Here is a 57,671-nt window from a genome sequence, read left to right as displayed (position 1 = left end):
TAGCGGCCAACCGCAGCAGGCACGTTCCAGGCCGGGATGTAGCCGGCGCCGGCAAAGCCCAGGTTGACCGGCTTGTACTGCAGGTCGGCGGCGATGCTGGTGATGCCCTGTGCACCGAGGTTGATGTTGCCCTCGGCCTGGGTCTTGTTCTTGCTGCGGTCGGCGTAGTTCATGCCGACATCGAAGTCCGAGAACCAGGTGAAGCCTTCCGGCACCGGGAAGGTGGCCGCCAGCTTGAAGCCCTTCAGCTCATCGTCCACATGCGGCGTCTTGCCGTAGCCGGAACCATAGATGGTATTGGTGAGGTAGAGCTTGCTGTAGTCCGAGTAATCAAAGCCCGGGGTGAACTGCGGGAAGTTGCCACCTGCGAAATTCAGCTTCACCGAATCCAGCATCGGTGCTGGCAGCAGCTGCAGGTTGTTCTCCAGGTTCAGCTCGTCACGCTCGGCCTTGGACCAGCTGACATCCGCCACCACGCGTACATCGCCGAAGTTGAATTCGTTGTTCCAGCCAATGGCCTTGATGGTGTCTTCGCGGTTGTTGTACATGCCGCGGATCAACGGATAGACGTTGTGCGCCGTGCCGCTGACGAAGCTGCCGTTGCCGTTCACGACCACGTCGGTGACGTTCAAGCGGTCGTAGCCGCCGTTGTAGTCGCCCAGATGGATTTCCATCTGGTTGGCGGTGTCGTGTTCCTTGGCCTTGGTGTAGAAGGTGTCCAGCGTGCTGGTCCAGCTGTTGTTGGGTCGGAACTGCAGGGTCGCCATCACGCCGTCGCGCTTGGCATTGCCGGTGCGGCGCAGGGCCTTGATGCCGTCGGAGTAGAAGGTGCCGGCAGCAACGCCTGGGCGCCAGTTGTCGCCGATGGCCTGCCACGGCTCGTACAGGCCGACCTGGTTTTCCTGTTTGGACATTTCCGAGTGGGAGATGCCGATGGCAAGGCCGATGGTGTTGTCGGCGAACTTGTCGACGTAGCTGAAGTTGAGACGGTTGCCGTACGGATCCTCGCCGGCGGCTTCGCCCAGCGAGTTCTTCTGGTAGCGGCCGCTGACGGCGATGACGCGCTCGTTGTAGCTGAGCGGGCGCACGGTCTGCATGTCCAGGGTGCCGGACAGGCCCTGGCCGACCAGGCCGGCGTCCGGGGTCTTGTACACGGTTACGCCGCTGATCAGCTCGGACGGGTACTGGTCGAACTCCACCGAGCGGTTGTCACCGGTGCTGACCATTTCGCGGCCATTGAGCAGGGTGGTGGCGAAGTCGGGCGACAGGCCGCGCACGCTGATGGCCTGGGCGCGGCCGGCGACGCGCTGGGCGGCCAGGCCGGGCAGGCGGGCGATGGATTCGGCGATGCTCACGTCCGGCAGCTTGCCGATGTCTTCGGCCGAAATGGCTTCCACGATCGAGGACGAGTCACGCTTTACCGAGATCGCGCTCTCGATGCCGCGGCGGATGCCGGTGACGGTGACGGTGTCGAGGTCGACAGCTTCAGCCTTGGCTTTCGCTTTGGCCTCGTCGTCCACGGTCTGTGCGTGTACGCCGGTGGCGGTCAATGTGATGGCTGAGGCCAGTGCAACGCTCAGCAGATTGCGCTTGGTGTTCAACATACTCCCCTCTCCCAGGTGATGTCGTTTGGTTGTTTTTTGTGCTCCCCCGTATTTTTTGGGTGGGGGATGCATCGCTGTTTTTTGCTGCTTGCGACTGACTCGCATGGTAATCAGCGGGCAAGCCCGTGGTGCTGGGCTGCATACGTATTCAATGGGGGTTTGCGTTGGCAGATAGGTCTGAAAACGCTTTCTGTGGTGGTTCTGCCTTCACGCCGTCATTCCCGCGGAGGCGGGAATCGCTCTGGCCTAGGCTTTGGTTTTTGTTTTATGCCGTCATTCCCGCGCAGGCGGGAATCGCTCTGCGCTCTTGACGTTCCGCGCGAAAGTCAAAGACAAGAGCGATTCCCGCCTGCGCGGGAATGACGGCTGTAGGGCAAAAGCCCAAAGCCCAAAGCCCAAAGCCCAAAGCCTTGGGCTCCAGACCCAGTCCTTACTCCACCGGCACAAACCGCACAGCGGCACCGCCACCAGCCGCCAGCTGCAGCTTGATCCGGTCGCGGTTGTCGACCACCCGCGTCTCACGGACAAACGCAAACGGCGCAGTCTCCCAATTGGCACCGTCCCCATCGCGGTAGATCTCCGCGCGGTAACGCTTGCCCGGGGTCAGGAACGACAAGGCCACATCCAGCGCCTGCGGCTTCTCGCTGCCAACGCTGCCGACAAACCATTCCTCGCTGCCACGCGCCTTGCGCGCAAACGTCACGTACTGGCCAACCTCGCCATTGAGCACATGGCTTTCTTCCCAATCCACCGCCACGTCCTTGATGAACTGGAAGGCGTCCGGGTGCTGGGCGTAGTGCTCGGGCAGGTCGGCGACCATCTGCACCGGGCTGTACAACACCACGTATAGGGCCAGCTGTTTGGCCAGGGTGCTGCGCAGGGGCAGGCCGTTGCGGCCCTTCAGGCTGACGATGCCGGGGGTGTAATCCATCGGTCCGCCCAACATGCGGGTGAATACCAGCGTGGCTTCGTGGCCGGGCGGGTTGGGCGGGTTGCCCCAGGCGTTGAACTCCATGCCGCGGGCGCCTTCGCGCGATACCCAGTTCGGGTAGGTGCGGCGCAGGCCGGTGTCCTTGATCGGCTCGTGGGAGTTGATCGCGATGTGCCTGGCCGCGGCCTGCTGCAGCACGCGCAGGTTGTGGTTGCTCATCCACTGGCCTTCGTGCCATTCGCGGGTGATCGGGCCATCGGCCTGGTCCTGGCGGTGGATGTCACCGGCGTCGCAGACATAGCCTGTCTTGACCACATCCACGCCGTTGCGCGCATACAGGTCCAGCGCGGCGGGCAGCTGGCGTTCGTAATGGCTGACCGCGCAGGCGGTCTCGTGGTGGCCGATCAGGTGCACGCCCTTGCCGGCGGCGTAGCTGGCAAGGCGGGGCAGGTCGAAATCCGGGGTGGCGCGGGTGAAGTCGAAGGCCTCGCCGTTGGCGAACCAGTCGCCATCCCAGCCGATGTTCCAGCCTTCCACCAGTACGCCGCGGAAACCGTTGGCGGCGGCGAAGTCGATGTAACGGCGGGTGTTCTCGGTGGTGGCGCCGTGCTTGGGACCGGTCGCCCAGGTTTCGGTCTCCAGGTGCAGCGACCACCACACGCCGGCATATTTGGCTGGCTTGAACCAGCTCACATCGCCGATGGCGTTGGGTTCGTTGAGGTTGAGGATGAGGCTGGATTCGGCCAGATCACCAGCTTTCTCGCCGATGGTGATGGTGCGCCATGGGGTGTTGAAGGGCAGGGTACGCACCACCGGCGCACCGCTGCTGGACGGGGTGAGCGTTGCGCGCAGGATGTCGCCATCGCCACGCGCCAGGTTCATGCCGGCGTAGTCCACCAGCGCGGCTTCGTGGATGGAGATATGCAGGCCGTTGTCGCTGCGCAGGGTCAGCGGGGTCTGCGCGGTGCCGACTTCCTTCAGCGGGGTCTGGTGGTACAGGTATTCTTCGCGGTTCCACTCGAAGGCGGGAATCCACCAGGCGGTGGCTGGGCGCGCCAGTGCGAACTCGGTCAGCTCGGCGTGGATCTGCGCCTGCTTCATGCCGGCCTGCTGCGGGAATTCGTAGCGGAAGCCGATGCCGTCGTCATAGACGCGGAACACCACGTCAAAGCGGCGCTCGTAGTTGCGGCCTGCGCCGGGCTTCTCGGTGAAGCTGGCGCGCAGTTCGTTGTAGTGGTTGCGGGTCAGGCGGCGCTCGCCCCAGGGCTGCTCCCAGGTTTCATCAAAGCTGCGCTGCGACTGCCCCGTAAGCGCGACATTGCGCTCCAGGCGGCCATCACCAAGCAGCATGCCCAGCCGCGACGGGGCGATCACCGCTTGGCCATTGCGCTCCACCCGGTACGAGGGGCGGCCTTCATGTTGGGATTCGACGACCACTACAAGCTGCTTGTCGGGTGAGGTTACGCGCGCCAGATCGGCGGCGTGGGCCGGCAGGACGCTGATCAGCAGCAGCGCGAAGGCGGCTCTCAGCGACAGGCGGGCAGGGGTGGAACGTGAATCGGCCATGCGGGTCTCAACTCCGGGTTCTGGTCGGCGCGCCGGCCCAGCGGGGCGGCACGTGGCGCCACTATTCCCCGGCCGAGGCCGCTGTGGGGGCAATGCCGCATTGAATACGTATGCAACAGCGGTGCAGATCACAGGTGCGCCCTCTACCATGGCTGCAGCGCATCCGCGCCCAACATCGCATCCGTGATTCCCGGAGGGGGGAAGCGCTTGATGAATAGCAAACCGCAGCTGTCGTTCTGGCAGATCTGGAACATGTGTTTTGGCTTCCTGGGTATCCAGTTCGGCTTCGCGCTGCAGAACGCCAATGCCAGCCGCATCTTTGAAACGCTGGGCGCGCCGATGGACGCGGTGCCGGGGCTGTGGATCGCCGCACCGCTGACCGGGCTGCTGGTGCAGCCGGTGATCGGCTATCTGTCCGACCGCACCTGGACGCGCTGGGGCCGGCGCCGTCCGTACTTCATGATCGGCGCGGTGTTGACCACGCTCGCGCTGCTGGTGATGCCGAACTCGCCGACCCTGTGGATCGCCGCCGGCACGCTGTGGGTGCTGGATGCCTCGATCAATATCTCGATGGAGCCGTTCCGCGCCTTCGTTGGCGATCAGTTGTCGCCGAAGCAGCGCCCGACAGGCTTCTCGATGCAGAGCTTCTTCATCGGCGTGGGCGCGGTGGTGGCCAGCTTCCTGCCCTTCATCCTTGCCCACTTCGGCGTGGCCAATACCGCCGGGCCGGGTGAAGTGCCGGATACCGTGCGCTATGCCTTCTACTTCGGCGCGGCAGTATTGCTGCTGGCGATGAGCTGGACGGTGTTCAGCACGCGCGAGTATTCGCCGGCCGAGCTGGCCAGTTTTGATGATGCGGAGCCGTCCGCTGTGCATTCGACGCAACGCGTCGGCGGCTTGCCGCAGTGGAGCCAGATTGGCCTGTGGCTGGGTCTGGGTGTGCTGCTGGCAGCGTTGATCGCCTGGCGCCAAGGCGACCGCATGCTCTACGTGCTGGCCGGCTTGTGCGTCAGTTACGGCCTGCTGCTGGGCGTGGCGCGGGTGCTGCCCGGCACGCATATGCTGGCCACCATCGTCGATGACCTGCGCAGCATGCCGGGCACGATGCGGCGCTTGGCATGGGTGCAGTTCTTCTCCTGGTTCGCCCTGTTTGCGATGTGGATCTACACCACCGCAGCGGTGGCTGGCACGCACTTCGGTTCAACCGATACGCAGTCAGCTGCGTACAACGAAGGCGCGAACTGGGTCGGCGTGTTGTTCGGCGCTTACAACGGTTTCGCTGCCGTGGCGGCGCTGATCATTCCGCTGATGGTGCGGGCGATTGGCCTGCGCTGGAGCCATCTGGTCAATCTGTGGCTGGGCGGCTTGGGCCTGATCTCGCTGATGCTGATCAAGGACCCGCACTGGCTGCTGCTGTCGATGGTCGGCGTCGGCTTTGCCTGGGCCTCGATCCTGTCGCTGCCGTACGCACTGCTGTCGGACAGCGTGCCAGCGGCAAAGATGGGCGTGTACATGGGCATCTTCAATTTCTTCATCGTGATTCCGCAGCTGGTGGCCGCCAGTGCCTTGGGCTTCGCCCTGCGCAACTGGTTGGGTGGTGATCCCATCCACGTGCTCGTATTGGGCGGCTGCAGTCTGTTCGTGGCCGGTTTGTGCGTGCTGCGGGTTCCGTCGCAACAGGAGGTGGTGTGATGCGTGGTCGTTTGGCAGCAGCGGTAGGACTGGCAGTGGTGGCAGGCTCGGCCTTGGCCGGCAACAGGCCGGATTACATCGGCACCACCGAGCCATTCGCCAGTGATGCGGTGTACTTCGTGGTCACCGATCGCTTCGTCAATGGCGATACCAGCAATGATCATCGCGACCAGGGCGGCGAACACCGCACCTTCGATATCCCGGTGCCGTGCCCGGACAAGATCGACGGCAACATCGGCTACCTCGGCGGCGACTTCAAGGGCGTACTCGACAACGCCGATTACATCCGCGAGCTCGGCTTTGGCGCCGTGTGGATCACGCCGATCATCGACAACCCCGATCAGGCATTCACCGGCAGCAAGCCGATCAGCTGCACCAGCACGCTGACTGACCGCGGCAAGACCGGTTACCACGGTTATTGGGGCATCAACTTCTACAAGCTGGACGAGCATCTGCCCAGCGCTGGTCTGGATTTCGCTGGGCTGACCAAGGGCCTGCACGATGCCAAGCTGAAAGTGGTGCTGGATATCGTCGGCAACCACGGCTCGCCGGCCTGGACCATGCCCAAGCGGCAGCCGCAGTTCGGCCAGATCTTCGACAAGGACGGCAAGCTGATTGCCGACCATCAGAACCTGGCCCCGGACAAGCTCGATCCGAAACACAATCCGCTGCATGCGTTCTACAACAACATCGGCCCGGTCGATGGCAGCAAGGGTTCGATCTTTGACGGCAACCTGGCCGAGCTGTCGGATTTCAATGAGCACAATCCGGCGGTGATGGACTACCTGGTTGGCGCCTACCTGCAATGGACCGCGCAGGGCGTGGATGCTCTGCGCATCGACACCATCGGCTGGCTGCCGCATCCGTGGTGGCATGAATTCGTAAACCGCATCCGCGCCCAGCACCCGGGCATGTTCATGTTCGGCGAAGCCTTCGACTACGACGCAGCGAAGATTGCCGAGCATACCTGGCCGGCGAACGCCAATGTCAGCGTGCTGGATTTCCCGCTGCGCGGTGCCATGTCCTCGGTGTTCGGCAAGGAGCAGAAGGGCTTTGAAACGCTGGCCGAACCGCTGCACCTGAGCGGCGGCCCGTATGCCAATCCGTATGCGCTGATGAGCTTCTACGACAACCACGACATGGCGCGGCTGGATGCCAGCGATGCCGGTTTCATCGACGCGCACAACTGGCTGTTCACTGCACGCGGTATTCCGGTGCTCTATTACGGCTCGGAAACCGGCTTCATGCGTGGTCGTGCCGAGCATGCGGGCAACCGTGCCTACTTCGGCCAGCAGCGGGTGGATGAGGCAGGGCAGAGTCCGATCTTCGCACCGCTGCAGCGCATCGCCAAACTGCGTGAAGCAACGCCTGCGTTGCAGCGCGGCTTGCAGGTAAATGAGCGGCTGCACGGCGATGAGGCGGTGTTCTACCGCGTACTGCAGCATGGTGATACTGCGCAGACGGCGTTGGTGCTGTTGAACAAGAGTGATGCAGCACGTTCGTTCGAGGTGAACCGTTACCTGCAGACCGGGCAGTGGCGTGATGTGCTGGGTGGCGGTTCGTTGAAGGTGAGAAGTTCGCTGAAGACCGAAGTGCCGGCGCATGGCGTCAAGGTGTTTGTGCTGGAAGGGCAGGTCTTGCAGCCGGAGCTGCGTGCGCAGTTGGATGCGGCTATGGCGGATCAGATAGCGCGGGATAAGCGATTGGCGCAGTAACCCGCTTGAGCCCCTCTCCCGCACGCGGGAGAGGGGTTGGGGTGAGGGCAGCTTTAGCTAGTTAATCCCCGCTCCAAAAGCACCCCTCCCCAACCCTCCCCTTTGCTGCGCAAAAGGGAGGGGGCAGATCACGTGCAGCTGGAGGCTTTGCTTGTCTCCCTCCCTTTGCCGAAGGCAAGGGGAGGGCCGGGGAGGGGTAGCTCTCGCTACTGTCTCACCTTCAGCCTCTGCGACGCCCAAAGCCCCACCCGCTACAATCCGCCCCCAGGCATTCCCGGCGGCACCGTATGAACCAGCTCCCCCCGCAAACCCCCATCGAAACCCTGCTGCAGACGGCAATGGACGGCAAACTGCCGATCCGAGCCTTCATGCAGGCCTTCGTCGCCTCCGAGGTGGTGTTGCTCACCGGCAGTCTCGTCACCGCCGACGGCAGTGGCTTCGATCCGTTGCTGTTCGACAAGCAGGGCATGCTGCACGTGGCGGTGTTCACCGATATGGCGCGGGTTGGTTTCCACCAGCAACAGGCACCGCACAACATCCGCATGCTGATGCTGGACGTGCTGCGCCGCGTGCCCGGCGGCTACGGCGTGGTGATCAACCCAGGTACCCCGCTGGGCTTTGAGATATCACCGTCAGGCGTGGGCGAAATCCTCAAGGATTTCAGCTAGGCCAAGCACGCGAAGACTCCGTAGCCCGGGTAAGCGCAGCGCACCCGGGGCTTGCGTCCGACAGGTCGCTGAAGTGACTTGTCTATGAATATGGAACCTGACGAAACTTCGTGTTCCTGCATTTCCCGGGTGCGCTGCGCTTACCCGGGCTACGGCGCGAATCACACGCCGAGCGATGATTCCCGCACTACCAGCTTCACCGGAATGGTGAGGCCTTCCACCGGCTCACCGGCAATCAGGCTCAGCAGCTTGTCGACCAGCAGCTGACCGGCTTGCTTGGTGTCCTGCTGTACCGTGGTCAGCGGCGGCGATACCGATGCCGCCAGCGGAATATCGTCAAAGCCCGTGACCGCAATGTCCTGCGGCACACGCACGCCGCGCTCGCGCAGGGCGCGCAACGCACCGATGGCGATCAGGTCGCTGGCCGCGCAGATCGCATCGAAGTCCTTGCCGCTGTCGAGCAGGGCGATGCAGGCCGCATGACCGGAATCTTCGGTGGTGATGGCATCGTGCTGCAGCGACGGATCTGCCTTCAAACCGCGGGCCGTCAATGCTTCGACATGGCCGCGGTAGCGTTCCTCGAACTCGGGATAGTGGCTGGACGCGTGGCCCAGAAATGCGATGCGCTGGCGGCCCTGTTCAAGCAGGTGCGCACTGATATCAAAGCCGCCTTGAAAATTGTCACTGCCAATCGATACGCCAGGTTGCCCGGGCAAGGCCGCACCCCAACGCACGAAATGGGTGCCTTGCTCCACCAGCCGCTGCAGCCTCTCCACTGATTCGTGGTAGTCGCCATAGCCGAGCAGGATGATGCCGTCGGCCTTGTTGCTGTCCTCGAAGTCGGCATGCCAGTCGCTGGACAGCTGCTGGAACGAGACCAGCAGGTCCAGCCCCTTCAGCGCACAGGCGCGGGTGATCGAGCCCAGCATCGAGTGGAAGAACGGATTGATCAAGGAGTCATCGTTGGTGGGGTCCTCGAAGAACAGCAGCGCCAGCGTGCCGGATTGCTGGCAGCGCAGGCTGGAGGCGTTCTTGTCGACCTTGTAGTTCAGCTGGCGGGCGATATCGAGAATGCGCTGGCGGGTTTCGGCATTGACCATCGGGCTGCCACGCAGCGCACGCGACACCGTTGGCTGCGAGACGCCGGCCATGTGCGCGATATCCAAAGAGGTGGCTTTGCCCTTGATGACCATCTTGACCAGCAATCTGAACGACGTCTGGCATCATGCCATGAGGTCGGCGAAAGGGGGGCAGGCCGGGTCCGGGATCGGCCGTCTGCCGGCGATTCCTGCGCTGGAAGGGTGGTGATCCGGCCTGGCCAAAGGCCGCCGGACACGCGGCGGGGCCAGCGCAAGCCTTACGCCGCAAGGGCTGCAGGGATTGGCTGCTATCTGTCGCCGGACAGATATAATACGTCGGCTATTGCCCGCATCCGGCGGGTGGACCCCAACGGAAGAGTAGGAACCTATGGCCCGCGGCATCAATAAAGTCATCCTCGTCGGCAACCTCGGCAACGACCCGGACACCAAGTACACCCAGGCTGGCATGGCGATCACCCGCATCAGCCTGGCCACCACCAGCGTGCGCAAGGACCGTGACGGCAACCAGCAGGAGCGTACTGAATGGCACCGCGTGGTGTTCTTCGGCAAGCTCGGCGAGATCGCCGGTGAATACCTGCGCAAGGGCAGCTCGGTCTACGTCGAAGGCGAACTGCGCTACGACAAGTACACCGGCCAGGACGGTGTTGAAAAGTACACCACCGATATCGTCGCCAACGAAATGCAGATGCTCGGCGGCCGTGGTGAAGGCGGCGGCGGCGGTGGTGGCGGCTACGGCGGCGATCGTCCGCAGCGCCAGTCGGCCCCGCGTCAGCAACAGGGCGGCGGCCAGGGTGGTTACGGCAACCAGGACCAGGGCGGCGGCGGTGGCTACGGCGGCGGTCAGCGCCAGCAGCGCCAGGCACCGCCGCAGCAGCAGTCGGCTCCGCCGATGGACGATTTTGCCGACGACGATATTCCGTTCTGAGGAGCGGCTTGGCAAAGTTTCAAGGTTTTGTCTTGAAGAACCCCCGCATTCGCGGGGGTTCTTCGTTTTTTGTATGTAAAAACTCGATGGATTCTGGCTTGCTGCATGACCGCCTTCCAGCGTGCTGAAATATTCAAAAAGCAGGGGGCGTTCGGCTCGGCCTGGCTTCGGCAACGAGGTGCTTTTGTCATGAGCGCACCGGCTGCCTTGCGTCTGCCACAATTCGCGCAGGTTCATCTCTCACGGAAGACTCCATGCATGTTTCTGATCTTGTAGGTCTGGTTGGCGCCAAAGGTAGCGATCCGCAGCTCGTGGATTGGTTCGAGCAGCACGGAATCGGAAAACCGCCGGTGTCCGTTACGGCAAATCAGGGCACCAAGAGCGTCAAGGACAAGCGCCATGAGATAGAGTATTACTTCGGGTTCGACATCATCAACGCCCGTTTCTATCCGCCGGTAGACGGCCCGCGCGGTGGCTTGCTCTGCCATCTGCAGTCCGTGTTGCTGTTCTCACGCAAGCCAAAGGGCAACGTCACGTTGCCGACTGGGTTCTGGGACGGTTTCGTGGGGCCGGATGCCGGCTTTGACGAGTGCATGACGTTCTTCGATGGGAACGTGGACACGTATACCGATACGCAGCTGTTTCAGAAGCCGCTTGGTGACGATGTGGAGCTCAAGCTCTGGTTCTGCCCCAGGAAGCAGCGGGTGGAGACCATGCAGGTGAGCATCGTGCAGGATCGCCAGTTCATGGGGCACCAGGAGTTCGATCAGGCCAACGTGCATAACACGGTGAAACCGGCGGCCACGCTCGTGGTCAAGTGGCTGTTCGACGGGCGCCATTTGCGGTTGTCTGACGAGATCTACGCCAATGGGCTGGCTGATGATCATGCCGGGATTCTGGAGTTCGTTCGCCAGCATCTGAGTGGTCATGTATGGGCATCGCAACTCAATGACGATCAGGTGTTGCGGCAGGTGCTGAGTCACACCCAGGCCAGCAGGCCGCTGAAACTTTCGAATGGGGAGTCGCTGGAGCTGTTTGCGCAGACGCTATACCTGCGAGCCGCGGGTGCATGGGATGCGTATCAGGCGATCTACAACGATGATGCCCTGGACGATTGGGCTGGCTCTGTTGACCGGTTTCGGGAATCGGTGGTGCTGGATGCGGGGCAGCGGCAGGTCTTCGTCGGCATGCTGCATGATGCTTATCGTCTGGCTGTGGCTGATAAGGCATAAAGCGGTGAGGGGCTTGGTTTGACTGGAATTGCGATTCCCGTCCGAGACCGAGTCTCCGCGCTGTAGTCACCTTATGTGCAGGGCACGCCCCTGCGATCGTTGCATTTCGCCAAATCTGCGAAGGGGATTTCCTGCCTTGTTGTATATGCGGATTCTCCGTCTGGTAAATCCCTGGGCCAGATGGCTAGAATCGCCCATCGCGGGCCGGATGCCCGTCCGAGGGGGGCAAGATGCAGATGATGAAGCTGGGGATGGCATTGGTGCTGTCTTTCTGTTCGGCCAATAGTTGGGCTGCTGTGGATTTGGGGCAATTCATTCGCAAGGATGATTTCAACGACATCAAGTTGTCACCATCGGGCAAGTACTACGCAGCCACCGTGCCACTGGAAGACAAAACAGCACTTGTTATTTTTACCCGTGAGGGCAACAAAAAAACCGGGGCGTTCGTCCTACAGCGCAATATGCATGTAAACAGCTTCGATTGGGTAAACGACGAACGCGTGCTGATTGGCATCGCCGAGAAGTTTGGCCTGTTGGACGAGCCGCGTTTGACCGGCGAGTTGTATGCCATGAATGCCGATGGCGGACAGCCGGAGTTGCTGGTCGGTTTCCGCGTGCAAGGCAATGGCCCAGGTACCCGTATCCAGCCCAAAAAGGTGGAGAGTGTGGCCGCATTTCTGGTCGATGGCTTGCCTGCGGATGACCGGAACGTGGTGGTGTCTACATGGCCTTTGGGCGCGATGGAACCATTCACCCGTGCTGAGAGGCTGGATGTAAACAGCGGGCGTCGTACGGTGGCCGCGACGGTGCCAGTGCGCAACGCCAGCTTTGTCACGGATAACACCGGCGAGGTGCGTCTGGCGCTGGGCTCGGGTTTGGACAACATCAGCAAGCTGTATTACCGCGATGCGGCAGGCACCGACTGGCGCTTGATCAACGATCAGAAAGCGAATGGCCGGATTGAAGTGCCACTAGGCTTCTCGGCAGATAACACATTGGCCTATCTGCAAGTGCGTGGTGATGGCAAGGGACCAGACAGTATCGTGGCTTGGAATCCTGTCACTAATGCCCGCACCACCGTACTGCATGATCAGGCAGCAGACCCGTGGTCCATTATCTATCGTACCGGCACGAGCGTGCCTGTGGGTACGCAGATAATGGATGGGCGCCACCGCAGTGTGTTTTTCGATGATGGTGTCCCTGAAGCGCGTTTGTTCCGCAGTCTGGAAGCTGCATTTCCTGGGCAGTCGGTACGGATCACTTCCAGTACCAAAGACGGCCAGTTGTCGATGGTGAGAGTGTGGTCTGGCAGCAATCCGGGCGATTTCTACCTGTATGACTCGGCCGCCAAGAAGCTGAGTTTCGTGGTTGCCAGCGGCAGCTGGATCGACCCGGACGCAGCGGCCGTGGTTGAACCCTTCAGTTTTGCTGCACGCGATGGATTGAAGATCCACGGTTACCTCACCAAGCCGCGTGGTGTCACAGGCCCGCGGCCGATGGTGTTGATGCCGCATGGCGGGCCATACGGAATCTTCGACGAATGGCGCTACGACCGTGATGCGCAGATGTTGGCGGCGGCAGGCTATACAGTGATGCAGGTGAACTATCGCGGGTCGGGAAACTACGGTTGGGAGTTCCGGCGTGTCGGCGCGCAGCAATGGGGCGGAACGATGCAGGACGATCTTACCGATGCGACACGCTGGGCGATCCGCGAAGGACAGGCTGATGCAACAAAGATTTGCATCTACGGTGCCAGCTATGGTGCATACGCCGCGCTGATGGGGGCAGCAAAGGAGCCCACGCTCTATCGCTGCGCAGCTGGCTATGTTGGCGTTTATGACTTGCCGATGATGCAGCGTGCGGATGCACGCACCGCGCGCAGTCTCGGCAATTGGTCCAAGGATTGGGTTGGCGAGGACCAGGCTGCACTGGCGGCTGCGTCGCCGAACCGTTTTGCTGACCGCATCAAGGTGCCGGTGTTTCTAGCTGCCGGCGGCGAGGATGAGATCGCGCCGATCGAGCACACCCGGATGATGGAAGCTGCGTTGAAGAAGGCTGGGGTGCCGGTTGAGTCTTTGTACTTCAACACCGAGGGGCATGGTTTCTATACCGAGCCGCATCAGCGTGAGTATTACGGCAGGTTGCTGGGTTTTCTGTCGCAGCATCTGGGGGGAGAGAAGGCGAAGTAGTTGCCTGTTCGGATTGCGGGCGTTGGCCCTGGGTTTTTGTGGGAGTGGTGTAAACCGCGAAGCTGACGCTGTGTCAGGTTGCATGTATTGCTGTTAGGCAAGCGATGCGAGCTTCGCGGCTGACGCCGCTCCTACAAGCTTATCGTCGGCACGTGCGTGGTTGGTTGTAGGAGCGGCGTGAGCCGCGAAGCTGATGTTGTGTCAGGTTGCGGGTTCTGCTGCCACGCAAGCGGTGCTAGCTTCGCGGCTTATGCCGCTCCTACAAACGCGGGGTTAGCGCACGCCGTGCATCATCCGCTTCAGCATCGGCGACGCCAGCAGGGCTACCAACGCGCAGCCCAGGCCTATCCACATCAGCAGCCAGAACAGGTGTTCGTAGCGGCCAGCTGCCTCGGCGATATTCATCACTTCGCCTTCGGGTACGTCGATGGCGGCCAGCTTGCCGAACAGTGCGGCAAGCGTTTCGGAGAATGCCGTGGCCAGGAACCAGGTGCCCATCATCAGGCTGACCACGCGTGGTGCCGCCAGCTGGGTGACGGCCGATAGCCCGACCGGCGACAGGCACATTTCGCCAATCTCCAGGATCAGGTAGGCCAGCACCAGCCACCACACGCTGGCCATCTGCCCGGTTGCGTCCACCTGCTGCGCGGCCAAGGCCAAGGGCACGAAGGACAGGGCGCCGAACACCAGGCCGAACGAGGATTTCAGCGGCTTGGACGGGTCGAGGCGGCGCTTGTCCAACCATGCCCACAAGGCAGCGAATACCGGTGCAAGCAGCACCAGGAACAGCGCACCCAGATAGGTCAGTGAACCGGCGCTCTGCGGCAGCACCAGGCAGTCGCGGACCAGCATCACCAGCATGGCCACGACGATGATGCCGAACAGCAGGCGCGGTGCATTTGATGCCGGATTGCGATCAGACAGGCGTGCTGCGACCACGAAGCCCAGCGGCGCCAGCAGCAGCGAGACGATGGACCAGGGCAGTGGCGCGCCTTCGCGGATCACCAGCGAAGGCACCAGATCCTTGGTCAACAAGCGGTCGGTGAAGGTGACCCACGAACCATAGGTCTGCTCGTACAGGGTGAAGAACACCAGCGCCATGAAGATCAGCACCATCAGCGCGATCATCTGCTGGCGCTGTTCTGGCGTGCACTGCGTGCCGGTGAACCAGGCGAACCACAGCAGCACGCCGCCGAGCACGACGATCATCAACATCAATGCGAGGCTGATTTCGCCGCCCAGCGCGAACGCGCCATTGGCGGCAGCCCACATCAGCGCCGCAACCGGAATGATGCCGACGATGGCAACGCCGTAGATCAGCCATTCGCGCGGCATGCCGAACACGCGCTCGCGCAGCGTGGCCGGTTGTGCCGGCTCAGCATGCCCGTGCAGGTACTTCTGCCCCCACAGGAACATCGCCAGCCCGACCAGCATGCCGATGCCCGCCGCGCCGAAACCGTACTTCCAGCCATAGGCTTCGCCAAGGAAGCCGCAGACCAGCGAGGCGAACAGGGCGCCGAGGTTGATGCCGGCGTAGAACAGGGAGAAGCCCGAGTCACGGCGCGGGTCGTTTTCCGGGTAGAGCTTGCCGACGATGGTGGAGATGTTGGGCTTGAGGAAGCCCACGCCCATGATGATCAGCGCCAGCGACAGATAGGTGATCGACAACGCGGCTTCGTCGCGTACCACTTCACCTGCTACGCGGTGCGCTTCGTGCCCCTCGAAGGCCATGCCGATGTGCCCCAATACCAGCAGGATGCCGCCGAACACCACCGCCTTGCGCATGCCCAGCCAGCGGTCGGCCAGCAGCCCGCCAAACACCGGGATGCAGTAGACCAAGCCACCGTAGGCACCGAGCAGGTCCAGCCCGGCCTTGTCGCCGAACAGGTGGTACTTGGTGAGATAGAGCAGCAGCAACGCCTTCATGCCGTAGAAGGAGAAGCGCTCCCACATTTCGGTGAAGAAGCAGACGTAGACGCCCTTGGGATGGCCGAGGAAGTCGTCGGAGCGGGGGCGGCTCAAGGCAGTTGCGGTCATCGGTGGTGCCGGGTGGGACAGCGGCCGAGTATAGGACCGCTGCCCCGGGGCTGCGCGTTCAGAGGTAACGCAGCCAGGCCAGGTCGCGACGGCGTGCCTTGAAGCGGGCAAAGGCGCGGGTGGCGGGGTAGAGCAGCACGGCCAGCACGACGCTGATCAACAGCAAGGCTGGCACCGATTCGACTGCGAAGTAGGGCGCGTGGTTTGCGCCCCAATACGCCATCGCTGCGAGGTACAGCAGCTTCAGCACGTACAGGTGCAGCAGGTAGAAGAACATCGGCGCCGCGCCGATCCACGCCAATGGCTGCAGCCATGCCGCGATGCGCGGCTGCTCGTACAAGCGCAGCAGCAACAGGCCGATGCCCAGCGTCAGCAGCAGGAACAGCAGCGAAGGTGGGTACTTGGTGACGTTGAGCAGGCTCATCAGCGTCGTCTGGGCATCGTTGAAGCGCAGCCAGGAGTGGTCGCCGTAGACATTGGCGGCACGCAGCAGCACGAAGCTGATCAGCATCGCCACGCCGGTGAGCAGCAGCCAGCGCTGGCGCTGCGGCGCCGGGCGGTTGCTGGCGTACCAGGGGCCGAGCGCGTAGCCCAGGGCAATCACGCCGATCCACGGCAGCAGGGGGTACGAGGTGCGCAGGCGCAGGCTGTTGCCCAGTTCGATCCAGTCACGCTGGTGCAGGATCTTCCACAGTGTCGCCAGCACGCCGTTGCCCTGGGCCTGCAGCGGATCAAGCAGGTTGTGGCCGGCAATGATGAGCACCGCCAGTGCCAATAGCAGCGTGCGCGGCAGCCACAGCAGGCCGGCCAACGCGATCATGCTCAGGCCGATGGCCCAGATCACCTGCAGATAGAGCGTGCTAGCCGGGAACTGGAAGGTCCAGGCGAAGTTGACCAGGGTCAGCTCCAGCACCACAAGGAACAGGCCGCGCTTGAGCAGGAAGGCTGCGGTGGCGCCGCGCGGATCGGGCTGGCGTTGACCATACAGCCATGCCGACAGGCCGGTGAGCAGCACGAACACCGGGGCGCATAGATGCGCCAGCAGGCGGAAGTTGAACAGGGCAGGCGAGACCGAGCCCACGTCCATCGGGTCGCTGACCTGATGCTGCAGATAGAAGGTCTCGCGGACATGGTCGATCAGCATCAGCAGCATTACGGTGCCGCGCAGCTGGTCGATGGAGGCCAAGCGTGTGGTCAGGGCAGGGGGCATGCGGGGAAATCTTACGGAAAGATATAACATAACATTTTGTAGCTACACGGGCGACTTTGCCGATATGGCCTGCAACGCGTGCGGATTGGTGGAATTGCAGGCCTGCGGAACGCTGGCGTGGCGTTCAGGCTGGACTTGCCGTTAAGCGGGCGTTAGCGTGGCGAAGGTTTTTTTGCCATCCAAGGGCTTTCCATGAACAACGCTGCGCCTGCGCAGCTCACATTCCGCGCGGTGGTTCTTGCCGTCGTGCTGGCTGTGGTGCTGTCTGCCGCCAATGCTTACCTGGGCCTGTTCGCAGGCTTGACCATCGCTACCGCCATTCCGGCCGCCGTCGTCTCGATGGGCGTGCTGCGTCTGCTCGGTGGCGGCACCATCCTTGAAAACAACATCGTCCAGACCGGCGCCTCGGCCGGCTCGTCGATTGCTGCCGGCGTGATCTTCACGATCCCGGCGCTGGTGATCATGGGGTACTGGCCGGACTTCAAGTACTGGTGGGTGCTGGGCATTGCCGGCCTCGGCGGCCTGCTGGGCGTGCTGTTCTCGGTGCCGCTGCGCCGCTCGATGATCGTCGAAGACCCGCTTCCCTTCCCGGAAGGCAAGGCGGCGGCGGAAGTGCTCAAGGCCGGTGAAAACCCGGGCCCGGGCATGAAGATCCTCGGCATCTCGGCTGCCATCGGCGGTCTGGTGAAGCTGGCAGCGGCCTCGGGCCTGCGCATCTTCCCGGATGCCTGGGCGCAGTCGACCTATGTCGGCAGCTCCAAGATCACCGCCTTCATCGGCACCAACCTGTCGCCGGCACTGCTGGGCGTGGGCTACATCGTCGGCTTGAACGTCGGCATCGTGGTGGTGTCCGGCTCGATCCTGTCCTGGCACATCGCCATTCCGCTGTACCAGGCGTTCTTCCTGGGCGGCAACCCGGACCTGGCGGCCTCGCTGGCCAATGCCGGCTCGGCCGAAGCAGCCTTCGCCATCTGGGGTTCGCAGATCCGTTACCTGGGCGTCGGCGCCATGTTGATCGGCGGCGTCTGGACCCTGTTCTCGCTGCGCAAGTCGCTGCTCAATGGCGTCAAGAGTGGTTTCGCCGCTGCCCGCAAGAGCAGTGGCCCGGCGCTGGCCGAGACCGAACGCGACCTGCCGATGAAGTGGATGCTGATCGCGCTGATCGCCTTCACCCTGCCGCTGCTGGGCCTGTACCAGGCCATCGTCGGCCAGTGGCATGTGTCGATCCCGATGACCATCATCATGATCGTCGCCGGCTTCCTGTTCGTGTCGGTGTCGGCTTACCTGGCTGGTCTGATTGGTTCGTCCAACAACCCGGTCTCGGGCATCACCATTTCCACCATCCTGTTCGCCTCGGTGGTGCTGGTGCTGCTGCTGGGCAAGGACGGCCTGATTCCGGTCGGCGTCGGCGGTGCTCCGCTGGGTGCGGTGGCCGCGATCATGATTGGTGCGGTGGTCTGCTGTGCGGCTGCCGTTGGCGGTGACAACCTGCAGGACCTCAAGGCCGGTTATCTGGTCGGTGCAACGCCGTGGAAGCAGCAGCTGATGCTGGGCATCGGCGCGTTCTCCTGCGCCCTGATCATGGCGCCGGTGCTGAACCTGCTCGCCCATGCCTATGGCATCGGCGCACCGACCGCCGAGCACCCGAACTCGCTGGCAGCACCGCAGGCCAACCTGATGGCCTCGGTTGCGCGTGGTCTGTTCGGTGGTGAACTGCCGTGGACGATGATCGCCTTGGGCGCTGGCGTCGGCGCGGTGATCATCGCCATCGACGAATGGCTGAAGAAGACCGGCAAGCGCTTCCGCGTGCCGGTGCTGGCTGCCGCCATCGGTATCTACCTGCCGCTGGAACTGATGGTGCCGATCTTCCTGGGCGGCCTGCTGGCCCACCTGGTCGAGCGTTTCCACAAGCTGCGTGCCGACGACGAAGAAGGCCGTGACCGCGTGCACCGCCCGGGCGTGCTGTTTGCCGCTGGCCTGATTACCGGTGAGGCCTTGATGGGTATCGCCATTGCGGTGCCGATCGTGGTCAGCGGGCAGGGCGACGTGCTGGCACTGCCGCTGGGCGGCTTTGCCGATACCTGGGCAAGCGTGTCGGCCTGGGTGGGTCTGTTCGTGCTGTTCCTGGTTGGCCTGCTGATGTACCGCATCGGCAAGAAGGGCGAGCCGGCGGCGAAGGCCTAAGGGCTGACACTCGACGGATCGCACGGCCTTTCCTTCTTCCGCCTGCGGGGGAACAAAGGGCCTGCCCCCGCGAAGGCGGGGGTGCCTGAAGGGCGGATGGAGCTGCTGTCCTTTCTCCCGCTTGCGGGGGAAGGTGCCCCGAAGGGGCGGATGGGGGGAGCTTTTGATTTTGACTTGGCAGGGGGCTTGGCGCTTTAGAGCCAAAGCCAAAGCACCCCTCCCCAACCCTCCCCTTGGCTTGCGGCCAAAGGGAGGGGGCTCAAACCAAAGCGCTCAAGCCAACGCGCCCTCACCCCAACCCCTCTCCCGTAAACGGGAGAGGGGCTTAGGCAGAAGCGAAGCCGCCTTCGGGCGGCTTTGCTGTTTCCGGCGGTTGTGCGGGCATGACTTCAAGCCTTTGCAGTGGGGTGGGCTGGCCGCCTACCATCGGGGTTTGCCTTTGCCTGGGAGTTGCCCATGAAGCTTCGTCACGCCCTGTTGCCGCTGTGCCTGTTGGCCGCCTTGCCATCACTGGCCAGTGCGCGCGGTTTTGAAGTCCGCGACATGGTCAAGCTGGACCGCGCGTCCGCGCCGCTGCTCAGCGCCAACGGTGCGCAGGTGGTGTTCGCCAAGCGCATCGTCGATGCCGACCTCAAGGCCAGCAGCAGCCTGTGGATCCGTGACCTGCGCACCCGCGACATGGCACCGCCGAAGCAGCTGACCCCGGCTGGCTGGAACGTCAATTCGGCCTCCATCGAAGGCCAGAACGTGTACTTCCTCAGCGCCAAGAACGGCAGCCAGCAGCTGTACGTGATGCCGCTGGCTGGCGGCGAGCCGCGCCAGCTCACCGATTTCGCGCTGGACGTGGACAGCTACCGCATCTCGCCGCAGGGCGACCGCGTGCTGTTCAGCAGCGGCGTGTTCCAGGACTGCGGCTCGGACCTGGCCTGCACCAGCAAGCGTCTTGAGAAGGAAAAGGCCGACAAGAGCAGTGGCCAGGTCTACGACAGCATGTTCGTGCGCCATTGGGATACCTGGGCCGACGGCCGCCGCAACACCTTGTTCGTGGCCCCGTTGCCGGCAGCAGGCGCAGCGGCGGTGAAGGGCGCATCGGCGATCAGTGCGACGCTGGCCGGCGATGCACCGTCCAAGCCGTTCGGCGGCAATGAAGACTTCGTCTGGTCGCCGGATGGCAAGACCGTGGTGGCCAGCATCCGCGTGCAGGGCAGCAAGGAACCGTGGTCGACCAACTTCGATCTGTACAAGCTTGATGCTGCCGGCAAGCAGGCGCCGGTCAACCTGACCGCTGCCAACCCCGCGTGGGACGCCGGCCCGGTGTTCAGCGCCGACGGCAAGACCCTGTTCTACCGCGCGATGAAGCGTCCGGGTTTCGAGGCTGACCGCTTCGGCCTGATGGCGATGGACCTGGCCAGCGGCAAGGTCAATGAGATCGCCGCGCAGTGGGACCGTTCGGCCGATGGCATCACCTTGTCGGCCGACGGCCAGACCATCTACACCACTGCGCAGGACATGGGTGAGCACCCGCTGTTCGCAGTGAACATCGCCAGCGGCGAGCTGACCAAGCTGGTGGGCGAGGGCAGCATCTCCTCCTTCGACATCGCCGGTGATGCGCTGGCCTTCACCCGCAACTCGCTGAAGAGCGGCGACCAGGTGTTCACCAGCAGCACCGCTGCCGGCGCACCGCAGCGTGCCATCACCCAGAGTGCCGGCGAAATGCTGGACGGCGTGAACTTCGGTGACTTCGAGCAGTTCTCGTTCAAGGGCTGGAACGATGAGACCGTGCACGGTTACGTGGTCAAGCCGCACAACTACCAGGAAGGCAAGAAGTACCCGGTGGCCTTCCTGATCCACGGCGGCCCGCAGGGCAGCTTCGGCAATGGCTGGAGCTACCGCTGGAACCCGCAGACCTATGCCGGTCAGGGCTACGCGGTGGTGATGATCGATTTCCACGGTTCCACCGGTTACGGCCAGGCCTTCACAGATGCGATCAGCCAGCATTGGGGTGATCGCCCGCTGGAAGACCTGCAGAAGGGTTGGGCCGCGGCGCAGCAGAAGTACAGCTTCCTCAACGGCGACAAGGCCTGTGCACTGGGCGCCAGCTACGGCGGCTTCATGGTCAACTGGATCGCCGGCAACTGGAACGAGCCGTGGAAGTGCCTGGTGAACCATGACGGTGTGTTCGACCAGCGCGCCATGGGTTATGCGACCGAAGAACTGTGGTTCACCGAGTGGGAGCAGGGCGGTACGCCGTACGACGTGCCGCAGAACTACGAGAAGTTCAACCCGGTCAACCACGTCGCCAACTGGAAGAAGCCGATGCTGGTGGTGCAGGGGCAGCTGGATTACCGCATCCCGGTGGAGCAGGGCCTGGCTACGTTCACCGCACTGCAGCGTCAGGGTATCGAGTCCAAGTTCCTGTACTTCCCGGACGAGAACCACTGGGTGCTGAAGCCGCACAACAGCGTGCAGTGGCATGACACGGTCAATGGCTGGTTGAAGCAGCACATCGGCGAATGATGTTGGGAGAAAGGCATGCGTTGGCATGCCTTTCTTTTTCTGGGAGCGAAGAAGCGCCCCCTTCCGCCCTTCGGGTACCCCTGCCTTCGTGGGGGGGCAGACCCTTTTCTCGGAAGGGTTGGAGAAGGGAGCGGTCAGCGGACATTGTTGCAAGCTCATGGCCCCTCTCCCTCCGGGAGAGGGGTTGGGGTGAGGGCGATGGAGTCGCCGGATCCATACGTTCTGCACGAACCAAGCTTCCTTCATCAGGAAGTTGCGCAAGTGGCAGGTTCTTTCACGTGGGCAAGGGGGCTTGTCCGCAATCACTGCATGCAAGGGGATAGACGATGATGGCAGCCGCAACAGGCGCACTCATCAGCAATGACATCATCGTGTTCGGCCTGATCGCCGCCACCTTGGGCGTTATTTTCTGGACATCGGGCAGCAGCAATCCGCTGCTGAAGAAGTTCTACAGCTTCGTACCCGCGTTGCTGCTGTGTTATTTCATTCCCGGCGTGTACAACACCGTCGGCCTGATCGACGGCGAAACCACCAAGCTCTACAACCCGATCGCGCGCGATGTGTTCCTGCCCGCGGCGCTGGTGTTGCTGACGCTGTCCATCGACCTGAAAGGCATCCTCGGCCTGGGCTGGAAGATGCTGGCGATGTATGTGGCGGCGGTGCTGAGCATCATGCTTGGTGCGGTGGTCGCGTTCCAGATAATGGCCTGGCTGCATCCGGAAACGGTAGCGGGAGCAACCTGGGGGGGCATGGCAGCGCTGGCCGGCAGCTGGATTGGCGGCGGTGCCAACATGCTGGCGATGAAGGAAATCTTCGAAGTCGATGCCACCACCTTCGGCCAGTTCGCGGTGGTGGATGTGGGCGTCGGCTACGTGTGGATGGCGGTGCTGATCTTCTTCGCCTCACGCGCACCGGCCATGGACAAGCGCAGCGGCGCCGATACACGCGCGCTGGATGATCTGCGTGATCGCGTGGCCAGCTACCAGGCACAGCATGCGCGCATTCCTGCGCTGGGCGACCTGATGGTGATGGCTGGTGTGGCCTTCGGTGCGGTCGCACTGGCGCACGGCCTGGCCGCACCGCTGGCCGACTGGTTCGCCGCAAACGTCAGCTGGTCCAGCTCGGTGAGCATGGACAAGCCGTTCGTGTGGGTGGTGATGCTGGCGACCTTCATCGGCCTGGGCCTGAGCTTCACCCGCGTGCGCGAGCTGGAAGGCGTGGGCGCGTCGAAGTGGGGCTCGATGTTCCTGTACTTCCTGATCGCCTGCATCGGCATGCAGATGGATCTGCTGGCGTTGCTGGAGAAACCGTGGTTGTTCGCGCTGGGCGTGCTGTGGATCGGCGTGCACATCGTGCTGCTGTGGCTGGCCGGCAAACTGCTGAAGGTGCCGTTCTTCTATTTCGCCATTGCCTCGCAGAGCAATATCGGCGGGCCGGCTTCGGCGCCGGTGCTGGCGACCGCCTTCCATCCGGCCTTGGCGCCGGTGGGTGTGCTGCTGGGTACCTTGGGTTATGCCGTGGGTACTGGTGCGGCCTACGTGGTGGGGATTACCTTGCGGGCCATGGCTGGGGCTGGGTGAGAAGCGGTGCGCTTTGCGCGCCTTCCCCTCTCCCCAACCCCTCTCCCGGGGGGAGAGGGGCTTCACCGCTGCAGTTGCACATATTGCGAGCGCTCGGGGCGCACTGAGCCCCTCTCCCCCCGGGAGAGGGGTTGGGGAGAGGGGAGGCGTGCAGCGCTGCTTTCGCTGAACAAGACCCCTGTCCGCCACCATGCTAGGCTCCACCCTCCCACGCCACGTAACCAACGTGGCGTTTTTATTTCCCTTCGATCGACAGGAACAGGCCTTATGCCGACCGAACCCAATACTGCGCTCATCACCAATGACATCGTCGGCCTCGGCCTGATCGCTGCCACGTTGGCCCTGATCTTCTGGCTGGCCAGCGGCCCAACCCCGTTCTGGAAGAAGGTCTTCGCCTGGGTGCCGGCATTGCTGCTGTGCTACTTCATACCCGCCATCTACAACACCACCGGCTTGATCGACGGGCACAGCACCAAGCTCTACAACCCTATCGCTCGTGACGTATTGCTGCCGGCGGCGCTGGTCCTGCTGACGCTCTCCATCGACCTGAAAGGCATTGCCAGGCTCGGCCCCAAGTTGCTGGTGATGTTCGTCACCGGCACCGTCGGCATCGTGCTGGGTGCGGCGGTGTCGTTCCAGGTGATGAAGTTCATCCATCCGGAAACCGTGGCCGGTGATACCTGGGCCGGCATGGCGGCGTTGGCCGGCAGCTGGATTGGTGGCGGCGCCAACATGGCGGCCATGCGCGAAACCTTCAACGTCGATGCGACCACGTTTGGTCAGTTCGCAGTCGTGGACGTGGCTTGTGCCAGCCTGTGGATGGCGATGCTGCTGTGGATGGCAGGACGCTCCCAGATCATTGATGCAAAAAACGGTGCAGATACCTCGGCCATTGATGACATGAAGCAGCGCATTGCCGATTACGAGGCCAAGAGCGCGCGTAATCCCAGCCTGACCGATTTGATGGTGATCGTCGGCGTTGGTCTGGGCATTGTTGGTCTGGCGCATGCTCTGGCGACGCCGCTGGCCGCTTGGTTCGATGCCAATGTCAGCTGGGCCAGCAAGGCATCGTTGAACTCTTCGTTTGTGTGGGTGGTGATGCTTTCCACCGTTGCCGGCCTGTTGCTGAGCTTTACCCGTGCACGCAACCTGGAAGCGGCGGGCGCATCGAAGATCGGCACCTTGTTCCTGTATTTCCTGATTGCCTGCATCGGCATGCAGATGGATCTGCTGTCGCTGGCCGATCGCCCCTGGTTGTTCCTGCTCGGTGTGATCTGGATGGGCGTGCATATCGGCCTGCTGTACGTGGTTGGCCGGATGCTGCGCACGCCGCTGTTCTTCTTCGCCATTGGCTCGCAGGGCAATATCGGTGCGGCGGCATCGGCACCAGTGGTGGCAGCTGCATTCCATCCGACGCTGGCGCCGGTGGGCGTGCTGTTGGGCACGGTGGGTTATGCCACCGGCACGGTGATCGCGTACATGACTGGCCTGATGCTGAAGTGGATGGCTGGCGCCTGAGTCTTGGCTTGGGTTGTGGGAGCGGCGTTAGCCGCGAAACCTACAAATCATGCGATTGCGATGATGGCGTGATCTGCAGCAACACCAGCTTCGCGGCTTACGCCGCTCCGACAGATTGGGGCGTATAAACCGCCGCGGCCGAGCATGGCTCGGCACTACAGGGCAGATAGCAAGAAGGCGGCGCCAATGGGGCCCCTTTCTTGCTGTTTGTCTCCGCAGCTTCAGCAGCAGCGGAGGCCGCGGTTTGTGGGAGCGGCGTGAGCCGCGAAGCTATTGCAGCTACAGATGGTGCCGTTGCTGTAATTGCATGATGGTTCGGCTTCGCGGCTTACGCCGCTCCTACAAGGCGGGTTGTCGGTAAGGCCTCTGCCGAGCATGGCTCGGCACTACAGGGCAGCTAGCAAAAAGGCGGCGCCAATGGCGCCGCCTTTCTTCGTTGCTTGTCTCCGCTGTGCTTAGCAGCAGCGGAAGCCGCTCCTGCCGCCGAAGCGGGCTTCCTGACGTTCGCGGAAGAAGGTTTTGTAATCCATGACCTCACGGTCGGGATGCTTCTCGCGCATGTGCCGGACATAGTTGTCGTAGTCCGGCACGCCGCAGCAAAGCCGCGCGGTCTGCACCAGACGCCGCCAGGTGCGGCGGAACGTCTGGTACTGGCCGACGGGGACCAGCTCGGTGCCCATTACAGATCAACCTCGTGCGGCTTCAGTGCCACGTACGGGGTTTCCTTGTCGGTGCGGACCGGCGAGCGACGTGCAGCGGCGATGGTCTTGATCGAGTACACCAGCACCGCGAACACCACGAACAGGAACAGCGCGGTCAGGCCGGTGTTGATGTAGTTGTTCACCATCACCTGGTGCATCTGGTCGAAGTTCTTCGACGGTGCCAGCAATTCGTTGGCGGCAATGGCGTCACGGTACTTGTGCGCCTGGGCCAGGAAGCCCACTGCCGGAACGTCGGAGAAGATCTTGATGAAGCCGGCTGCGGTGGTGCAGATCAGCAGCCAGATGGCCGGGACCAGCGGCACCCAGGCGTACTTGTCCTTCTTCATCTTGAACAGCACCACGGTGCACAGCAGCAGCGCCACGCCGGCCAGCATCTGGTTGGCGATGCCGAACAGCGGCCACAGCATGTTGATGCCGCCGAGCGGATCGGTCACGCCCTGGTACAGGAAGTAACCCCACAGCGCGACGCAGCCACCGGTGGCGATGAAGCTGGCCACCCACGAGTCGGTGCGGCGCAGGGCCGGCACGAAGTTGCCGAGCAGGTCCTGCAGCATGAAGCGGCCCGAACGGGTACCGGCATCGACGGCGGTCAGGATGAACAGGGCTTCGAACAGGATGGCGAAGTGGTACCAGAACGCCATCATGCCTTCACCCGGCAGCACCGCGTGCAGGATCTGCGCGATGCCCACGGCCAGGGTGGGTGCGCCACCGGCGCGCGAGAGGATGGTGGTTTCACCAATCTCCGCCGCGGTTGCGGTGAGCTGGTCCGGGGTGATCGCAAAGCCCCAGTTGGTGACGACCTGGGCGGCGTGCACCACGTCGGTGCCGATGATCGCTGCCGGGCTGTTCATGGCGAAGTAGATGCCCGGCTCGATGATCGAGGCGGCGACCATGGCCATGATGGCCACGAACGATTCCATCAGCATGCCACCGTAGCCGATGTAGGCGGCATGGCCTTCATTGGCCAGCAGCTTGGGCGTGGTGCCCGAGCTGATCAGCGCATGGAAACCCGATACCGCACCACAGGCAATGGTGATGAACAGGAACGGGAACATGCTGCCCTTCCACACCGGGCCGGTGCCGTCGGTGAACTGGGTCAGCGCCGGCATCTTCAGCTCCGGCATCACGATCAGGATACCGATCGCCAGGCCGACAATGGTGCCGATCTTGAGGAAGGTGGACAGGTAGTCACGCGGGGCCAGCAGCAACCACACCGGCAGGACCGCGGCGACGAAGCCGTAGCCGATCAGCATCCAGGTGATCTGGATGCCGGTGAAGGTGAACATCGGGCCCATCACCGGATCAGCGGCAACCTTGCCGCCGTACCAGATCGCCGCGATGAGCAGCACCAGGCCAACGATGGAGATCTCACCGATCTTGCCCGGGCGGATGTAGCGCATGTAGATGCCCATGAACATGGCAATCGGCATTGTCGCGATCACCGTGAACATGCCCCAGGGGCTGCCCTCCAATGCTTTCACCACGATCATCGCCAGCACCGCGAGGATGATGATCATGATCATGAAGACGCCGAACAAGGCGATGGTGCCAGGCACCTGGCCCATTTCCTCACGCACCAGATCGCCCAGTGAGCGGCCGTTGCGACGCGTGGAGATGAACAGGATCATGAAATCCTGCACCGCGCCTGCCAGCACCACGCCGGCTATCAGCCAAAGCGTACCGGGCAGGTAGCCCATCTGTGCAGCAAGCACCGGGCCGACCAGTGGGCCGGCGCCGGCAATGGCGGCGAAGTGGTGGCCGAACAAGACGTGCTTGTTGGTGGGCACATAGTCCAGGCCGTCGTTGTTGATGACCGCCGGCGTTGCACGGGTGGGATCAACCCCCAGCACCTTGTTGGCGATGAACAGGCCGTAGTAGCGGAAGGCCACCAGGTACAGCGAAACCGCTGCCACCACGATCCATAGAGCATTGATGTGTTCGCCGCGGCGTAGCGCCACGACGCCTAGACAGAACGCGCCTATCAGGGACAGCAGCGCCCATCCGGCTTTGGAAAAACCTTTCATCGAGTCGCCTCGCAGGGGAATGCCTGCAAGGGTCTACCCATGCAGGTCGGGGGTCAATGTGCATGGCAGCTGAATTGGATGCGACTTTGGTCTTAGGTCCGTGTCTTGTTGAAGATGACTGGGGGGATGCGTGGTGTTCCGGAAGTAGCCTTGCGGAACAAATGGTTGCAGCTGTGATGATTGGTTTGGTCGACAAGGGCGTCCATTGTCTGTCGCAAGTCCAAGGAGGTTCCTTATGAGTAGCAACGATTCCGCCCGGGTGCTGCGCAGCATCCGCGGCATGCCTACTTCCGACGGTGCCGGTGTGCGCCTGACCCGGGTCATTGGTACGCCATCGCTGCCGGAGCTGGACCCGTTCCTGATGCTGGACGAGTTCGGCACCGAGCGGGCCGAGGATTACATCGCTGGGTTTCCCGACCATCCGCACCGGGGTTTCGAGACGGTGACCTACATGCTCGATGGACGCATGCGTCACAAGGACAACCACGGCAACGAGGGTTTGCTTACCCCCGGCAGCGTTCAGTGGATGACTGCCGGCCGCGGCCTGGTGCATTCGGAGATGCCCGAGCAGGAGTCCGGCCGCATGCGTGGCTTCCAGCTATGGGTGAACCTGCCTGCGCGCGACAAGATGAGCGCGCCGCGCTATCAGGAGTTCGCGCCCGAGCGCATCCCGCAGTTGGCGCCGGCCGAAGGCGTGGGTGTGAAAGTGATTGCTGGCACGGTGGACTCGGTCAGCGGACCGATCCAGCAACCAGCCACTGACCCTGTTTATCTGGACATCGAACTGAGCGCCGGCACTGCCTGGAGTTACCGTTTGCCTGAAGGCCATAACGCCTTCGCCTATGTGTTCGAAGGTGACGTGTCGTTGGGCGAGGGCGAGGCGTCGCACGGGATTGAACTGCAGCAATTGGCGGTGCTGGGTGGTGGCAGCACGCTGCACATGCGTGCCGGTGCCGAGGGCGCGCGTTTGATCGTGGTGGCCGGGCGTCCGCTGCGCGAGCCGGTGGCACGGCATGGGCCGTTCGTGATGAACACCCGTGAGGAATTGATGCAGGCCTTTGTCGACTATCAGGAAGGCCGCTTCTGAACGACGACCGGTCCCGTGCGCGATGCGACGGGACCGGTACCAGTGCCTTGCAACAACAGACCAGAATCAATCGGTTCTTAGTTGCTGCCAGCCAAAGCAGACGGATTGAGGTTCAAGGTCTGGGTCAGGTTCTGCAGGGTGCCCAGCTCGGTGGTGTCGGCGGCGTCGATCCAGATCTGCGCATAGCGGTTCTTGTCCAGCTTGACCACGCTGATGCGGCGCGACTCCAGGCCCGGCAGGTCGCGGCCGCCCATGTCCAGCTTGTACCAATGCATCTCGGTGCCGCCGAACGCGCCTTTTTCCGCGCGCAACGGGCGGTTCAAGGACAGGCCCGGATCACGCCCGCTCAGCATCATGTTGAGGACAGCGCGGCCGTCTTCGGTGGTGGCCTTGCAGACGATGAAATCGCTTTGGGTCTGTTGCTCCCAATGCAGGCCGCTACTGGCTGGCAGGGATGGGCATTGCACTGCCTGCTGGGCGGAAGCGTTGGTGCTGGCTGCGAGCGCCAGCGCGGCAGAAAAAACAAGAACAGTCTTCACTTCGCATTCCCCCATGGAACATCGGCCTGACGGCGCGACGAAGTCGTGTGGATGGTTCTGAAGGCGGTACTGGCTGGTGGGCGGTATCCGTCCCTGTGTACGTGCATCCCCATGCGCGCCAGCCAAGTTGCGACGGTATTACAAAAACCCCGTCACTTGCAAAGTGTCCTTTCCGACAAAGAGAACGGCCCCGCAAGGGGGCCGTTCTGAACAACTGGTAACACTTGAAACCAGTGCTGCGATTTACTTGTCGCTGCCAATCCACTTGTAAGCCATGCCGCCGATGGCCGCACCCAGGATCGGTGCCACCCAGAACAGCCACAGTTGGCTGATCGCACCGGAGCCGGCAAACAGCGCAACGGCGGTGGAGCGGGCCGGGTTGACCGAAGTATTGGTGACCGGAATGCTGATCAGGTGGATCAGCGTCAACGCCAGGCCAATGGCGATCGGCGCGAAGCCGGCCGGGGCACGGCCGTGGGTAGCGCCCATGATCACGACCAGGAACACCGCGGTCAGCACCACTTCGCACAGGAATGCAGCAGCGACGGTGTAGCCGCCGGGAGACAGCGCGCCGTAGCCATTGCTGGCGAACGCGCCCGCCTGGCTGCCATCGATCAGGAAGCTGGCATTGCCCTGGGCGATCTGCAGCAGGATGAAGGCAGCGACGATGCCGCCCAGTACCTGCGCCACGATATACGGCAGCAGATCCTTGGCCGGGAAGCGGCCGCCGGCCCACAGGCCGATGCTCACGGCCGGGTTGAAGTGTGCACCGGAGACATGACCGAAAGCATAGGCACCGGTCAGTACGGTCAGACCGAAGGCAAGCGCAACCCCAACAAAGCCAATACCCAGCGGATTACCGTCACCGCCGAACTTCGCAGCCAGTACCGCGCTGCCGCAGCCGCCCAATACCAACCAGAAGGTGCCGAGGAACTCGGCGGCCAAACGCTTTCCCATGCTCATTGTGTCGTTCCTTTTATGTTCCCCGATTCGGGTGTAGGGAAAGTAACGGAGAAGAGGGGTAGATGCGTAGTGAAATCGTTAACTGTTTCCCGCTTTTGCCTGTAGTGCTTTAGCACTATGCGCGGCTTGCGCCTTGCTGGCTACAGAAAGGAAGCTGGCCGACACGAGGATGCCGCGTTGGTCATGCTGAAAAAGAAGAATCAGCCGGGCAGTGGGATGAACTCCTTGTCATCGCCGGGAATCGTGCCGAAGCGACCGTTCTGCCAATCGTCCTTGGCCTGCTCGATGCGTTCCTTGGAGCTGGAGACGAAGTTCCACCACAGGTGGCGGGGGCCATCCAGCGGTTCGCCCCCCATCAGCATGGCCTTGACGGGGGTCTTGGCGCGCAGACGGCTGTGTGCGCCGGGCTCGGGAATGATCAGGTGCTGGGTAGGTACATCCACCCCATCCAACTGGGCGTCGCCCTCAAGGATGTAGAGCGCGCGCTCTACATGGGAGTTGTCCAGGTCGATCTCGGCGCCCGGCTCCAGGTCGATGGCGACGTTCAAGGTGTCGGCGAACACCTTGACCGGTGATTCCTCTCCGTAGGCGCGGCCGGCGATCACCCGCAGCCAGGCACCGTCGCGGCGCTGCTGTGGCAACTGGTCCGCGGAGAAGTGGAAGAAGCCGGGGTCGGTTTCCTCATGGCTCTTGGGCAGCGCCACCCAGGTCTGCATGCCATGCAGGGCCTGCGCGTGCTCGCGCGCCTCGCCGGGGCTGCGCTCGGAGTGGGCGATGCCACGGCCGGCGGTCATCCAGTTGACGTCGCCGGGGCGGATGATCTGCTCCGACCCCAGGGTATCGCGGTGGCCGATCTGCCCGGCCCACAGGAAGGTGACCGTGGCCAGGCCGATATGCGGGTGTGGACGCACATCGATGCCTTGGCCGGGGCTGAAGATGGCCGGGCCCATATGGTCCACGAATACGAACGAGCCAACGCTGCGCGCCTGCAGCGAGGGAACCGCGCGGCGTACCTGGAAGCCACCAAGGTCGTGGACGCGCGGGCTGATGATGGTGGTCATGGCTGGCTGCTCCGGGGTATTTGAATGTGGGGGCAGGATGGCACGGTGGAAGCGAAGAGGGGGTTGTCGTGCGGGGAATGGATTGTTGTTTTGGTGGGGAGGGTGGGACAGCTTGAAGCGTTACCCCTCCCCAGCCCTCCCCTTCGCTGCGCGAAAGGGAGGGGGCCAGAGCTCGGTTGCGCGCAGGGCTGCTGCTTCGCCCCCTCCCTTTGCCAAAGGCAAGGGGAGGGCTGGGGAGGGGTGAGCTCTTGCTCCTGCTCATTCACCAAACAAACAAAACCAGTCTCCCCTGCAACTACATCGCTCCCATACCCAAACCCCCGACAAAGAACGGATGCCAGCGTGAAGGGGCTACAATCGCTGTCTTACTTCCTCATCCGGAGACCTCCGCAGTGACCCGCAAACTCGTGCTGTTGCGCCATGGCCAGAGCCAGTGGAACCTCGACAACCGCTTCACCGGCTGGGTGGACGTGGACCTCACCGAGCAGGGCCGCCAGGAGGCCGCCAACGCCGGCCGGCTGATGAAGGAAGAAGGCCTGCAGTTCGACGTGGCCCACACCTCGGTGCTGAAGCGTGCCATCCACACCTTGCAGGGTGCACTGGCCGAACTGGGTCAGGATTGGCTGCCGGTCAACAAGTCCTGGCGTTTGAACGAGCGTCATTACGGTGGCCTGCAGGGCCTGGACAAGGCCGAAACCGCCGCCAAGCACGGTGAGGAGCAGGTCAAGGTGTGGCGCCGTTCCTACGACATCCCGCCACCGCCAATGGACCTGGCCGATCCGGGCCATCCGATCCACGACCGCCGCTACGCCGGTCTGGACCGCAATGCGCTGCCGGCCACCGAGTCGCTGGCGACCACGCTGGAACGCGTGCTGCCGTACTGGCACGACGCCATCGCCCCGCAGCTGAAGGAAGGCAAGACCGTGCTGGTCACCGCCCACGGCAACTCGCTGCGCGCGCTGTACAAGTACCTCAACAACGTGAGCAAGGAAGCCATCCTTGAGCTCAACATCCCGACCGGCATCCCGTTGCTGTTCGAATTGAACGATGACCTCACGGTCAAGTCGTTCCGTTACCTGGGCGATCCGGAAGCCGCCAAGAAGGCTGCCGAGGCCGTAGCCAACCAGGGCAAGGCCAAGTAAGCGATACACTGGAAGCAGCACCGCTGTTGCCTGCTCCAGCGGTGAATCACTCAAAGACCGATGCCAACATGCTGGCATCGGTCTTTTTGTTTGCTTTTAGGAGCGGCGTAAGCCGCGAAGCTGGCAATGCTGAAGTTGCAAGCACCGCTGGCATCCGATGATGTCCCGGCTTCGCGGCTTACGCCGCTCCTACAACTATCAGCTCCGCTGCTTCAGCGGTGGCATTGCATCGGGTTGGCGTCACAGCGTGCGTTGTCACGCACGGCCAGGTCCTTGCCGATGTTGTAGCCGCCGTATAGCAGTGCCAGCACCAGCAAGGCCAGGCCAAACACAAGGTTCTCGGTACGGACGCCCGCAGACCTTGGCGCGGCATTGCTGGCGTGCAGGGTGTTGGCTGCCTGGGTAAGAGCCAGATCCCCCGCCGCAACCTCCAGCGCCGCCGCAACCGCCATCCGCGATTCAAGCGAAGCATTGCCTTCGGTTTCCAGCCGTTGCACCGTGCGCGGGCTCAAACCGCAGATGCTGGCCAGGTGTTCCTGCGACCAGCCGCGGGCTTCGCGCAGTAGCCTGATCCGCTTTCCGTCGATCTTCACTGTTTGATCTTCCATGCTGCACTCCTGCCGATGTTAGCCGAGTTGCGAGACTGCCGGGCAACTGCGTTCGACAACACGACAGTAAGTCGACAGCAGTGTGTCGTCCCAAAGGAATCAACGACTTGTGCGCTTCAAAGGTGGCGGCTGAGCTGCGCCGCAATGCGCATGCAAGCGGGAGAGACAGTCTTCGGATCGGGGCTGTGCCATGCCATCATCGGGCATTGATCACGATGACTGGAGTGTCTGCTTGAGCAAATGGATGATGTCGGTAATGGCAATGGTGGCGCTGAGCGCCTGTAGTGGTGCTCACCAGGCTGCACCCAACGCCGCACCAGAAGCGGCTGCTGCGAAGCCTGCAGCAGCAACCGCGCAGCGTGGCGAAGGCAAGCCTTATGAGGTGCTGGGCAGTGAAGTCTGGGACGTGCCGGATCCGGTCAGTGGCCGCAACTACCAGGTGTTCGTCGCCTTGCCAGCCGGCTACGCGGACAACCCGGACAAGCGCTACCCGGTCTTGTACGTCACCGACGCCGATTATGCCTTCCCGCTGGTCTGGCAGATGGCGCGGCGTTTGAATGTCGAGGGCCGCAAGATCGAGGACTTCATCCTGGTCGGCTTGTCCTACGCCAAGGGCGAGGGCGGCATGCACAGCCGACGCCGCGACTACACGCCAACCACCAATGGCCCGAGTGGATCGCCTGCCGATGCCGTGCACGGTGGCGCCAGCGACTACATCACCTACCTGGAAACGCAGGCGCTGCCATTCGTGGCCAAGCGCTTCCGCAGTGACGAAAGCCGGCGCATGTTCCTCGGCCATTCCTACGGTGCCTTGCTGGGGACGCAGGTGCTGCTGGAACGCCCGCAATTGTTCAGCGGTTACATCCTTGGCAGCCCGTCGTACTGGTTCGACAAGCACGAGATGGAGCGTCGACTGGCCGCGGCTGGCAAGCCCGCCGAGCTCCCCGTGCGGGCCTATATGTATGTCGGCGAGTATGAGTCGGTGCAGCACGGCGGCGATGCCGACATGGTGGTGGATGCGCAGCGCATGATTGGTTTGCTGGGCGCGCATGGTGGCCAGTCACTGGAGCTGAAGCTGGATGTGCTCAATGACGAGGACCATCTCAGTGTTGCGCCGCGTGGCTTCATGCATGGCTTGAAGTACCTGCTGGCCGCGCCAAAGGGCTGAGTCGTCCAATCCCCAGGGGCGGGCCCGGCAGGCACAGCGGCCGGGCCCGGCTTGCGCTACCACGACCAACGGCAGGTGTGCCGACCTGCGGCTTGGCTAGACTGCGTTCACTCCCTGCTGCCCGCGCCACGCCATGTCTTCGCCGCCAACCACGCATCGGATCGATGCCGCGCAGGGCCCAACCCGACGCCGGGTGTTCAGTGGCGAGCGTCTGGCTGCACGGGTCAGTTGGTATGCACCGGGTGAGCGCATGCACCGACACGCGCACGATTGTCACCAGCTCTCGCTGTTGCTGCTCGGCACCTTGATGGAGCAGACCGGGCAGGGCGAGGAGCGGCTGGCCGTGCCAGCACTGGGCGTGAAGCAGGCGGGCATCGTCCATGCCAATGATTACGGGCCGAACGGTGCGCTGATGCTGGGTATCGACCTGCCGGCATCGTTCGACCTGCAGGACAAGCTTGGTATCGGCCGTGCCTGGCAATGGCGCGGGCACGCGCTGCAGCCGCTGCTGCTGCAAGGCCGGGGACTGTTGTCGGCCTTGTTTGCAGGCGAGCTGGTCGCTGCCGATGTTGATGCCCGGCTCTGGGAATTGCTGGCTGGCATGGCAGCCCCGGACGAGCGCCCCAGCGGCACACCGCCACGTTGGTTGGCGTTGTGCTGCCAGCGTCTGCAGGATGAGAACGTGCCGCTGGCCGATCTGGCTGGTGAGCTTGGCGTGCATCCGGTGTACGTCGCCCGTGCCTTCGCGCGTTGGATGGGCTGTGCGCCGTCGGTGTTCCGCGCCCGCGCGCAGTTGCAGCGCGCCCTGCCGCTGTTGGCCAACGGGCAGGCCCTGGTTGATGTGGCGCAGCAGGCCGGTTTTGCCGACCAATCCCATTTCAGCCGGATTGCCCGCACGCACAGCGGGCTGACCCCGGCGCGGCTGCGCGCGCTGTTGCAGGCGTGAGCAGGTTCAATCCGTTCAAGACCCTGGGCAATGCCCTGGCGCATCGTGGCGCTTGTCAGCCACGGAGCCGCACCATGCATCTGCGCAACATCCTGTCCTTGTTATTGCTGCTGCCCGCCTGGCTGGGGGGCGTGACAACGGCTGCGGCGGCGTCGCCGCAACAGGCGGCGCGGGAGCTGGCGGCATTCCTGGATGGCATTCCGGAGCTGGGGCCGGGCTATGCGGTGGTTATCGTCGACCGTGACCAGCAATTGCTGGGCTATACCCGCGGCCTGCGCAACGCCAGCAGCCAGGCGCCGCTGACCATGCGCACGCCGATGTACATCGCGTCGCAGACCAAGTCCTACATGGGATTGCTGGCGCAGGTGCTGGATCAGCGGGGCGTGCTGCGCCTGGACAGTAGCCTGGCTGATCACTGGCCGCAGCTGCGCCTGCCTGATGGCGTCGATCCTGCCGCCTGGGCCTTGGCAGACCTGCTCAACCACCGTGTGCCCTTGAGCGCGGATGCGATCACCACGCTGGAGGCGTACATCGGCAGCCCCGATCCGGCCCTGTATCCGCAGCTGCTGCAGCAGTTCGCCAGCAAACGCGCCGATGGCTTCGACTACGACAATCTCGGCTACAACATCTACGCAGCGATCCTGCAGCAACACACAGGCCGCTCATGGCAGGACTGGTTGCAGCAAACCCTGTTCACGCCGTTGCAGCTGCACGAAACCGCAACGAATACCTCCAGCTTCGATCCGGCGCTGCTGGCGTTCAACCACCAATGGCTGGGTACCGAACAGGGCTGGCGGTTGGTGCCACCCAAACCTGACGCCTTGATGCATTCGGCCGGCGGCATGATGACGTCACCGCGCGACATGGGCCGTTGGTTGCGCTTGCAGCTGGGTGCAACCTTGGCTCCCCAATTCGATGCACGCTTGCTGGATGCTGCCCACCGGATCGGTGTGCAGGTCGATCCCAAGGCCCGCAATGCCTACGAGTTGCCCTGCAATGGCTATGCGTTTGGTTGGAACGTGTGTGATTTCGAGGGCCACACGCTGTATATCCACGGCGGCAGCTATACCGGCGCACGCAGCATGATGGCGTTTTCGCCGGATCTGGGCGTTGGTATCGGCGTGTTCTCCAACTCGGACAACGCCACTGGCTGGCTGACGTCGCGCACCGTGGTGCAGTTCTTCCAGTATCTGGTGGAGCATTCGGAAGCTGCGTCATGGGCGCAGATCCGCCAGAAGGCCTACCCGCAGCGTGTGGCCGACCAGCTGGCGGGCATGCGCGCGCGGCAGGCAAAGCAGCATGAGGATCCGCGTTGGCAGGGGTGGCAATGGCGGCCGGATTCGACAGCGCCCTATGCCGGTGATTTCCGTGGAGTTACGTTGCCGGTCACTGCGCAGGTGATCGTGGGCGGCGAGGGAATGCAACTTCAGGTGGGCGCACTAAATCGCAAGCTGACACCCGCTGCGCCGGATCTGTTTGCGGCGCAGGATGGGCCGTTGGACGAGGCTGAGTCCATGCAGTTCCAGCGAGATGTGCAGGGTGAGTTATTGGGGTTTGAGTTTGATGGGCAGCGTTATGTGCGTGTGCGTTCCCGGTAGAACGGCACGGGATGATTCAGAGGTTCGGGTGCAATGGGCGCGCAATTGTTTGTAGGAGCGGCGTGAGCCGCGAAGCTGACATTGCTGCAGTTGCAGATGTTTGTGGCACCTGACGATCTACCTGCTTCGCGGCTTACGCCGCTCCTACAAAAGCCTCGCCGCCTCTGTCAAAGATGTGTCCCTGCACAACGCAAAAGCCCGGCGTTACGCCGGGCTTTCGTGCAGCAACGTGATCCGTTACGGCTTACTTGAAATCCAGGGTCTTCTCGAAGGACTTCAGCTCGTGCCGCGCCATCGCCAGGTTGGCATGGCCGCGGTCGAGCACGACATACAGGAACAGGTCCTTGTTGCCGTCCAGTGGGCGGATCAGGTGGTACTGCTTGGACAAGGTGAGCAGGATGTCTTCCACCACCTCGTTCAAGCCCAGCGAACTGGCCACGCGGCGCTTGGCGCGCACGACGTCGGCATTGCCGGCGGCGGCAACTTCCATGTTGATGGCGCCGCCACCCAGCGTACCCAGCGTCATGCCGCTGTCGCTGTCCACCAATGCGGCGCCGATGAAGCCCGCGATTTCGCTCAAAGCATCCAGTTTTACGTTTGCAGCCATTTCTCATCCAATGAAGTAAGGGGTACTACAAAAGCAAAGCCCGCTCAGGTCCGTACCGGGCGAGCGGGCGCGCAGCATAGCGAATACCGTTGGACGCATGCGAGTTGGCCAGTCATGTGGAGTGCAACTGTGCGTTTTATGCTTGGCTTGCCGCCGGCTCGACGAGCGCAGGAAAAGGCAGCAGAACCCATGCTGGAGGCAGTGCGAAGGAAAGCGGCGCTGGCTTGCAATGACTGGCCACGGTGCTGCCTGCGCTCGATTCAGTACTGAATGGGAACCGGAATTCCGGCGCAATACCGGCAATGAATCCGTCACGGCCAGTTTACAGCCGGGTCGCAGAATGGCTGGCACAGGGTGAGTGTCCCGCGCTGAGACAGGCGGGGTGCTCGCTCGCTGTCATCGACTATTCCAAGCAGCGGGAGCGCACATCATGGGCAAGCCGGCAGTGGTTCTGGTGCATGGTTTCTGGGGCGGAGCGGCACATTGGGCGCGGGTGATACTGGCGCTGCGGGACCTGGGCTACCAGGATATCCGTGCAGTTGAGAACCCACTTACCTCCTTGGCTGATGATGCCGAACGCACCCGCAAAATGGTGGCGCAGGTCGACGGGCCGGTGGTGCTGGTGGGGCATTCCTACGGCGGTGCGGTAATCACCCAGGCTGGCAATCTGCCCAACGTGAAGGCCTTGGTGTTCATTGCCGCGTTTGCTCCTGATGCAGGCGAGAGCCCCGGCGGCATCACCCAGCAGCATCTTCCAGTCGCAGCGCCGAATCTGGCGCCAGACAGCGACGGCTACCTGTGGCTCAAGCCGGATAAATTCCATGAGAGCTTCTGCCAGGACCTGCCCGAGGAGGAGGGCTTTGTCATGGGCGTAACGCAGAAGGCGCCGTTGGCCGGTACCTTCGGTGAGAACATCAGTGACCCGGCGTGGAAGCACAAGCCAAGCTGGTATCAGATATCCAGCCAGGACCGGATGATCGCGCCGGAGAACCAGAAGGCGATGTCCGCCCGTCTCAACGCCCGCAAGGTGATAACGCTGGAGGCGGGACATGCATCGCTGGCATCGCATCCGGCGGAAGTCGCAGCCCTGATCGACGAGGCGGCGACGGCCACCACTGGCTGAAAGCGACGCGCATCGTCCGCCGCGTTGCCCAGTGCGGCGGCGCGGCGGTTCGCATATGCCCTCAGCGGAAGAACTGGCTCGGCGTCAGCCCGAAACGGCGCTTGAACATGGTGGCAAATGCGCTGGGGCTCTCATAGCCCAGCGCCAATGCAACGTCGATGACTTTCTCGCCAACCGCCAAGCGTTCCAGTGCACGCAGCAGGCGTGCCTGCTGGCGCCATTGGCCGAAGGTCATGCCCAGTTCGCGTGCACACAGGCGCTGGATGGTTTTGACGTCCACCTGCAGGCGCGCTGCCCACTCCTGCAGGGTGGAAGCATCGTCCGGGTGGCGTTGCAGCTGCCTGCCGATCTGGCGCAGCCGTGGATCGCGGGGCTCGGGCAGGTGTAGCGGCAGTACCGGCAGGGTCTGTACTTCGTCCAGGATCAATCGCATCAGCCGTCCATCACGCGAGTTCTCGGCATAGCGCGCCGGGATTTCGATAGCGGCGTGGATCAGCGATGCCAGCAACGGGGTGATGGACACCGCCGAGGGTGTCTCCGGCGCGTGTGGCATTGCCTCCGGGGTGATGTAAAGGCTGCGCATCTGCACCAGACCGATGCAATGCACCTGATGGCCGATGCCGGCCGGCATCCAGATCGCCCGCGTGCTGGGTACCACCCAGCGGCCCATGCCTGCATTGACCACCAATACCCCGGTTTCCGCGTAGACCAGCTGGTGCCGATCCGGATGGTGGTGCAGCGGAATCACGGTGGCGCTGGGGTAGTCCCGCGCCTTGCAGTACACCACGGTTTCCGGCCCGGCCGGGAGCGGCTGGCGACGGCCTTTTCGGGCATCCGGAATGTCCTTTTCGAAAGGATGCATGACCATATTGCGCAGGATGGACGTTGACCGCGACTCTACCATGCGCGTCCGCCCCCATCCCGCGGTTACGCCATGTCATCTCCTGCTTCAACGCTTGCAGCTCCCGTCCCACAACATCGCCCGGTCGCGGTAGGCGTGCTCGCGGCGATCAGCAGTTCGCACCTGGTCAACGACATGATGCAGTCGTTGATCCTGGCGCTGTACCCGATCTTCAAGGGTCAGTTCCATCTGAGTTTCGCCCAGGTGGGTTTGATCACGCTGACCTACCAGCTCACCGCGTCCTTGTTCCAGCCCTTGATCGGCCTGCGCACCGACAAGCGGCCGGCGCCGTATTCGCTGCCGATGGGCATGCTGTCCACCTTGTGTGGCCTGTTGCTGTTGGCGTTCGCACCGAACTTCGCAACGGTGCTGGTGGCGGCGATGCTGGTCGGCATCGGCTCGGCGATCTTCCATCCAGAATCCTCGCGCATCGCGCGGCTGGCATCCGGGGGCCGCCATGGCCTGTCCCAATCGGTGTTCCAGTTGGGCGGCAACGCCGGTACTGCAGTGGGGCCGTTGCTGGCAGCGGCAGTGATCGTGCCGAACGGGCAACGCAGCGTGGCCTGGTTCGCCTGCGCCGCATTGTTGGGTATTGGCTTGCTGACCTACGTCAGCCGCTGGTACCAGCAGCACCTGCTGGCCGTGGCCGCGCAGCCCAAGGTGGCGGCCAAGCCGGCCAACCTGTTGCCGCCGAAGACTGTGGCCTGGGTGATCGGCATCCTGCTGGTGCTGATCTTCAGCAAGTACTTCTACATCGCTGGTCTGAGCAGCTACTACACGTTCTATCTGATCCAGAAGTTCCATGTGTCGGTGCAGAGCGCGCAGCTGCATCTGTTCGGTTTCCTTGCAGCGTCGGCGGCCGGCACCCTGATTGGCGGGCCGCTGGGTGACCGTATCGGTCGTAAGCCGGTGATCTGGGCCTCTATTTTGGGCGTGGCACCGTTCGCACTGATCCTGCCGTACGCGGACCTGCAGTGGACCATGATCCTGACGATGGTCATCGGCTTCGTGTTGTCCTCGGCGTTCTCGGCAATCCTGGTGTATGCACAGGAGTTGATGCCCAACCGCATCGGCACGGTTTCCGGTCTGTTCTTCGGCTTCGCCTTCGGCATGGGTGGGCTGGGTGCGGCAGTGCTGGGCGTGCTCGCCGACCACACCAGCATCCTCTGGGTCTACAAGGTGATCTCGTTCCTGCCACTGCTGGGCATCGTCGCCGCGTTCCTGCCGAACCCGCGCGCGCCTTGAATGACAGGCGGCGCGCGCACCCTTTGCAGGCTGGGTTCCCGCTCCTCTTGCGTGCCAGGGGAAGATCTGGAGGGTTGCAGCTTTCGCCCCCTCCCTTTCGCAGCGCGAAGGGGAGGGTTGGGGAGGGGTAAAGCTCTTGCTGTAGCGCTGCCTGATCGTCTGATTGCACCCCGGCCTGGGCCTCATCCAGGATCGAAGCACACTGCCATGGCGGTCGCGGGCGCATGGGATGATTTCTTGTTTATCCGCTTTTGTTCACGAAGTTGCACGATTTCCTGTGTTGGTGCATGATTTCGCAATCAAGAGGCCGAGCGCCCGGAGTGCCGACTGTCGGTGCCCTGATGCCGAGTCGGATTCCCATCAACGCGGAACACCAACACATGACCGCCTCGAACCCCGACGCACTCCCGCAGGAGCGCCAGCAGCGCATCCTGGAGCAGCTCCGCAAGCACGGCCGCGTGGTTGCCAACGATCTGGCGGCTGCCTTCGCGGTTTCCGAGGATTCCATCCGCCGCGACCTGCGCGATATGGCCGCCAAGGGGCTGTGCAGGCGGGTATACGGCGGGGCACTGTTGCCGACGCCACGGTTCGACGCCTTGCCTGAGCGGGTGGGGCGGCAGGATCCGGAGCGCAGCGCGCTGGCGGCCCATGCGGCCTCCCTGCTGCTGCCCGGGCAGGTGGTGCTGATGGATGCCGGTTCCACCAATGTCGAGATCGCCCGCGCGCTGCGCGGCACCGCATTGACGGTGGTGACCAATTCCCCCGCGGTCGCCGATGCGCTGGCCGGCGCGCAGGCAACGGAGGTGGTGATGATCGGTGGCCGTATCGACCCACGCAGCGGCGGTGCCATCGGTTCCATCGCCTTGCAGCAGCTGGCGCAGTTGCAGGCCGATGTCTGCATTCCCGGTGTCTGCGCGGTTGATCCGGAAACCGGCATCTGGGGCATCAACGCCGAAGAGTGCGCGTTCAAGCAGGCAATGCTGCGCGCCTGCGACATGACGCTGGTCGTCGCCAGCAACGAAAAAGTCGGCGCACGCGGCAGCTTCCGCATCGCCGGCATCGAGCAGGTGGATCAACTGCTGATCAGCGACCGCGTGGCAGCGGAAATGCAGCAACGGTTCGCGCCGATCGCGCAGCGCCTGCAGCGAATCCACGTGGCGAAAGCGTGATCCAACGGCGCGGGTGAGCGCAACCCGCGCATCAGACAAGTACCCAGGAAGAACACGTGAACAATCCAGTACGTCTACAGCGCAGCCAGCAGATGGCAACCCGCGCCGCCTTCTTCGTCCCCGGTTTCGCGATTGCATGCTGGGCACCTTTGGTGCCATTCGCCAAGGCCAGGGCTGGCCTGGATGATGCATTGCTGGGTGTGCTGTTGCTGTGTCTTGGCTTGGGCTCGCTGCTGTCGATGCCGCTGGCCGGCATGCTGGCAGCACGCCATGGCTGCCGACCGGTGATGCTGGTGACCGTGTTGATGATGGTGCTGATGCTGCCGCTGTTGGCGGTTACGTCGACGCCGCTGGGCATCGGCATCGTGTTGCTGGTGTTCGGCGCGGGCATCGGTGCCATGGACTGCGTGATGAACATCCAGGCGGTGGTGGTCGAGCGTGAGTCCGGCCGCGCGATGATGTCCGGCTTCCATGCCTTCTACAGCATTGGTGCCCTGTCTGGCGCGGCATTGGTGACGCTGTTGTTGTCGATTGGCGGCGGCGCGTTGTTGTCGACCTTGGTGGTGGCCGCTGGCGTGTTGGCGATCACGGCACTGTCATCGCGCTGGTGGCGCAGCGAACGCGCCGAGCAGGGCGAGAGCAGCTTCGCCTTGCCGCGTGGCGTGGTGATCGTGATTGGTGCGGTGTGCTTCATCAGCTTCCTGGCCGAAGGCTCGATGCTGGATTGGAGTGCGGTGTTCCTGCATGAAGTACGCGGGGTGGAGCTTGCCCATACCGGTTGGGGCTTTGTTGCCTTCAATATCGCGATGACAGCCACACGCCTGTTCGGCGACCGGCTGGTGAACCAGCTTGGGCCGAGCATGGCGGTGCTGCTGGGTGGTTTGCTTGCGTGTGGCGGGTTCGTACTGGCGACGCTGGTGCCGAGCTTCGGCGTGGCCTTGCTTGGTTACGCGCTGGTCGGCATTGGCTGCGCCAACATCGTGCCGGTGATGTTCAGCCTTGCGGGGCGGCAGAGCCGCATGCCCGAGAGCGTTGCCATTCCCGCAGTCACCACCATGGGCTATGCAGGCGTGCTGCTGGGCCCGGCGGCAATCGGCTTCATTGCCCAGCAGTGGTCGCTGCCGGCTGCGTTCCTGATGGCAGCGGCGGCACTTGCGCTTGTCGCGGTGATTGGTTCGCTGCTGCGGGTGCGTTGAATGCTTGTATCCGCGCTCCAAGTGCCATCGCGCGCGGTCATTTGGAATCGCTGCGGCTTTCCACCTGCTGCGTTACGAGTACCTCCGCCGCTACCGCCGCCATCCGATACGTGTCACCTTTGGCACGGTGGTATGCGGCGCTTTCCTGGAGATCCTGCCCGGCGAAGCGAGTAAGAAAATGCCGCGGTCATACCTCGCCAAGCGATTTTTAAGTATTTCCTTATGGTTATTGGCTGTTGCTCTGTTACAGCATTCCAGGTCATTGAGTTCGGCATGATCAAAGGAATGAACGCATGCAGTGGATGCAGCATCCGGCCTGGGATGGCCCGGAGTCGAAGCGTCGGCTCATCGATGTGGAGTGGCCAGGCACGGGTGATTCGCCACCGATATGGCCAAGTCGCATCCGCTACCGCGATGAATTAAGTCGTTCCTTCCAGCTCGAAGCTACCTGCTTTTGCAGTGTTGAGGGGATTGAGCTTAAGCAGCTGCTGGGTAGACACGTGTCCTTCGGCGTGGACACTGGTGCTGGAGAGCGGCGCTGGCTCTCGGGGATCATCACTGCGGCCGCGAAGCGCGATGGCGCTGGGAGTTTCTCGTTGATCGATCTGCAGATCGAGTCCGCCTTGTCGCTGCTGGATCGTCGTCGCACGTGCCGTATCTTCCAGGACCAGAGCGTTCCGCAGATCGTGGCGACGTTGCTGGATGAACATCGTCAGCGCAACGCCATCATCGCCGCTTCGTTCAACCATAGAAGCGAACTACAGCGCGATTTCCCGGCGCGCTCTTACTGCGTTCAGTTCAATGAAAGCGATCATGCCTTCATCGACAGGTTGCTGGCTGAAGAAGGCATCCCGTACTACTTCACATTCACCAGACAGTCTGGCGCTGTTGCGCACCAGCTGGTGCTCACGGAGAAAGCTATCCGAGCGGATCAGTCGCTGCGTGCACTGCATTTCCGGGCGCAGGCCGATGCCGTTGGTTCACAGGAGCAATGGCTAACCCACTGGGAGGCCAAGTGCCAACTTGTGGGAAGCCGTGTCAGTCTCTCCAGCCACGACTACCAACCTGCGCATCGCCTGCAAGGTCAGGATGAGAACATTCAAGAGCATGGTGAGTACGGTCGGCAGGCAGCCGCCAGCCTGACTGACTACCAGTCTTTGGCACCGTACTACGCTGACCAAGAGCGGGAGCTGAGCAGCTACGCGCGGTTGCGGATGCAGGCTGAAGAGCAACAGGCAAGAACCTTCCTTGGGAGTGGGCGGCTGCGCGGTCTGGCCACTGGCGGGCGCATTTTGCTGGAGGATCATCCGGGGCATGCAGGCCAGAGCGAACATCAGCGGACTTTCGTCGTCACCGGGATTGATCTGCAGTTGCGCAACAACGTTCCGGAAGCGTGGCAGCTGCCTTCGTCGCTGCTGGAGCAGGCAGCTCAAGGCAATCTGATCGGGGGCGAGGAGCATCCCGCTCAGGCAGCGGACGACATCAGACTGTGCTTCAGTGCAGTCCATCGGGATGTGCCCTTGGTGCCGCGTTATGCGGGGAGCCTTGATCGCCCGACCGCAAATGGGCCGCAGACGGCCACCGTCGTCGGCCCTGTCGGTGAGGAAATATTTACCGACGAGTTAGGCCGTATTCGCATTCAGTTTCATTGGCAGCGCCCAGAAGAGCATCCGGCTGGCACGGCTGAGGGTAACGAGCGATCTTCAACTTGGGTGCGAGTGGCCATGCCCAGTAGTGGCGATGGCTTTGGCCATCAGTTTGTCCCTCGCATCGGTCAGGAGGTGTTGGTCGCCTTCCTGCACAACGATATCGATAGACCAGTGGTGGTTGCCACACTTTACAACGGCAAACATGAGACACCGGGCTTCAGTGGGCGACGCGGTTTGCCTGGAAATCACGCACTGTCGGGCATCCAGTCGCGTGAGCACCATGGTCAAGGTCACAGCGAACTACTGATGGACGACACTCCCGGGCAGGTCCGTGCCCGGTTGGCAACTACCCCGTTTGCCAGCGAGCTCAACATGGGCAAGTTGAGCTCGCCGCGAGTAGACGGACAGGCACAGCCACGAGGTGATGGTGCAGAGCTGCGTACCGATGCGGCACTGGCGTTACGCGCTGCCCACGGGATCCTGATCACCAGCTATGCACGCGAACTGGCCCGAGGTGGGCAGCTGGACCGGCAGGAGTTGCTGACGCTGCTTGACGAGTGCGGCGAACTCTTTCGCGGGTTGGGGCAGGCAGCGACCAATCGTGGCGCGAAACAAAGTGATGGCGAAGGCATGGCGACGTTGCAGGACGCCGTAGCTGCGTGGCCAGAAGCGGGAAATCAAGCCGGCGAGCCGGTCGTCGCCATCGCTGGCGATGCAGGCATCATCAGTGCTACACCGCAGTCGCAGCTGCACTATGCCGGCCAGAACCACGACGTTGTCGCAACTGACAACGTGCAGTCAGTCAGCGGCGGTGCCACGCTTTTGCAGGCCGGTGCTGGCGTATCTGTATATGCCCAGGATGGTGGCATCCAGGCTATCGCCAGCTGCGGCAATGTGCTGGTACAAGCGCAGGACGCGGACATCGCACTGAATGCGCAGAAGTTCCTGCATGCATCGGCGAGCGAAGGGGAGGTGCTGGTTACCGGCCCAACCATTCGCTTGGTTGCTGATGACGGTAGCTATATCCGTATTGGAAACGGCATTGAGATTGGTACGCAAGGCGATGTGAAGCTGCACGCAGCCAAGCACGATTGGGCGGGTCCGAAGACGGACAGTTTCGCCATTCCTACGTTTGGGCGTGATCCGGCGGCGCGGCAGCCCCGGTTCCACTATGAAGGTGACACGGCTGCCGTAGTTGCCAACCTGGCGTATCGCCTCGTGATGGAGGATGGGGACGTGGTTGAGGGAACGGCGGGGCGCGACGGGCAGGGGCTGCGCGTAGAGCGTGGAACCATGCAGAAAGTGGCTGTTGAAATTGCCAAGTCGGCTGAGGACGGAAGTTGATGCAACGCCTCAGCGTTCAAGGGTTGAATGCACCGTACTACCGCCGATGTGCTCAGGGTTTTCACCTGCGCACCGGCTTCACCTTGAGTGCTGGTGACTTGTGGTCGCCGTATCGAAGCGCTTGCTGACCATTGATGGAATGGAAGCCAGAATGCAAACAGGAGTATGCAAGTGAGTAACTACGAGACTGCGGGTCAAAGCCGACTTACACCCAATTCCACTGTGCCGAGCAATACGCCGGTGCCTCGTCAGCGGCCCGGCGTGGTCATTTTCCTGCATGGTGTCAATGACCCTGGCGCCAGTTATGCCTCGGTGGAAGAGGGCTTGTGCCAAGGCCTGAACGAGCGGCTGGACCGCACTGACTTGAGGTCGGGAAGGTATGGCGTGGATTACCGGGCGACTAAGGCCAAGCCCAAGCAGTCGCATACCGAACTGGATATTGAGAGGCTCGATGATCCAGATACGCATCTCTATCTACGTAAGGATGGCCAAGCCAAGAGTGTATTGATTCCGTTCTACTGGGGCTACCGGGCGGCCGAAGGCGAGATCCAGCGCGATTCCAAAGGCGATCCTGCCAAGATACGCACCCAGTATCAGGACAAGTTCGGCAACCGGCTGGACCGGCATTTCGGAAAGGGTGGTGGATTCTTCGCGAACGCCACCAATAACTTGCGCGAAATGTACGGCAAAGGCTTCGACTTGGCCATCAGGCATGTGGCAAATACCCAGCTGCCAAACAGTCAGTTCATGGGGGAGTGCCCGCATCGGCGCTATTTCGTGTTGGCCGCCGAAAGGCTGGCCAACATGATCAGCACCATCAGGAATGTCTATCCCTCCGAAACCATTACCGTCATGGGGCACAGCCAGGGCACCTTGATCACCTTGCTTGCGCAGGCAATGCTGGCCGATCGTCGGCAACGCTGTGCGGATTGCCTGATCATGGTGGCCAGTCCCTATTCGTTGCATGCCAAAGTCACACCGAAGGGAGGCGATACCTTGGGAGACTTTCTAGGCATCGTCGGCGCAGTAACTGGCGAGCCTTATGTCTTGCCAACGTTGGATGACCTTTGTGTTGGCCAACCCAAATCCGGTGGTCGCGCAGGCCCAGGATGGAGTGCGCTGAATGGGCATCGCATTGGCGTCGATGGTCGCTCGGCGGCATTCCCCGAGCGCGATAACCGGGGCAAGGTATATCTGTATTTCAGCCCTGATGATGCCACCGTAGGCTTGAGTCAGGTGGTTGGCATTGGCACCTTCGGCGTTCCCGACCTGGTGGAAGGGCGCGGTGCAATGGAAAGACTGCGTGAGATGCGTTTCTATCAGCGCTTGTGGACCAAGCGTCACCGTGAGGGCAAGCCGGTGTGGGTTGGTACTGAACCCAGTCGCCAGTTGCTGCGTGCCAAAGGTGAGCCACGTTATGCCGGTGGTGGTTGGTCTGCGAAGAACATCGCTGCTTCCGAGCCAATGAATGAGGACGAGAGCTTGTGGATCAATGGGGAGGCGTTGATGCCTATGCACGCACCAAGGATGTTCGGTGGCGAAGCGGTCAAAGGCAGCCCAAGCACTCTTGGCAAAGATCGTGGCGATGATGTCACCAAGAACATTTCGCTGGGAAAGGAGAAGGCGAGTTTCCCATGGGTGCCTTTACCAGAGGCCTACGCAGGGATGAAGGAAGATGCTGCTCTTGCCAAATTCAACAGCGAGGCCGCGGATGAAAATGGTCAGACGCGTGCCGTTCGCACCAAGGGCATGTTTGACAAGTCGCTTGAACGGGAAATGACCCCCGACGAGGCGCGCGCCTGGATGCGAACGGCGGAGTCGCAGCTGGAAGACAACAGCTATCACTCCGGTGTGCTACGCGATTCAGAAAATCACCGTTGGGTGACCGCAATGGATGTGGCAATTGGCCAGGGCCATATCCTGGACGACAAGGATTGGCGTGCGCTGCTGACGCTGATGGGGGATTGGAGGATGGAGGACAAGCAGATCCGAGCCATGAGAAACAATCCGAAGTGGAGTGAGCTGAGCGAAGGCACGCGACAGCTCATCGAGGCCTGTGGCCGTTACTACAAAACGGGGGAGTTTCCGGCATCCTCGCTTGTCAATTTGCGGAAGCCTCCGCAGATGGTGAGCGGCGGAAACTTCAATGAGAACCCATCATGAGCGGCCTCGGTACGATTCGCCCACGCTTGGCGCCTTATTGCTGGGCAGTGATCGTGCTTGGACTTGTCTGGACCTTGCTGATAGTTGCAATGGGTACAACGATGGACCTCGATGCCTCAGTGAACGACATGGAGATTGGTCACATGCGCAGCGCGATTGTTTTCGGAGTAACCGGTATTGCCTCGCTGGTTGCACTGGTCTTCGCAGGACACTGGGGCTACAAGGCGCTTTCAGGTAAATCGGATGTGGTACCTGTTGCATTGACGGAAGCTGCGGTGGTTGAAGATCCGACGAGCAGCCCGACCTGGTCGTTGGAGCTGCGCGGTGTTGGTATCGCCCCAGGCGCGAATCACCAGACCTCTGTATGGAAGAAAATCCGCGCGCCGGGGCAAGATGGCTTCAGCTCCATCTACTCGCAGGATCCCAATGACTACCCGGATTCCGCAAGTACCCGGGAGGACAACGCAGGCCTCAGCACCGGGGCGGCCTTCCGGTATGCCGCCGCCGATTCGGTGGCGTACTGGCCAATTCCCGTTTTCGCGGTAGAGCCGCCAATCCGTGACGACCGTGAAATCATACGTGCGGCGGGATTGATCGGCGAAGGCAGGTTTAGCGGCTCGCTCGGGGTGACATTGTTTCTGTGGCAGCAGGATGCCAACACCACCCATGCCCAAGCGACGATTGAGCAGCTGTTTGGGCTCTTCGATGACACCCCAGAACTTCCAATGGCGATGATCGCGGCGCGCGACGGTGATGTCATGCGGTGCAGCTATGCCCCGTTGGGGACACCGCCCATGCGTGACGAGCGTTTTGTTCCCGTGGTCGAAGACACCACCGCGGTGTTGTTGGTCGCACGCAGTGATCGTGTGGACCACTATCTGCGTCCGTATGCACCGGACTACGCTGAAAACAACCAGGATACCCGTACCGATCTAGGCAAGCTGTGGGCGCTGTTCTTTAAGACCAAAACTAGGGCGCTGAATCACTATGAGGAAGAGGCGCGCAACGCAGGCGCGCGAGACGCCACTGGTCCGGGTACCACGCCTACCAGCTTCTGGCAGGCCGTTTTGCCCGAGCTATGGAAAACAACCGACAACCGCGGGCCAGGCGACTTCAAGCCCACCCCATGGTTGCCGATTCGCTGGGCAAAGCATCAAGTAGAGGAGTTCGATCGTGCTCCCCACCTGGGTCATCTGCACCGGCCCATCAAGGTCCCATTGCGCGATGCCGAGGGGAAGCCTCTGAAGCAGGCGCTGCAAACGCTGGCGATGCTCGAAGGCTGGAAGCAGGCGCTCGCTACACTGCCGGAAGGTAGCGTGCCGGCCCGGGTGTTCTACGACAGTCATGATGGCACGGCGCTGGGCGTGGCCCTGAACAACGCCCTGCATACATTGAATGCCGATGGCCATGGCTTGGAACTTGGGAATGTCGATGAGGGCTTCGACATCGGCCGTCGCATCGCCGATGTCGGTTTGACCAGCCCGCTGGTGCAGATCGGGTTGGGCGCGATTGCCAGTTATCACGAGGGTGGGGTCAGCGCGGTGGTGTATGCCGGTGCCGATGGCAGCGCCACCATTCAGATGGTGCGGCCACCCAGTGCTGAAGAGAAAGCAAAGAACAACCCGCCCGGCGTCAACCACGACCCCTTCATGCGAAAGGTACGCGGCAGATGAAGTCGCCGATTTGCCTGGGTGATGCCACCAGCAGTGGAGGCAAGGTCACCGAGTGCCAGTTTGCGGGTACTCATGCCGTGAATGGCAGGCCAATAGCCGTGCTTGGGGATAGCGCGACGTGCCCCCTGCATCGTGGGAGCTTCCGATTTGTTGAAGGAGACCCAGCGCGAACGATGCGGGGAAAGCCCGTGGTGTTTGAAGGTCATAAACTTGCCTGCGGCTGCCATGCCATCGCCTGTACGGCTGTTGCCATCAGAGCGGATTGAAGAATCACGCGGCATCCTGCTGCTCGTGGCAGGGACCGTCAGGGTAGGCGCTCAAAGGTGGCGGTACGCGAACAACACCGGCTGTCCAATCAGCTCGCCGATCACAGTTGCGAAGCGATCCCGATCAAAGTCGCCGCCATTGTCGAACTGCACGAAGTTCCAGCCGATGCCAAAGCCGCCGCTCCAGTCCAGATCCAGGATGTGATATGCGCGACCATCATCGGGATTGGTCCACGTGGTCTGGATGTCATCGCAAGCAGCGTCGATGAAGTCGACGTAAGAGCCGAAAGGCTGAAGTTCCTCAAGCTCGGTGTCGTTCTCGGGAACGCAAGGCGCGCTCGTATTCTCGCCTGCGGTTACGAATGGTGGGTGATCCGCAGGTACTGTGAACAAGGTGACGGCAGCACGCCTGCGTTCGATCTCATAGCCATGTGCATCATAGAACGAGCGCATCCCTGGTCCCATCCGGTAACGCGGGCTTGCCCAGTTTGACCATGGATGCGCGCCGGATTTCCATGCATCGCTCATTACTACGCCATGGACCTGAAGTGCTTGTACTGCGTCTTCGATCGACCAATGCGGGGATGTAGGGATGGTATCGGGGATGTGACCCGCCGCCATATGGGAGCGCAGCACGTCCGCTGCTGATGTCCATGCTTGGTCGTAGAGATAGGCTGCTCCCGGAACACCCGCGAGCGCCATGCTCAGATCGATCAGCATGCACTGGGGGATTTCCTGCCCTGAAGCAGGCAGGAGAATCTGCTTCGCAAGCATCAATCTTTCCAGCTGCTGCCAGTCTGGGGCAGGCAGGTGAGGATGTTTTGGCAGCAGGAACCAGTGGTGCTCGGACATCGATCTGGGCTAGGGAGGGCATAAACCAACAGTACAAGATCTCACGCCTGTCGTGCGGTTCCTGGCTTATCTTTGTTGGCAGATGGTGCTGCCTGTTTTGCTAAGCACTAATCGGCATTGGCTTCGGCAGCATCCTGTCGGTGAGACCTATTCTGGGCTGACTGAAATATGTGGATGCCGAGTTTCGCGCGCATCTGAGTACGGCGCCGACGGGTTCTTTTTGATAGCCGAAAAACGCCATCAAGCAAGTGCTCAAGCAGTTGGCGGCGTTTGACAAGAAGGATCCTACGGCGTACTCGGCAGGCTGCGCACATGCACATCCTGCTGTGGGTAGGGAATGTCGATTCCCGCCTCCTGCAGCGCCGCATGGATACGGGTGATCAGCTCGCTGCGGATGTTGAGCCAATGGTCGTAGTCGCGCGTCCAGGCACGTACGCTGAAGTCCAGTGAGCTGGCACCAAAGCCAACGAACAAGGCGACGACGGCAGGTTCTGGGGCGACACCGGGTGTCTGCCCGGCGCAGCGGGACAGCAGTTCAAGCACCTGTTGTGGATCGCTGCCGTAGGCAACACCCACATTCACTTCCATGCGCCGGTTGCGGTCGAGTGGCGTCCAGTTGACCAGCGGCTCGGACAGCAAGGTGCCATTGGGCACCACCACGTCGGCGCCATCGAAGGTCTTGATGCGGGTGGAGCGCATGCCGATGTCACGGACGCGGCCGTTGATGGGGCCGACCTCGACCACATCGCCGGGCTGGATCGGTCGCTCGAACATGAGGATCAAGCCGGACACGAAGTTGTTGACCACGTTCTGCAGGCCAAACCCGATACCAACGCCCAATGCGCCGAACAGCAGTGCCAGCTGGCTGCCCTTGAAGCCGGCTGCCGATAGCGCGATCACCACGCCCAGCATCAGTACCGCATACGAGGCTAGCGAGGCGATGCTGTTGCCAATGCCGCGCGACACGCTGGTGCCATGCTGGAGTATGTCCTGCAGCAGCAGGCGGGTAACCCGGGCAGCCCAGAAGGCGATGGTGATTGCGGCGATGAAGGCCAGCACATGGCCGAGCGACAAACTGAATTCTCCAAAGGAAAATTCATGCGACAGCACCTTGCCGAGGACTGCATAGGTTGGCCGCAGGATGCGGAAGCTGTCCATCGCATAGACGATCCAGCCCACAACGGCCGCAAAAACACCTACTCGCGCCAGCAGGGAAAGCAATGGCGGCGCGTGATCGCGGGTAAGCCGGTAGCGCGCCAGGCTCGGCCTGCTGAGCAGCAGGTGCAACAAGCTCAGCAATACCGCGATGCCGACATAGAGCAGCAGGCCGAAGTAGGCGCTGTCGATGATCGCGCTGGTCAGCATTTCCGCCAGCGTGCGGTTGCCCAGGATATTGGCAAGCAGGGAGACCGCGAACAGGCCCTGCGCGCCCCAGGCCGCTGCACGCAGCAGCTGCCCGGTCCTGCCGGTTGTGCGTGCGTGACCGGCGCGGTAGGCCCGCCATTGCACGAAGCCGGTCAGCACCATGGCCACCAGGGTCAGCGCCAGCGTATACACGCGGAAGGCGGTATTGCTCGACAGGAAGAAGAAACCCAGCCCGGCGAGCAGGTACAGCAGTGATGCGACCAGCGGCCAATGCCCAAGCAGGCGCTTGCTCGCGGGCGGCAGCAGGCGCAGTACCGGGACCAAGGCGAACAACATGCCCGCCTGCAGGGTCAGCAATGGCGCATCGGGCTCCAGTACCAGCATGGCGACCGTGGACAGCAGCAACCAGGTTGACCAGGGCCGCGCCAGCACGCGCTGGGTGGCGGCGTCGATGCTGTTGTTGACGTTCGCTCGACGACCATAGCGGCGGGCCCACAATAGCAACGGCAGCAGCAGTACCTGGATCGTGTGGAACAGGATCTGCGTGTGGCGGTGTTCGCTTTGATAGGCGCGGCTGAACTCCAGTTCTATCTGCAGGCCTGAGCTGAGTGCGTCGCTGGCCGCTGCGCGCTGGTCGGGGGAATCCGTATCGATCTGCCAGAGCGGTGGTGAATCCACCTGCAGCAGCTGATGGTCGAGGTAGCTGATGGCATCGGTGACCGCAGCGTGGCCTGATTGCAGCCGCACCTCCATGGCATTGGCGCGCGCGCTGAGTTCCATCTGCCGCGAAAGCGGACCGGCAAGCGCCTGCTCGGCTTCGGTCAGGCGGGTTATCAGGGCATCGATGCGACCGAGCAGCAGTGGCGGAATGCTGCTCGGCTGCTGCCGTGTTGCTTGCCAGCTGGCACGACGTTGCGCGAGTTCGGCGGCATCCTCGGCATAGGGGGCGGTGGCGATCTGCAGCGCGTCGCGCCAGCGCGTGAACCGCTTGCTGTCGAACTGCCAATGTCGATCGAGGCTTTCAAGGCGCATGATCGGCACCCTGCGCAGCTGGGCAGGGGACAAGGCCTGTCGGCGCAGGTCAACCGAGCGGGTGATGTCCTCGAGCGTGGGTGCCAGCGCGATGATGGGGTCTGGTTGGCCAGCCAGCTCGATGGCGGCGATCGCCAGGCGCTCGTCGGTATCAGCGCGGGTCACGATCAGTGCGGTATCGACGGGCTCGGGAGTGCTTGCCGTTGGCGCTGCGGGTGCGGCCGTCGTGCCCGGGTCGAGCGGATGCGTTGCCTGTGCGTGGGCGACATGGCAGCAGACCGAGGCGAAACAGAACACTACTGCGCGCAGCCAAAGCATGGGCGACTCCCGGCAGGTGGATGCTCCGATCCACGTTGCCGGAGTTTGGCACAGCGTGTGTCCGGTGGGCGCTGGCATGGCGGTGCCCATGCCCGGACGCCGGTTTTCCATTGGCTGGGGAGGGGGCGTTGCGACGCCTGTCGCGAGGTTGTTACGTGACCTTTGGCCTATCCGTCGATGGCCGTGATCCCCTACGCTCGTCGGTTGTGCCATGCAGTTGCATGGCCTTTTCCCTGTTTGGCCGGAGATGTCCATGTCGTTTTCCAAGCTCGTCCCGTTGTCCCTGACGGTTGCAATCGCTGCCTCGCTCGCCGCCTGTGGCAAGACCGAAGCGCCTGCCGCGCCGGCTGCCGAAGCCAAGGTCGCGTTCGACCAGTCACAGCTCAAGACCCAGCTGATCTCGCTCAACGCCGCCGATCTGGATCCGGCAGTGCAGGCGTGTGCCGACCTCAACGGCTTCGTCAACAGCAAGTGGCTCAAGGCCAACCCGGTGCCGGGCGACCAGACCACCTGGGGCAGCTTCGAGATCCTGCGTGAGCGCTCGCTGGAGGTGCAGCACGCGCTGGTCCAGCAGGCGGCCGCTGGCAAGGCCGCAGCAGGTTCCAACGAAGCCAAGATCGGCGACATCTGGAAGACCGGCTCGGACGAGGCGGCCATCGAGGCTGCCGGCATCAAGCCGCTGCAGCCGGAACTGGACAAGATCGCCGCGCTGAATGACAGCGCCGCCATCACCGGCTACCTGCGTGATGCCCATGCGCAGGGCAATGGCTTCCTGTTCTCGCTGTACGCCAGCCCGGACTTCAAGGATTCGGCCAACGTCATCGCCTATGTCGGCCAGGGCGGCCTGGGCTTGCCGGAAAAGGGCTATTACTTCGACGAATCGCAGGCCAAGATCCGCGAAGCCTATGTGGCCTACATCGAGCAGTTGCTGACCTTGTCCGGCGTCGATGCCGTGCAGGCCAAGGAGCAGGCCAAGGCGGTGATGGATTTCGAAACCCGCCTGGCCAAGGCGTCGCTGTCGCGCATCGAGCTGCGTGACCCGTCCAAGCGCTACAACCCGGTCAGCGCCGCCGATGCCGACAAGCAGACCCCGAACTTCAGCTGGACCGCGCTGTTCGACACGCTGCAGATCCCGGCCAAAGACAAGTTCTCGCTGGCCCAGCCGGGCTTCTTCAACGAACTGAACACCATGCTGGCCGACGTGCCGGCTGCCACCTGGCAGGCCTACCTGCGCTTCCACACCGTGGACAACGCCGCGCCGTACCTGAGCAAGAACTTCGAGCAGGCCAACTTCGACTTCTTCAGCAAGACCCTGCGCGGCCAGCAGGAAATGCAGCCGCGCTGGAAGCGCGTGCTGGATTCGGTGAATGGCTCGATGGGCGAAGCCCTGGGCCAGCTGTACGTGGACGCGGTGTTCCCGGCCGAATCCAAGGTGGCCATGCAGCACCTGGTGGAGAACCTGTCGGTCGCGCTGAAGGCGCGCCTGGAAGGCCTGCCGTGGATGGGCGAGGACACCAAGAAGAAGGCGTTGGAGAAATGGGCCAGCTTCACTCCGAAGATCGGCTACCCGGACAAGTGGCGTGATTTCTCCGGCCTGACCACCAACAGCGACAGCTACCTGGGCAATATGCAGGCGGCGCAGGCGTTCAACTACCGCTACATGCTGGCCAAGATCGGCAAGCCGGTGGACAAGACCGAGTGGGGCATGACCCCGCAGACGGTGAATGCCTATTACAACGCGACCAAGAACGAAATCGTGTTCCCGGCCGCGATCCTGCAGCCGCCGTTCTTCGATGCCAAGGCCGATCCAGCGCTGAATTACGGCGGCATCGGTGCGGTCATCGGCCACGAAATGATGCACGGCTATGACGACTCGGGCAGCCAGTTCGCCGCCAATGGCAACTTCGACAACTGGTGGACCGATGCTGATCGCAGCGCGTTCAACAGCCGCACCGACCAGCTGGTCGCGCAGTTCGACGGTTACGAGTCGCTGCCGGGCGTGAACGTCAAGGGCAAGCTGACCCTGGGCGAGAACATCGGTGATCTCGGTGGCCTGACCGTTGCCTACGATGCGTTGCAGATGGCGCTGAAGGAAGACGCGAAGCTCAACGTGCCGGTTGATGGCTACACCCAGGACCAGCGCTTCTTCATGAACTGGGCCACCGTGTGGCGCCGCAACTTCACCGATGGCGAGCTGCGCGTGCGCTTGAACACCGATCCGCACGCACCGGCCAACTTCCGTGCCAACGGTGCGCCGTCGAACATGCCGTCGTATGCCGCCGCGTTCCAGTGCAAGGCCGGCGATGCGATGGTGCGGGCCGACGACAAGCGGGTTGTGATCTGGTGATTGCGGTTGCTTGATCGTGATCTGTGAATGAAGAAGGCCCGGCAATGCCGGGCCTTCTTTTTGGCTGGTTACATTGGCGGCGAGCTGCCTGCCCTTCTTTTTGTGGGAGCGGCGTAAGCCGCGAAGCAGATAGATCATCAGGTCGCACAGCTGCTGGCAACTTCAGCAGCACCAGCTTCGCGGCTGACGCCGCTCCCACACAAGCGCGTCCTACGCGACTGCGCCCAGCAGCTTCTGTGCGGTGGCCCGCTCCTCATCGCGCAGGGTCAGTACGCGTACGCCGGTTTCCGTTACCTCGACGGTATGTTCGCACTGCGCCGACAGCTTTCCATCGCGCGTGGTCACGGTCCAACCATCGTCGTGGTTGTCGATCGCCGCGCGGCCCTGGTTGATCATCGGCTCGATGGTGAAGGTCATGCCGGCCTGCAGTTCGAGCCCGGCGCCACGATGCCCGTAATGCAGCACCTGCGGCTCTTCGTGCATTTCGCGGCCGATACCGTGGCCGCAGTACTCCTTCACCACTGAATAGCCGGCGTCCTTGGCGTGGCGGTTGATCGCAAAGCCGATGTCGCCCAGGGTTGCGCCGGGACGCACCGCGGCGATGCCTTTCCACATGGCCTCGTTGGTGACGCGCACCAGGCGTTTGGCTTGATGGCTTACCTCGCCGATCAGGAACATGCGGCTGGAATCGGCGATGTAGCCGTTCTTCTCCAGGGTGATGTCCAGATTGACGATGCTGCCGCTGCGGAGAATGTCTTTCGATGACGGCACGCCGTGGCAGACAACGGTATCGATGGAGCTGTTGAGCACATAGGCGAAGCCATACTGGCCCTTGCTGGCCGGGCGCGCCTGCAAGCGGTCGACGATGAAGCGCTCGACCCAGTCGTTCACCTGCAGCGTGCTCATGCCTTCCAGCGGCAGCTGGTTCAGTGCTTCGAACACCGACGCCAGCAGGCGCCCGGATTCGGCCATCAATACCAGTTCATGCGGCTGCTTGATCATGCTTCTGCCGCCCGCATGTTTGCAGGGCTCACCCCGGCGGCGGCGAGTTCGCGGGCGACCAGTTCCTGGAAACTCAGCTGCGGGTTGAGTTCGCAAAGCATGCCGATCCTGATCCAGAACCCGGCTTGGGCGTTGATCGAGCGGCCAGACACGGTGCTGGCCTTGCGCAGGTTGTCGTGCAGTTCGTCGTCGATGTTCACGATGCCCATCGGTTGCCCCTTGAATTGACTATATGATTCATATGCGAATCATATGCCCGGGGTGCTGAACGAGACAGAAGGGGTAGCTCGGCGGGCATGGCCAGGCGTGAAAATCGATGGGGTGCCAACCGGGGTGGCTGCGAAGGACGCACCGACAGCACTGGCGAAAGGTGAGCGCTGAGGCGGGTTCAGGTTCCCGATCAGGGCCGGGGTTGGAATGGAGCGGGGTGGTCGCTATAATCGCCGGCTTACCGCGCCATCCTGGCGACTGGGCAACATAGGAAAACACCACCATGGTCAAGATTCGACTGACCCGCGGCGGCGCCAAGAAGCGTCCGTTCTACCACATCATCGTTTCCGACGTCCGTAGCGCCCGCGACGGCCGCAACATCGAGCGCGTCGGTTACTACAACCCGGTTGCACAGGGTGGCGAGCAGCGCGTTGTGCTGGATATCGCTGCTTGCGACAAGTGGATCGCCAACGGCGCCCAGATGACCGACAAGGTTCGCAACCTGTACAAGGAAGCGACCAAGGCCCAGGCCGCTGTGGCCTGATCCTGGCGGGGCCCCCGCCCCCGCGGGCCCCCGGGGGTTTTTATAAAAATATACATGGCCCGGAACCGCGGGGGCGGGGTTGCGGGGGGTTTTGTGGGGGGGGGGGGCAGAAACGGTTGGGGGGGGCCCCCCCCCCGTG

General features: G+C 62.7%; 42 protein-coding genes (1 of these 42 running past the window's edge). 25 read left to right on the top strand and 17 right to left on the bottom strand.

Going from position 1 to position 57,671, the window contains the following annotated elements; translation table 11 throughout:
• Both AC1VWL_RS03130 and AC1VWL_RS03125 read right to left on the bottom strand, forming a co-directional pair.
• On the bottom strand, positions 1-1,604 hold the 5' portion of the coding sequence (locus AC1VWL_RS03130) for a TonB-dependent receptor (RefSeq protein WP_481615284.1). 1,165 nt of this gene lie to the left of the window's left edge; the window shows 1,604 of its 2,769 coding nt (coding positions 1-1,604); it begins with the start codon at positions 1,602-1,604; its stop codon lies off the left edge, out of view.
• 430 nt (positions 1,605-2,034) lie between these two features.
• Positions 2,035-4,101, bottom strand: a complete 2,067-nt coding sequence (locus AC1VWL_RS03125) for a glycoside hydrolase family 97 protein (RefSeq protein WP_482985716.1) — start codon at positions 4,099-4,101, stop codon at positions 2,035-2,037.
• Between the two features lie 210 nt (positions 4,102-4,311).
• Between AC1VWL_RS03125 and AC1VWL_RS03120 the strand changes: the two genes are divergently transcribed.
• The 3 genes from AC1VWL_RS03120 to AC1VWL_RS03110 all read left to right on the top strand — a co-directional run bounded on the left by AC1VWL_RS03120 (position 4,312) and on the right by AC1VWL_RS03110 (position 8,176).
• Complete coding sequence (locus AC1VWL_RS03120) at positions 4,312-5,793, top strand: MFS transporter (protein ID WP_481615282.1); 1,482 nt, start codon at positions 4,312-4,314, stop codon at positions 5,791-5,793.
• Positions 5,793-7,508, top strand: coding sequence for an alpha-amylase family glycosyl hydrolase (locus AC1VWL_RS03115; protein ID WP_481615281.1), 1,716 nt, complete (start codon positions 5,793-5,795; stop codon positions 7,506-7,508). The genes AC1VWL_RS03120 and AC1VWL_RS03115 overlap by 1 nt, the downstream gene beginning before the upstream one ends.
• A gap of 287 nt (positions 7,509-7,795) precedes the next feature.
• Positions 7,796-8,176 (top strand): SseB family protein, encoded by a 381-nt coding sequence (locus AC1VWL_RS03110; protein WP_481615280.1) that lies wholly within the window; start codon positions 7,796-7,798, stop codon positions 8,174-8,176.
• Between the two features lie 161 nt (positions 8,177-8,337).
• On the opposite strand, the gene AC1VWL_RS03105 is transcribed toward AC1VWL_RS03110, so the two are convergent.
• Complete coding sequence (locus AC1VWL_RS03105; protein WP_481615413.1) at positions 8,338-9,369, bottom strand: LacI family DNA-binding transcriptional regulator; 1,032 nt, start codon at positions 9,367-9,369, stop codon at positions 8,338-8,340.
• A gap of 274 nt (positions 9,370-9,643) precedes the next feature.
• On the opposite strand from AC1VWL_RS03105, the gene AC1VWL_RS03100 reads away from it, so the two are divergent.
• From AC1VWL_RS03100 to AC1VWL_RS03090, 3 genes are all read left to right on the top strand, one after another.
• Positions 9,644-10,201, top strand: coding sequence for a single-stranded DNA-binding protein (locus AC1VWL_RS03100; RefSeq protein ID WP_482985715.1), 558 nt, complete (start codon positions 9,644-9,646; stop codon positions 10,199-10,201).
• Between the two features lie 254 nt (positions 10,202-10,455).
• Complete coding sequence (locus AC1VWL_RS03095) at positions 10,456-11,433, top strand: hypothetical protein (protein ID WP_482985714.1); 978 nt, start codon at positions 10,456-10,458, stop codon at positions 11,431-11,433.
• Positions 11,434-11,669: 236 nt separating this feature from the next.
• Entirely contained in the window at positions 11,670-13,622 is a 1,953-nt protein-coding gene (locus AC1VWL_RS03090; protein ID WP_482985741.1) for an alpha/beta hydrolase family protein, read from the top strand.
• A gap of 273 nt (positions 13,623-13,895) precedes the next feature.
• Here AC1VWL_RS03090 and AC1VWL_RS03085 read toward each other — a convergent pair whose 3' ends face one another.
• Positions 13,896-15,659 carry a peptide MFS transporter gene (locus AC1VWL_RS03085; RefSeq protein ID WP_482985713.1) on the bottom strand — a complete coding sequence of 588 codons (1,764 nt, stop codon included), beginning with the start codon at positions 15,657-15,659 and terminating at the stop codon, positions 13,896-13,898.
• A 58-nt stretch (positions 15,660-15,717) separates the two neighbouring features.
• Complete coding sequence (locus AC1VWL_RS03080; RefSeq protein WP_482985712.1) at positions 15,718-16,869, bottom strand: acetyltransferase domain-containing protein; 1,152 nt, start codon at positions 16,867-16,869, stop codon at positions 15,718-15,720.
• A gap of 192 nt (positions 16,870-17,061) precedes the next feature.
• On the opposite strand from AC1VWL_RS03080, the gene AC1VWL_RS03075 reads away from it, so the two are divergent.
• The 4 genes from AC1VWL_RS03075 to AC1VWL_RS03060 all read left to right on the top strand — a co-directional run bounded on the left by AC1VWL_RS03075 (position 17,062) and on the right by AC1VWL_RS03060 (position 24,668).
• Positions 17,062-19,053 (top strand): OPT family oligopeptide transporter, encoded by a 1,992-nt coding sequence (locus AC1VWL_RS03075; protein WP_482985711.1) that lies wholly within the window; start codon positions 17,062-17,064, stop codon positions 19,051-19,053.
• 456 nt (positions 19,054-19,509) lie between these two features.
• Positions 19,510-21,570 carry a S9 family peptidase gene (locus tag AC1VWL_RS03070; protein ID WP_482985710.1) on the top strand — a complete coding sequence of 687 codons (2,061 nt, stop codon included), beginning with the start codon at positions 19,510-19,512 and terminating at the stop codon, positions 21,568-21,570.
• 329 nt (positions 21,571-21,899) lie between these two features.
• Positions 21,900-23,150 (top strand): DUF819 family protein, encoded by a 1,251-nt coding sequence (locus AC1VWL_RS03065; protein ID WP_481615405.1) that lies wholly within the window; start codon positions 21,900-21,902, stop codon positions 23,148-23,150.
• A 267-nt stretch (positions 23,151-23,417) separates the two neighbouring features.
• A complete protein-coding gene (locus AC1VWL_RS03060) occupies positions 23,418-24,668 on the top strand; it encodes a DUF819 family protein (RefSeq protein WP_481615404.1) in 1,251 nt (416 codons plus the stop codon).
• A 455-nt stretch (positions 24,669-25,123) separates the two neighbouring features.
• Here the strand turns inward: AC1VWL_RS03060 and AC1VWL_RS03055 are convergent, their stop codons facing one another.
• Both AC1VWL_RS03055 and AC1VWL_RS03050 read right to left on the bottom strand, forming a co-directional pair.
• Positions 25,124-25,348, bottom strand: a complete 225-nt coding sequence (locus tag AC1VWL_RS03055; RefSeq protein WP_057626620.1) for a YbdD/YjiX family protein — start codon at positions 25,346-25,348, stop codon at positions 25,124-25,126.
• Positions 25,348-27,414 carry a carbon starvation CstA family protein gene (locus AC1VWL_RS03050; RefSeq protein WP_482985709.1) on the bottom strand — a complete coding sequence of 689 codons (2,067 nt, stop codon included), beginning with the start codon at positions 27,412-27,414 and terminating at the stop codon, positions 25,348-25,350. Before AC1VWL_RS03050 ends, AC1VWL_RS03055 begins: the two co-directional genes overlap by 1 nt.
• A 235-nt stretch (positions 27,415-27,649) precedes the next feature.
• On the opposite strand from AC1VWL_RS03050, the gene AC1VWL_RS03045 reads away from it, so the two are divergent.
• On the top strand, positions 27,650-28,501 hold the full coding sequence (locus tag AC1VWL_RS03045) for a pirin family protein (protein WP_482985708.1): 852 nt from the start codon (positions 27,650-27,652) through the stop codon (positions 28,499-28,501).
• Positions 28,502-28,578: 77 nt separating this feature from the next.
• On the opposite strand, the gene AC1VWL_RS03040 is transcribed toward AC1VWL_RS03045, so the two are convergent.
• From AC1VWL_RS03040 to AC1VWL_RS03030, 3 genes are all read right to left on the bottom strand, one after another.
• The gene (locus AC1VWL_RS03040) at positions 28,579-29,055 is read right to left on the bottom strand and encodes a hypothetical protein (RefSeq protein WP_482985707.1); all 477 of its coding nucleotides are present in this window, start codon (positions 29,053-29,055) and stop codon (positions 28,579-28,581) included.
• A 228-nt stretch (positions 29,056-29,283) separates the two neighbouring features.
• Positions 29,284-30,003, bottom strand: coding sequence for an aquaporin Z (gene aqpZ / locus AC1VWL_RS03035; protein ID WP_482985706.1), 720 nt, complete (start codon positions 30,001-30,003; stop codon positions 29,284-29,286).
• Between the two features lie 200 nt (positions 30,004-30,203).
• Complete coding sequence (locus AC1VWL_RS03030) at positions 30,204-31,064, bottom strand: pirin family protein (protein ID WP_482985705.1); 861 nt, start codon at positions 31,062-31,064, stop codon at positions 30,204-30,206.
• 392 nt (positions 31,065-31,456) lie between these two features.
• Here AC1VWL_RS03030 and gpmA point away from each other — a divergent pair, with 392 nt between their 5' ends.
• Entirely contained in the window at positions 31,457-32,206 is a 750-nt protein-coding gene (gene gpmA / locus AC1VWL_RS03025) for a 2,3-diphosphoglycerate-dependent phosphoglycerate mutase (RefSeq protein WP_482985704.1), read from the top strand.
• 212 nt (positions 32,207-32,418) lie between these two features.
• On the opposite strand, the gene AC1VWL_RS03020 is transcribed toward gpmA, so the two are convergent.
• Positions 32,419-32,814 carry a helix-turn-helix domain-containing protein gene (locus tag AC1VWL_RS03020; protein WP_481614627.1) on the bottom strand — a complete coding sequence of 132 codons (396 nt, stop codon included), beginning with the start codon at positions 32,812-32,814 and terminating at the stop codon, positions 32,419-32,421.
• Between the two features lie 262 nt (positions 32,815-33,076).
• Between AC1VWL_RS03020 and AC1VWL_RS03015 the strand changes: the two genes are divergently transcribed.
• The 3 genes from AC1VWL_RS03015 to AC1VWL_RS03005 all read left to right on the top strand — a co-directional run bounded on the left by AC1VWL_RS03015 (position 33,077) and on the right by AC1VWL_RS03005 (position 36,526).
• Positions 33,077-33,982, top strand: a complete 906-nt coding sequence (locus AC1VWL_RS03015) for an alpha/beta hydrolase (protein WP_482985740.1) — start codon at positions 33,077-33,079, stop codon at positions 33,980-33,982.
• Positions 33,983-34,115: 133 nt separating this feature from the next.
• Positions 34,116-34,928, top strand: a complete 813-nt coding sequence (locus tag AC1VWL_RS03010) for a helix-turn-helix transcriptional regulator (RefSeq protein WP_482985703.1) — start codon at positions 34,116-34,118, stop codon at positions 34,926-34,928.
• Positions 34,929-35,002: 74 nt separating this feature from the next.
• Positions 35,003-36,526 carry a serine hydrolase domain-containing protein gene (locus tag AC1VWL_RS03005; RefSeq protein ID WP_482985702.1) on the top strand — a complete coding sequence of 508 codons (1,524 nt, stop codon included), beginning with the start codon at positions 35,003-35,005 and terminating at the stop codon, positions 36,524-36,526.
• Positions 36,527-36,770: 244 nt separating this feature from the next.
• Here AC1VWL_RS03005 and AC1VWL_RS03000 read toward each other — a convergent pair whose 3' ends face one another.
• On the bottom strand, positions 36,771-37,133 hold the full coding sequence (locus AC1VWL_RS03000; RefSeq protein WP_282269841.1) for a roadblock/LC7 domain-containing protein: 363 nt from the start codon (positions 37,131-37,133) through the stop codon (positions 36,771-36,773).
• Between the two features lie 430 nt (positions 37,134-37,563).
• Here AC1VWL_RS03000 and AC1VWL_RS02995 point away from each other — a divergent pair, with 430 nt between their 5' ends.
• Positions 37,564-38,256: an alpha/beta hydrolase gene (locus tag AC1VWL_RS02995; RefSeq protein ID WP_482985701.1), complete on the top strand. Its 693-nt coding sequence runs from the start codon at positions 37,564-37,566 to the stop codon at positions 38,254-38,256.
• Between the two features lie 61 nt (positions 38,257-38,317).
• Here AC1VWL_RS02995 and AC1VWL_RS02990 read toward each other — a convergent pair whose 3' ends face one another.
• Positions 38,318-39,118 carry an AraC family transcriptional regulator gene (locus AC1VWL_RS02990; protein ID WP_482985700.1) on the bottom strand — a complete coding sequence of 267 codons (801 nt, stop codon included), beginning with the start codon at positions 39,116-39,118 and terminating at the stop codon, positions 38,318-38,320.
• A gap of 72 nt (positions 39,119-39,190) precedes the next feature.
• On the opposite strand from AC1VWL_RS02990, the gene AC1VWL_RS02985 reads away from it, so the two are divergent.
• The 7 genes from AC1VWL_RS02985 to AC1VWL_RS02955 all read left to right on the top strand — a co-directional run bounded on the left by AC1VWL_RS02985 (position 39,191) and on the right by AC1VWL_RS02955 (position 49,862).
• Positions 39,191-40,402 (top strand): MFS transporter, encoded by a 1,212-nt coding sequence (locus tag AC1VWL_RS02985; RefSeq protein WP_482985699.1) that lies wholly within the window; start codon positions 39,191-39,193, stop codon positions 40,400-40,402.
• 380 nt (positions 40,403-40,782) lie between these two features.
• Complete coding sequence (locus AC1VWL_RS02980) at positions 40,783-41,571, top strand: DeoR/GlpR family DNA-binding transcription regulator (RefSeq protein WP_482985698.1); 789 nt, start codon at positions 40,783-40,785, stop codon at positions 41,569-41,571.
• 92 nt (positions 41,572-41,663) lie between these two features.
• A complete protein-coding gene (locus AC1VWL_RS02975) occupies positions 41,664-42,767 on the top strand; it encodes an MFS transporter (protein WP_482985739.1) in 1,104 nt (367 codons plus the stop codon).
• Positions 42,768-43,060: 293 nt separating this feature from the next.
• The gene (locus tag AC1VWL_RS02970; RefSeq protein ID WP_482985697.1) at positions 43,061-45,760 is read left to right on the top strand and encodes a type VI secretion system Vgr family protein; all 2,700 of its coding nucleotides are present in this window, start codon (positions 43,061-43,063) and stop codon (positions 45,758-45,760) included.
• A gap of 171 nt (positions 45,761-45,931) precedes the next feature.
• Entirely contained in the window at positions 45,932-47,923 is a 1,992-nt protein-coding gene (locus AC1VWL_RS02965; protein ID WP_482985696.1) for a T6SS effector phospholipase Tle3 domain-containing protein, read from the top strand.
• Entirely contained in the window at positions 47,920-49,596 is a 1,677-nt protein-coding gene (locus tag AC1VWL_RS02960) for a type VI lipase adapter Tla3 domain-containing protein (RefSeq protein WP_482985695.1), read from the top strand. The genes AC1VWL_RS02965 and AC1VWL_RS02960 overlap by 4 nt, the downstream gene beginning before the upstream one ends.
• The gene (locus AC1VWL_RS02955) at positions 49,593-49,862 is read left to right on the top strand and encodes a PAAR domain-containing protein (RefSeq protein WP_482985694.1); all 270 of its coding nucleotides are present in this window, start codon (positions 49,593-49,595) and stop codon (positions 49,860-49,862) included. The genes AC1VWL_RS02960 and AC1VWL_RS02955 overlap by 4 nt, the downstream gene beginning before the upstream one ends.
• Positions 49,863-49,913: 51 nt before the next feature.
• On the opposite strand, the gene AC1VWL_RS02950 is transcribed toward AC1VWL_RS02955, so the two are convergent.
• Positions 49,914-50,714 carry a hypothetical protein gene (locus AC1VWL_RS02950; RefSeq protein ID WP_482985693.1) on the bottom strand — a complete coding sequence of 267 codons (801 nt, stop codon included), beginning with the start codon at positions 50,712-50,714 and terminating at the stop codon, positions 49,914-49,916.
• A 285-nt stretch (positions 50,715-50,999) separates the two neighbouring features.
• Entirely contained in the window at positions 51,000-53,429 is a 2,430-nt protein-coding gene (locus AC1VWL_RS02945) for a mechanosensitive ion channel family protein (protein ID WP_482985692.1), read from the bottom strand.
• Positions 53,430-53,682: 253 nt separating this feature from the next.
• Between AC1VWL_RS02945 and AC1VWL_RS02940 the strand changes: the two genes are divergently transcribed.
• Entirely contained in the window at positions 53,683-55,776 is a 2,094-nt protein-coding gene (locus tag AC1VWL_RS02940) for a M13 family metallopeptidase (protein ID WP_482985691.1), read from the top strand.
• Positions 55,777-55,986: 210 nt separating this feature from the next.
• Here AC1VWL_RS02940 and map read toward each other — a convergent pair whose 3' ends face one another.
• A complete protein-coding gene (map, locus tag AC1VWL_RS02935) occupies positions 55,987-56,778 on the bottom strand; it encodes a type I methionyl aminopeptidase (protein ID WP_482985690.1) in 792 nt (263 codons plus the stop codon).
• Positions 56,775-56,987 carry a ParD-like family protein gene (locus tag AC1VWL_RS02930; RefSeq protein WP_481510661.1) on the bottom strand — a complete coding sequence of 71 codons (213 nt, stop codon included), beginning with the start codon at positions 56,985-56,987 and terminating at the stop codon, positions 56,775-56,777. Before AC1VWL_RS02930 ends, map begins: the two co-directional genes overlap by 4 nt.
• Positions 56,988-57,271: 284 nt before the next feature.
• Between AC1VWL_RS02930 and rpsP the strand changes: the two genes are divergently transcribed.
• Positions 57,272-57,532, top strand: coding sequence for a 30S ribosomal protein S16 (rpsP, locus tag AC1VWL_RS02925; RefSeq protein ID WP_482985689.1), 261 nt, complete (start codon positions 57,272-57,274; stop codon positions 57,530-57,532).
• The last annotated feature ends 139 nt before the right edge of the window (positions 57,533-57,671 follow it).

The sequence above is a fragment of the Stenotrophomonas sp. STEN063 genome (genome assembly GCF_056854515.1).
This window is presented reverse-complemented; position numbering and strand designations above follow the sequence as displayed.

Bases quoted from the DNA above. Each gene is read 5' to 3' on its own strand.
- AC1VWL_RS02940 (WP_482985691.1), top strand. From the start codon at position 53,683: ATGTCGTTTTCCAAGCTCGTCCCGTTGTCCCTGACGGTTGCAATCGCT.
- aqpZ (WP_482985706.1), bottom strand. From the start codon at position 30,003: ATGAGCATGGGAAAGCGTTTGGCCGCCGAGTTCCTCGGCACCTTCTGG.
- AC1VWL_RS03115 (WP_481615281.1), top strand. From the start codon at position 5,793: ATGCGTGGTCGTTTGGCAGCAGCGGTAGGACTGGCAGTGGTGGCAGGC.
- AC1VWL_RS02930 (WP_481510661.1), bottom strand. From the start codon at position 56,987: ATGGGCATCGTGAACATCGACGACGAACTGCACGACAACCTGCGCAAG.
- AC1VWL_RS03080 (WP_482985712.1), bottom strand. From the start codon at position 16,869: ATGCCCCCTGCCCTGACCACACGCTTGGCCTCCATCGACCAGCTGCGC.
- AC1VWL_RS03020 (WP_481614627.1), bottom strand. From the start codon at position 32,814: ATGGAAGATCAAACAGTGAAGATCGACGGAAAGCGGATCAGGCTACTG.
- AC1VWL_RS03090 (WP_482985741.1), top strand. From the start codon at position 11,670: ATGATGAAGCTGGGGATGGCATTGGTGCTGTCTTTCTGTTCGGCCAAT.
- AC1VWL_RS03110 (WP_481615280.1), top strand. From the start codon at position 7,796: ATGAACCAGCTCCCCCCGCAAACCCCCATCGAAACCCTGCTGCAGACG.
- AC1VWL_RS03000 (WP_282269841.1), bottom strand. From the start codon at position 37,133: ATGGCTGCAAACGTAAAACTGGATGCTTTGAGCGAAATCGCGGGCTTC.
- AC1VWL_RS03120 (WP_481615282.1), top strand. From the start codon at position 4,312: ATGAATAGCAAACCGCAGCTGTCGTTCTGGCAGATCTGGAACATGTGT.
- AC1VWL_RS02960 (WP_482985695.1), top strand. From the start codon at position 47,920: ATGAGCGGCCTCGGTACGATTCGCCCACGCTTGGCGCCTTATTGCTGG.
- AC1VWL_RS03030 (WP_482985705.1), bottom strand. From the start codon at position 31,064: ATGACCACCATCATCAGCCCGCGCGTCCACGACCTTGGTGGCTTCCAG.
- AC1VWL_RS02980 (WP_482985698.1), top strand. From the start codon at position 40,783: ATGACCGCCTCGAACCCCGACGCACTCCCGCAGGAGCGCCAGCAGCGC.
- AC1VWL_RS03100 (WP_482985715.1), top strand. From the start codon at position 9,644: ATGGCCCGCGGCATCAATAAAGTCATCCTCGTCGGCAACCTCGGCAAC.
- AC1VWL_RS03105 (WP_481615413.1), bottom strand. From the start codon at position 9,369: ATGGTCATCAAGGGCAAAGCCACCTCTTTGGATATCGCGCACATGGCC.
- AC1VWL_RS03075 (WP_482985711.1), top strand. From the start codon at position 17,062: ATGAACAACGCTGCGCCTGCGCAGCTCACATTCCGCGCGGTGGTTCTT.
- AC1VWL_RS02950 (WP_482985693.1), bottom strand. From the start codon at position 50,714: ATGTCCGAGCACCACTGGTTCCTGCTGCCAAAACATCCTCACCTGCCT.
- rpsP (WP_482985689.1), top strand. From the start codon at position 57,272: ATGGTCAAGATTCGACTGACCCGCGGCGGCGCCAAGAAGCGTCCGTTC.
- AC1VWL_RS02990 (WP_482985700.1), bottom strand. From the start codon at position 39,118: ATGCATCCTTTCGAAAAGGACATTCCGGATGCCCGAAAAGGCCGTCGC.
- AC1VWL_RS03005 (WP_482985702.1), top strand. From the start codon at position 35,003: ATGCATCTGCGCAACATCCTGTCCTTGTTATTGCTGCTGCCCGCCTGG.
- AC1VWL_RS03010 (WP_482985703.1), top strand. From the start codon at position 34,116: ATGTCTTCGCCGCCAACCACGCATCGGATCGATGCCGCGCAGGGCCCA.
- AC1VWL_RS03050 (WP_482985709.1), bottom strand. From the start codon at position 27,414: ATGAAAGGTTTTTCCAAAGCCGGATGGGCGCTGCTGTCCCTGATAGGC.
- AC1VWL_RS03045 (WP_482985708.1), top strand. From the start codon at position 27,650: ATGAGTAGCAACGATTCCGCCCGGGTGCTGCGCAGCATCCGCGGCATG.
- map (WP_482985690.1), bottom strand. From the start codon at position 56,778: ATGATCAAGCAGCCGCATGAACTGGTATTGATGGCCGAATCCGGGCGC.
- AC1VWL_RS03015 (WP_482985740.1), top strand. From the start codon at position 33,077: ATGGTGGCGCTGAGCGCCTGTAGTGGTGCTCACCAGGCTGCACCCAAC.
- AC1VWL_RS03125 (WP_482985716.1), bottom strand. From the start codon at position 4,101: ATGGCCGATTCACGTTCCACCCCTGCCCGCCTGTCGCTGAGAGCCGCC.
- AC1VWL_RS03085 (WP_482985713.1), bottom strand. From the start codon at position 15,659: ATGACCGCAACTGCCTTGAGCCGCCCCCGCTCCGACGACTTCCTCGGC.
- AC1VWL_RS03095 (WP_482985714.1), top strand. From the start codon at position 10,456: ATGCATGTTTCTGATCTTGTAGGTCTGGTTGGCGCCAAAGGTAGCGAT.
- AC1VWL_RS02970 (WP_482985697.1), top strand. From the start codon at position 43,061: ATGCAGTGGATGCAGCATCCGGCCTGGGATGGCCCGGAGTCGAAGCGT.
- AC1VWL_RS02945 (WP_482985692.1), bottom strand. From the start codon at position 53,429: ATGCTTTGGCTGCGCGCAGTAGTGTTCTGTTTCGCCTCGGTCTGCTGC.
- AC1VWL_RS03060 (WP_481615404.1), top strand. From the start codon at position 23,418: ATGCCGACCGAACCCAATACTGCGCTCATCACCAATGACATCGTCGGC.
- AC1VWL_RS03055 (WP_057626620.1), bottom strand. From the start codon at position 25,348: ATGGGCACCGAGCTGGTCCCCGTCGGCCAGTACCAGACGTTCCGCCGC.
- AC1VWL_RS02975 (WP_482985739.1), top strand. From the start codon at position 41,664: ATGGCAACCCGCGCCGCCTTCTTCGTCCCCGGTTTCGCGATTGCATGC.
- AC1VWL_RS03070 (WP_482985710.1), top strand. From the start codon at position 19,510: ATGAAGCTTCGTCACGCCCTGTTGCCGCTGTGCCTGTTGGCCGCCTTG.
- AC1VWL_RS02985 (WP_482985699.1), top strand. From the start codon at position 39,191: ATGTCATCTCCTGCTTCAACGCTTGCAGCTCCCGTCCCACAACATCGC.
- AC1VWL_RS02995 (WP_482985701.1), top strand. From the start codon at position 37,564: ATGGGCAAGCCGGCAGTGGTTCTGGTGCATGGTTTCTGGGGCGGAGCG.
- AC1VWL_RS03040 (WP_482985707.1), bottom strand. From the start codon at position 29,055: ATGGGGGAATGCGAAGTGAAGACTGTTCTTGTTTTTTCTGCCGCGCTG.
- AC1VWL_RS03065 (WP_481615405.1), top strand. From the start codon at position 21,900: ATGGCAGCCGCAACAGGCGCACTCATCAGCAATGACATCATCGTGTTC.
- AC1VWL_RS02955 (WP_482985694.1), top strand. From the start codon at position 49,593: ATGAAGTCGCCGATTTGCCTGGGTGATGCCACCAGCAGTGGAGGCAAG.